Raw genomic sequence first — 57671 nt, forward strand, 5'->3', positions numbered from 1 at the left:
CGCCACTATCCCCGAAGGGATCGTTCGACTTGCATGTATTAGGCATGCCGCCAGCGTTCGTTCTGAGCCAGGATCAAACTCTCAAGTTTGATGTCCGATCTTGGCCAGGAGGAATAATCCCAACCAAAACCGCTCATTCTCTAGGAGCCAATTCCTGCACATTACATATACTGTGGATATGTATTGAGACATATGAACTGGCTTAAGCTTTACGATACCCGACGCCCTAAAGCACGCCAGACACCGAGCCGCCGCCCACATGTCCCTTCATCTAAATCACAATGTCAAAGAACCATCCAACACTTCAAGCGGACAAGCATCCCACCCCGATCCATCACGTTTCGGGGGACTGCTGTCCTACCATGTCGGCGACCAAGCGAAGCGAGAACCAGGGGCGCTCACCGCGTCGGTGGAGTGGCATCTAGGTCCACCAATCGAGTCGGTCAACAGGGAAAAACGCTGCCTGCGAAAATTTCCGCGCCACGCTCCCCATTGCTCGCCCCGAGCCAGAACATGCGGGCCTATAGCGGGAGCCCCACATAGTTTTCCGCAATGCTGGTCTGCGCTGCGGTCGACGACGCGATATAGTCCAGCTCGGCCACCTGCATGCGCCGGTCGAACGCATCGCCGTCGGGGAAGCGGTGCATCAGCTTGGTAAGCTGCCAGGAAAAGCGTTCGGATTTCCAGACGCGCGCCAGCGCCTTGCGCGAATAGCCGGCGATGCCGTCCCGATCGTTCCGCCGATAATGGCCGATCAGCGCGCCCGACAGATAGTGAACGTCGGACGCTGCCAGATTGAGGCCCTTCGCGCCCGTGGGCGGGACGATATGCGCGCTGTCCCCGGCGAGCAGGAGCCTGCCGTGGCGCATCGGTTCGAAGACGAAGGATCGCAGCGGCGCGATGGATTTTTCCAGCGATGGCCCGCGCGTGAGATTCGCTGCCGCCTCCGGCCCGAGCCGCAGCGCCAGCTCATCCCAAAGCCGGTCATCCGGCCAATCCTCGATCTTCTCGTCCAGCGCAACCTGAACATAATAGCGACTGCGCGTTTCCGACCGCATCGACGCCAGCGCGAATCCCCGCGCATGATTGGCGTAGATGAGTTCGTGGGTGCAAGGCGGCACGTCCGCCAGAACGCCGAGCCAGCCAAAGGGATAGATTTTCTCATAAGCCAAAGCGACGGACGCCGGCACCGCCTTGCGAGAGGGCCCGTGAAAACCATCGCACCCGCACAGGAAATCCGCCTCTATGCGCTGGACCGCTCCATTCTTCTCGAAAGTAAGCGAGGGTCGATCGCTCTCGATATCGTGAAGCGCGACATTGGCGGCGTCATAGATGATCTGCAGACCCCGCTCCGGCGCCGCCGCCATCAGGTCGCGCGTTACTTCGGTCTGGCCATAGACCATCACCTGCCGCCCCGTCAGGGCAGCGATGTCGATGCGGATGAGCCGCTCGCCGTCGGCGAGATGAAAGCCGTCATGCGGCAGTCCTTCGGCATGCATGCGCGCGCCGAGCCCTAGGCGGCGTGGACAAATTCGGGGTTATCAATCGTCCAGCGTGACAAGCAGGCATGCCCGAAAGGCACCGTCCGCTGCGTCCTGTCGGTGCCAGATTTTGACGATGTGATAATAGTGGAAGTAGTCGTCTATATCTCGGGCAAGGTGTTCGCCAACACGCGGCAGGAAGTCGAACTCGGCCACGAACAGCAGCTTTTCCAGATCCTCGCCCTCGAACACTTCAACCAAAGCCATAAAGCCCTCCACGCGAGCGTGATCGCAATATCTGCGGGTTTCGCCAACCACTTGTGTGGAGATTGAGGATCAGCGTGCAATAGGCACCCCCTTCGTGGGGTGATCGGCGTGCAAAAAGGACCCCTTCATCCCGGGGATTTAGTCGGCCGACTGGTTTTGATCAGTTGGCGAGAACGGGATGTTGATCGTGGAGACAGTGGTTCGGATTCGGCGTGAGCATGCAGCGGGTAAGGCGATCAAGGCGATCGCTCGTGACCTTCGTTTGTCGCGGAAGGTCGTCCGCAAAGCGATCCGGTCGCCGGAGGCGGCGTTCAACTATCAGCGCAAAGTCCAGCCGCTGCCGCGGATCGGTCCTTATCAGGATCGTCTCGATGCGCTGCTTGAGGAGAACGAAGGTCGCGGCCGCCGCGATCGGCTACGGATGACGCGTATCCATGACCTGCTGGTGCGCGAGGGGTTCGATGGATCCTATGATGCGGTGCGCCGCTATGCGGCGCGCTGGCGTGCTGCGCGGCGGAAGGATGCTGGCGAAGGCGCACCGGCGTTCATCCCGATGACCTTCCAGCCGGGTGAGGCCTACCAGTTCGACTGGAGCCACGAGGATGTGGAGATCGCCGGCAAGCCGATGCGGGTGAAGGTGGCGCATATGCGTCTCTGCGACTCGCGCGCACCCTATGTCCGGGCCTATCCGCGCGAGGGCCAGGAGATGCTGTTCGATGCCCATGCCCGGGCGTTCGCGTTCTTCGGCGGTGTGCCGCGACGCGGTATCTACGATAATATGAAGACGGCGGTGACGGCCGTGTTCACCGGCAAGGAGCGTGTGTTCAACCGCCGCTTCCTGATCATGACCGATCATTACATGGTCGAGCCGACCGCCTGCTCGCCGGCGGCGGGATGGGAGAAGGGCCAGGTCGAGCAGCAGGTCCAGACAATCCGAGGCCGCTTCTTCCAGCCGCGGCTCCGGTTCGCCAGCCTGGCCGAGCTCAACGGGTGGCTGGAGGCCGAGTGCCGGCGCTGGGCCGAGCATCATGCCCATCCCGAACGCGGGGATATTACCGTCGCCGAGGCGCTGGATATGGAGCGACCGGCCCTGCAGCCGATCCTGGCACCGTTCGACGGCTTCCATGAGAGCGAGCATGCCGTCACCGGCACCTGCCTCATCAGCTTCGATCGCAACCGCTACTCGGTCATGTCGACGGCCGCACGCCGGACCGTTCAGGTGCGCTCCTATGCCGATCGCATCGTCATACGCTGCGGCGATGCGATCGTCGGGGAGCATGAGCGCCACTTCGGTCGGAACCGCACGATATACGATCCCTGGCATTATCTGCCGGTCCTCGCGCACAAGCCCGGCGCGCTGCGTAACGGCGCACCGTTCCAGGACTGGGATCTGCCGCCCGCCCTGCACCGATTACGGCGAAGGCTCGGCACCGGGGACGAGGCCGATCGCAGGTTCGTGCGGGTCCTCTCGGCGGTGCTCACCGATGGCCTGGAGCCGGTAGAGGCTGCCGTGCGCGAAGCGTTGGCGAACGGAACGGCCAGCGACGAGCTGATCCTCAACATCCTCTCCCGGCGCCGCGAGCCGGCGACACCCCACAGCATCGTCACTTCGGAAGACCGGATGCTGCAGCATCCTCCGCTCGCCGACTGTGCCCGCTATGATCTGCTGCGAGGCTATGATGCAGCGGCATGATATGATCGACACGATGCGCGGCCTCGGACTCAAGGGCATGGCGGCGGCGTTCGACGAGGCGGTCACCACCGGCCTCCAGCGCAAGCGCACCACCATGGAGATACTGACCGACCTGCTCCGTGCTGAGGCGACCCACCGGGATGCAGCCTCCATCCGCTATCGGATGACGGCTGCGAGGCTGCCCGTGGTGAAGGACCTGGAGCGGTTCAGCTTCGAGGGCACACCGATCAATGAGGAGATGATCCGCTCCCTTCACGATGGCTCCTTCCTCCCGCCTCGCCGCAATATCGTGCTGGTCGGCGGCACGGGGACAGGCAAGACCCACCTCGCCATCGCGATCACCGCCAATGTCGTGCGAAGGGGCGCTCGCGCCCGCTACTTCAACACCGTCGATCTGGTGACACGCCTCGAAGAGGAGACCCGGATCGGCAAAGGCGGGACCCTGGCGGCGCAGCTGTCGCGGCTCGACCTGATCGTTCTCGACGAGCTCGGTTATCTGCCGTTCGCCCGCTCGGGAGGGCAGTTGCTGTTCCACCTCATCAGCAAGCTTTATGAGCGGACCAGCGTCATCATCACCACGAACCTCGCCTTCGGCGAATGGCCGACCGTGTTCGGCGATCCCAAGATGACCACGGCGCTGCTCGACCGCGTCACCCACCACTGCGATATCGTCGAGACGGGCAACGACAGCTGGCGCTTCAAAAACCGCAGCTGACAGCCACCTTCGGCGCCTTCAAAAATCTATCTTGCGCTGCGCGCGCCTCCGGTCGGGCTACGCCCGCCCTCCGCCGCACGCAGCGCAAGGCCATCTTCAACAAACCAGCATCATATTATCTGAAAAGGGGGTCCCTCTTCGACGCCGATCGGGGGTCCCTTTTGAACGCCGTTTGACATGTGGAGATGATTGACGTGGAGCGCAGTGCTTGATTCAAGGCTGCTTTTTGGAGGCAGGCTTGAGCCGGGGCGATCTCACCGAAGCTGAATGGCGTATTCTGAAGGGCTTGCTACCCATCGAGCCTGAGAACCGTGGCCGAGGCCGCCCGCCCGAGCAGAACCGCTCAATCATCAACGGCATCCTCTGGCGGCTTCGGTGTGGCGCTCCATGGCGCGACGTGCCGCCCAAGTATGGGAGTTGGAACACAATCTATCGCCGGTTCCGACGCTGGAGCGAGGCCGGGGTCTGGGAGACCATGGCAGTGACACTCGCTGAGGTCATGGCAGACAGCGGCCACTACAGCATCGACAGCACCACCGTTCGCGCCCACGTTTCGGCAGCGGGCGGAAAAGGGGGACTCATCGACGCGCTCTTGGCCGCTCGCGGGGCGGGTTCACCAGTAAGCTTCACTGCCTGGCTGATGCCCTTGGACGACCGCTCGCCTTCCACCTGACTGTCGGTGAAGCAGCGGACTGTAAAGCCTATGACGCCCTGATAGACCTGCCTGAGCACGCTCCTGGCGCGTTGCTTGCCGACAAGGGGTACGACGCCGACGCAATCCGTGCTGACCTTGCCAAACGGAAAATCGAGGCTGTCATTCCCGGCCGGTCAAATCGCCGCGTGAAGATCGAGCATGACCGCGCGCTCTACAGGCAGCGCAATCGCATCGAGCGCATGTTCGGCCACCTCAAGGTCAACCGCGCTATCGCCACCCGCTACGATCAGCTTGCCAACAGCTTCCTCGGAATGGTCCATCTCGCCACCGCCAGATATTGGCTCAAATTTGTCCACGCCGCCTAGCCGGTCCATCAGGTCCGTCGTCGTGCGCTCCAGCACGCCCGCGCGGATGCGCCCCAGCACATAATCGCTGGACGCCCGCTCGACGATGATCACATCAATGCCTTCGGCGCGCAGCAAATGGCCCAGCAGCAAACCCGCAGGTCCAGCGCCGATAATCGCAACTTGAGTCTTCACGCCATCCTCTCCGACAAGCCAATTTGTGCGGCATCATGCCGGGGTCTGACGACTCAAGACAGAGCGGCTTCGCCCGAAATCCTGGACGATCCACCGCCCCCGCCTGTCCGCACTCCTTGAAGCGCCCAAGAAAAAAGCGGAAGGCGGTCAGTGCATCATTGGACGATCAGGCAATCGGGAGCACGACCACGCTGTCCGGCGCGTCGCGCAGGCGCAGATAGAGCTTGCCGGCCTGCGGGCGCGGCGCCTTGAGCACGGCGCCAGTATAGCCGTGCGCGACCGTGGCCGCATCGGCCAGCGCCGGCGTGCTGCCCACCGCCTCGATCAGAAAGAGGTCGCGCCCTCGGATCGTGCAGCCCTCCCCCTGTTCGGCGCACGCCACCGCCTCGATCTTCGGCAGTCGCGCCAGCGTCACCAGCGGCTGCCAGTCGCTCGCCTCGCCATCATGCACCAGCCGAAACCGCAAAGGTCCGAACAGGGCCGGGCCAAGATCGGCCGGATCGAGTCGCGCCACCAATATATGAGGGCCTTCCATCCGCACCCCCTGCCCCATGGTCAGGCGGACTGGGTTCGCGCCATCAGCGGACGCGACCTCGATCGCATCCCTGGCGTTCAGGCGGATGCGCTCGTCCACAGCAACCGAAAAGGTCAACTCGCCATCGTCTGGGAGCAACTCCGCGCCGTCGAGCGCCAGCGGCTTGGCGCCCGCCGGCGCCTCGCCGGGCGTGATCGTCCGGCCAAGCAGGCGCACCTGCGGCCGCGCCGCGGCGATGGTGACGGGCATGTCGATCCTGCGCCCATCCCGCAGCGCCACGCGCGCGGTCATGGCGCGTCCGGCGTCCAGCGGCTGGCCGTCCTGCGCCACCAGCCGCAGCTGGTCGATCTGCCCCTCGCGCGCCAGCCCATCGGGTCGCAGCGTGAGCCCGCCCAGGTCGACGCTTTCGACCTGATCCAGACGCTGGCCGGACAGGGTCGCCGATTTGTCGCCCGCATGGATGCTGAGGCCGTCGAGCCGGCTCGCCTCGGCATAGCTGCGCAGCGGCAGGACGGACGGTTCCGCCACGCCCACATATTTGACCGCCAGCTCCAGCGGCCCCGCGCGGCGCCCGGCCAGCGGCAGGATCAGCGCGATCGCATCCTGGCCTTTCACCGTCCAGCCCAGCGACTGCGCCTGTCCGCCGGGCGCGCGCAAGGTGACGCTCTCGACGCAGGCTGGCGCGCCGCCCTTGAGCAGAAGTGCATTATCCCGCCCCGTCACCAGCGCGGCATCTTCTCCCTGCACGCTCCAGCCGCGCGAGTCGGGCAGTTGCAGCGTGAAGTCCGGCCCGTCAAACCGGTCAAAGCCCCATTGCCCGTACAGATGTCCGCGCACCGAACCGCTGAGGCCTGCCGGCAACGCCGCCCTGTCCGTCAGCACATAGCCGCCCCGGTCCGCCCGCGCCTTGACCGGCAGCTCGATCGTCTCGCCGGACGGGGCCTTGATCGCCAGCTTCATCTCACGGGCATAGGCGGTGGAATAGATGAGCGGGGCGCCTTCCACCGGCAGGACCGCGCCCGGCCGGACGGCGCAGATCGGCCCTTCGGCGCCGCTGCGCAATCGCGGCGGGCTGTCCGCCTCGATCGCGGGCATGGCGACCACCATCACCGACTTGGGCTTCTGAAATGACGGGGCAGCGTTCAGCAGCAGGCTGATCGCGTCGTCGCGCCGCACGCTCAGGGTCGGCAGATAATCGAATTCCGGATTGCTGAACGCGCCGAAGATGCGCGCGATGTCGCGGGCGACGCCGATATAGGGGCTGTAATAGCCATAGCCCGCTTCGCGCGTGGCGCTCAACTGCAGCGCCAGGTCGGTGGGCGCGCCGGTCAGCGTTTCGGCCATCGAGCTGCTATGCACGTCGGCCAGCACCAGCGTATCGCGATTGTCGAGCAGGCAGGCCGCCTGCATCTCGATCACCTTGGACAGGCAATCCTCATTCAGCTTCATGGACAGGCTGCGGGCAAGCACGGGCGCAATCGTGCGCAGATATTCGGGATGGGTATTTTCCTGCGCCTGGATCGCCCCCATGAAGCTGTCGAGCCGCGACCGGTCGAGCGACGCCTGGTTGAGATCCTGCGTCGCCCGCACGAACTCGCCCGGCTTGCCGCGCACCGCATCGCTCAGCGTGCCTTCCGCGCCACCCGTGTCCGGGACGAGGAACAGCACCATCTGCCGCGCGCCTTCGGGCACGGTCAGCGTCAATTCCCGGTCCTTGGCCTTCTTTTTCCAGGTTTCGGCGAAGTGGATCCAGTCCTTGGGAGGGGGGTTGGTCGCGCCGCGCAGAAAGGCGGACACCAGGATGAAGCGCGCGCCCTGATCCTGGGGCAGGTCGGCCTGGACGGATAGCCTGTCGCCTTCCGAAAGGCTGGGCACCTGCGCGATGGGTAGCGTCTGGTCACCACGCGTCACCCGGATGCGCAGCGACGGGCCCGTCAACTCGAACGGGGCAGGATCGGCGGCGGAGAGCTGTTCGGCCAGGCACAGCGCCAGCAGCGCGGCGCTCCATCGGGCGATGATCATCCTGTTGAGTGGCAAGCGCATCTTCCTGTCAGTCGGTCGGATCGGGTGCGACGGCTCGTCTTCCACATCGGGGCGGACAAGCCAAGAGCGAGGCATGAACGCCACAGGAGCCGAGCAGGTTCACAGGCACGCCCCTTCCCTAGCCGCGAAACTTTGCCGCTGGCTGAACGAACGGCCTGTCGCTCGCCCGCTTGCCCGGCGAGAGCGACGTTGCCATATGGACTTTTCATCATGACTCATCCCCCCGTCCCCCGCTTCTATCTTTATGGCGAACCGCAACGAAGCGTCGGCGAAGGCTTCGTCCACGTCGAAAGCCTCGATGATCGTTCCCGGCCCAGCGAATGGACGATCCGCCCGCATGTCCATCGCGATCTCAACCATATCTTCCTGATCGCCGACGGCGGCGGCGCGATGCGCGCGGAGGCGGCGCAAGTCCGCTTCGAAGCGCCGTGCCTGCTGCTGATCCCCGCCGGCATCGTGCATGGCTTCGACTGCCACCGGGAATCGCAGGGCCATGTCACGACCATCGCCGACACCTATCTGCGCCATCTCCTCGACCGGGATGCCGATCTCGCGCCCCTGTTCGCCGCTCCCCGCGCGCTGATGCTGCCGCAGGAGGACGGGAGAGCCGCGGAGCAGCTGATTATCGGCCTCGCCCGGGAACTGGGCTGGTCGGGCCGCGGCCAGCGCGCCGCGATCGAGGCCGCGCTGCTGCAGCTCATGGTGCTGGCGCTGCGCCACGGGCAGCTGGCGCAGGAAACGTCGCCGGGCACGGCAAAGCAGGCTGCGCTCGTCGCTCGCCTGCGCGAACGGATCGAGCAGCGGTTTCGCGAGCGCGAGCCCGTGGGCGTCCATGCCCGCGCGCTCGGCACCAGCCTCACGGCCCTGCGCCAGGCCTGCGCACGCGTGGCGGGCAGCTCTCCGGCGCAGATGCTCGATGATCGCGCCTTGCTGGAAGCGCGCCGCTTGCTCCTCTATTCGCAGCTGTCGATCACCGAAGTCGCCTATGCGGTCGGTTTCGAGGATGCGGCCTATTTCTCCCGCTTCTTCACCCGCCATATCGGCCAGTCACCACGCGCCTATCGCGCAGCGCGGGGCAGCTGATCGCGCTACGTCCGATCTTGCCGCGCCACGCAGGCCCGGATCGACTCTGGCGCCGCCTCTTCCTGTCCTCGGCTCATGGCCTCAACCCGTTGATAGGGCGGGCCCGGTCGCCTACCTGCGTGGCATGACCGCAAACGAGATGATTGACCTGCTTATCGCGCGCCTCGTGCGGGATCATGGCAAGAGCAAGCATCACTGGCGCAAGGCGATCGGGCCCATTCGCCTGTACAGCGCCACGACGCATCCGCATTGCAACTGGGTGGCGAACCCGACAGGCATGGGGCGAGACGTCGCCCTTATCGAATCGCTGCTCGACGATGTCCGTCTCGCGCATCCGCTGCTGCATCATTGACGGCAAAAAGGGCGCAGTCCGTTGCCCGGCCACGCCCTTCCTGCGACCCCGAAGGGATGATGGTGCGGCTCAGCCCAGCTGCTGCTCCAGCTCGCCCAGCACGCGATAGCAATCGAACACCTTGGCGACCGAGCTGTTGGGCTCGCGCCCTTCGCGAATGGCGCTGATGAACTCGCGATCCTGCAGTTCGATGCCATTGTTGGAGAGAGCGACGCCGCTCAGGTCGATCGGCTCTTCCTTGCCGTTCACCAGGTCGTCATAGCGCGCGATATAGGTCGCGCTGTCGCCGATATAGCGGAAGAATGTGCCGAGCGGCCCGTCATTGTTGAAGGACAGCGACAGGGTGCAGATCGCGCCCGTTTCGCTCTTCAGCTGGATCGACATGTCCATGGCGATGCCCAGTTCCGGATGGATCGGCCCCTGCATCGCATGCGCTTCGACGATCTTGCCCGCCTGATAGGCGAACAGGTCGACGGTGTGCGCAGCATGATGCCACAGAAGATGGTCGGTCCAGCTGCGCGGCTCGCCCTTGGCGTTGATATTCTTGCGTCGGAAGAAATAGGTCTGCACGTCCATCTGCTGGACGTTGAACTCGCCCGCCTTGATGCGGTTGTGAACGAACTGATGCGACGGGTTGAAGCGGCGGGTATGGCCGACCATGCAGGTCAGTCCCGTCTCCTTCTGCTTGGCGAGCACCGCCTGCGCGTCGGCCCAGCTGTCAGCGAGCGGGATCTCCACCTCGACATGCTTGCCCGCCTCCATGCAGGCGATAGCCTGGGCCGCATGCATCTGCGTGGGCGTGCACAGGATCACCGCGTCGACATCGTCCCGGGCCAGCGTTTCGTCGAGATCGGTCGTGACATGGCTGACGCCATATTTCTCCGCCACCTTCTGCGTGGCGTCCAGTTCGCGGCCGACGATCGACGTGACGGTCACGCCGTCGATATTCTTGAGACCGTCCAAATGCTTTTCGCCAAAGGCGCCGGCGCCGGCGAGGGCAATACGCATGCACTTTTCTCCATCTAAAGCCCCTTCGTTCCAAGGGGAGGTGAAATTCAGCCGGCGGGTTCGAGCACCAGATGCCCGACTGCGGTGTTGGACGCGGGGACATGATAATGGCGATGGAGCGGCTTGACCGCCCGGCCCAGCGCTCCGCGCATGATCAGCCACATGACCATCTCGATCCCTTCCGATCCGGTCTCGCGCAGATATTCGATATGGGGGATCGCGCGCAGCGCCTCGCCATCATTCTGGCTCATCAGGTCTAGGAAGCGATTGTCCCATTCCGCGTTGATCAGGCCCGCTCGTGGCCCTTGGAGCTGATGGCTCATGCCGCCGGTGCCCCAAATCTGAACGTTCAGATCCTGCGGGAAGCTCTCAACCGCGCGCGCGATCGCCTCGCCCAATCGCCAGCAGCGGTTGCCCGACGGCGGCGGATAGGTGACGACATTGACCGCCAGCGGGATCACCTTGCAAGGCCAGGCCTCGGGCTGGCCATACATCAGGCTCAGCGGCACGGTCAGCCCATGGTCGACGTCCATCTCGTTGATGATCGTCATGTCGAACTCGTCGAGGATAAGGCTCTGCGCGATATGCCAGGCCAGGTCCGGCTCGCCGATCACGTCGGGCACCGGGCGCGGCCCCCATCCCTCGTCCGCCGGCTTGTAACGCTCGCCGCAACCGATCGCGAAAGTCGGGATGATCTTCATGTCGAAAGCGGACGCATGGTCGTTATAGACCAGGATCACCACATCGGGCTTTTCCTGCGCGATCCACTGACGCGACCAGTCATAGCCGGCGAACAAAGGCTGCCAGTAAGGCTCGGCGGTTTTCTTGAGGTCCATCGCCGCGCCAATCGCGGGAACATGGCTCGTTGCGACGCCGGCTGTGATGCGGGCCATCAGCGTTTCTCCTTGATGGACCGGACGCCCTCGGGCGACCGGCCGCCGGCGATCATCATCGCCTGATAGTCTTCGGGGCTCATCCCCGTCATGGTGCCGACCGCCTGCAGGAAGCTCAGCCCATCGGTCGAAAACACCTTCGCCAGGAAATAGATGTTCCCGCCCAGTTCCAGGCAGCGATTATAATCGCGGTCCAGGATCGCCTGTTTCTGGTCCTCTGTCATGGGCCATTCGTCGATATAGGCGCGCTCGTCGGCGAGCCAGCGGACGCGGTTCTCCGACTTCATCAGGCTCATCGCGAACTGGTTCATATGATAGCCCTGCCGCGCGCGCGCCGCGGTATAGACGCGCGTGCCGGGAATATCCTCAAACTCGGCCAGATATTCGTGAATGTCCTGATGCCTGGGATCTTCGGTGATCATAGGCCCCGCTCCTTCAGCTGCGCGTCGAGGCGCGGGAAGACGCGGCGGGCATTGCCCTCGAAAATCGCGTCCCGCTCCGCATCGCTGATGTCCAGCGCATCGACATAGCGTTTGGTGTCGTCGAAATAATGGCCGGTCGTGGGGTCGATGCCCCGCACCGCGCCGACCATTTCCGACCCGAACAGGATATTCTTGTTCTCGATGACGTCCGCCAGCAGGTCGATGCCCGGCTGGTGATAGACGCAGGTGTCGAAGAAGATGTTGTTCATCAGGTGCGTCGACAGGTCCGGCTTCTTGAGCATGTCCGCCAGGCCCCGGTAGCGGCCCCAATGATAGGGCACCGCGCCGCCGCCATGCGGGATGATGAAGCGCAGCGTCGGGAAATCCTTGAACAGGTCGCCTTCCAGCAATTGCATGAAAGCGACCGTGTCGGCGGCGAGATAATAACCGCCGGTCGCATGCATGGCCGGATTGCAGCTGCCCGACACATGGATCATCGCCGGCACGTCCAGCTCGACCATCTTCTCGTAGAAGGGATACCAGTAACGATCGGTCAGCGGCGGATGCTGGAAATGGCCGCCGCCCGGATCGGGATTGAGGTTGCAGCCGATGAAGCCCATGTCGACGCAGCGCTCCAGCTCCGCGATGCTGTTGGTCATGTCGGCCTTGGGCGACTGGGGCAGCATGCACACGCCCACGAACGTCTCGGGGAACAAGGCGACGACGCGCGCGATCAGGTCGTTGCAGCGCATCGCCCATTCCTTGGCGACCGCCTCGTCCCCGACATGGGGCGCCATCGCCGATGCGCGCGGCGAAAAGATGGTGAGGTCCGCGCCGCGCTCCTTGATCAGGCGCAGCTGGTTCGCCTCGATCGTCTCGCGAATCTCGTCATCGCTGATCTCGGGATAGGGCGGACAGGGCGTCCCCGCCTTGAACGCGGCCTTCTGCTGCTCGCGCCAGGCGTCATGCCCCTTGGGCAGGACGGTATAATGTCCGTGGCAATCGATAATCAGGCTCATCCGCTCGCGTCTCCACTCTTCATGTCGTCACCCCCGCGACTGCGAGGCTCCGTCTCCCGACTGATCGGCCAAAGCGAAGGCCGCCGAAGGGATACCTTCTTTGCGGGAACGACGGAAAAATCTCTCGTTGATCGCGCCTATCTTGGCGCTCAATCCCTCGGGAACCGCCTTCACGCCCAGCGCACCGATCGCGCGCTGCCGGGCGACGGTGCCGCGAGTCATCGCCGCACCCGTGCCCAGATCCTCCAGCGTCCTGACCACTTCCTCCATTTCGGCGGCGCGGCGCGTCCCGTGGACCAGCATCCGGTCCAGATTATAGTCGGCGCGCACGTCCCAGGGCTTCGCCTTCTCGCTCGCATCCAGCGACGCCAGCACCTCGTCCAGAACATCGGCCTGGGCCGCGGCAAGCACGCATTCGGCGGTCAGCGCCTCCAGCCCCTTGACCATGACCGACCGGATCATCTTGATGGAGGAGGCCCGCCCCACGTCCGTGCCGACTATGCGGCTGTTGGTGAAGCCCAGCGCCCGCAGCCCCGCCTGCGCCGCCTCCGCGTGCGCGCCGCTCAGCAGCAAGGGCACGTTGAGCCGCGCCGGATCGACCGGCGCCATCACCGCGACGTCGACATAGTGGCCGCCGGCCGCCTCGATCGCCTGCGCCGCCGCCCGCTTGGTCTGCGGCGCGACGCTGTTGAAATCGCAGAAGAGGGCGCCAGGCGCGATGGCGCGCGCCCCCGCGGTCGCGACCGCCAGCGCCTGGTCGGCCGTCACCAGCGACAGCAGCAACCCTGCGTCCCGCAGCGCGTCTTCCAGCGCCCCCGCACCCGTCACGCCGGCATCGGCATAGGCCGCCAGCATCGCGTCGCGCGTCGCGGGATCATCGGTCTTGATGTCGAAGATATGCGCGGCAGCGGCCCAGTCGCCCGCCCGGGCGAAGGTCGCGCCCGCCTCGCCAAATCCGATCAGACAAACATCCTGCTCCATGAGCCGATACATGGCGTATCGCGCGCATCGCGACCAATCGAATCCCCTTGCTTTGCATAAGAAATTACGAAGTCACGCTCGCCGCGGCCTCGATCGCGGCCATGAACTGCTGCTGCAGCCGGGTCGGCCGCCAGTCGGCACGACTCGTGATGCCGATGGTGCGGCTGACCAATCCAGGCGTGGGACCAATGTCGGACAGGAGCCCCGCCTGTAACTCCAGCGCCAGCTGGTCCTGCGACAACAGCGTCAGATAGTCGCCACCCACCAGCAGCTGCCGGATCGTCATGACCGATCCGCATTCGATCGGCACGGGCGGCGCGTCGCCGCCCAGTTCCGCGAACATCGCCTGCCACAACTGGCGCAGCGGCGTGCCTTCGGGCGGCAGAATCCAGGGATAGCGCCGCAGCGCATCTGCGTCCCAACCCGCCTCCAGCGCATGGCCGCGCCGCGCCAATATGGTCGGCCGATCCTCGAACAAGGGGCGCTGGTTCAGGTCGATCGCCAGCGCCGGATCGCGCAGCGCCCCGATCATCATGTCGATCTCGCCCTCGCGCAGCGGTCCCACCAGTTCGGCATGCGATCCTTCCAGCACGCTGATCGCCACCTGCGGCGCATCGCTGCAAAACCGCCCGATCGCATCGGGCAGCAGACGCGCGCGCGACAGCGGCATCGCGCCCACCAGAATGCGGCCGCCCTCCTCGCCCTTCAGCTCCGCCAGATCCTCCAGCCCCTGCCGCAGCTCCGCCAGCGCCAGCCGCAGCCGCTGCGCCAGCGCCACCCCGGCCTTGGTCAGCATCACGCCCCTGCCCCGCCGGTCGACCAGGCGGCTGCCCACCGCCAGGCCCAGATCGCCCACGGCGCGGTGCAGCGAAGGTTCAGCGACGCCCGTCGCCGCTGCCGCCGCGGCATAGCTGCCCGAACGCGCCAGCGCGACAAAGGCGCGGACCTGCGTCGCCGTCACGCGGTTGCTGCCGATCAGGCGCAACGCGACATCGACCCGGGGCTTCAGCCTGCGCGCAGCCTCCAGCGCCATCATCCCGCCCGGCTGCCGCTCGAACAAGGCGACACCCAGCTGCGCCTCCAGCTTGGCGATGCCCTGAGTCACCGCTGGCTGGGTCAGGTTCACCGTTCGCGCCGCCAGGCTGACGCTGCCTTGGTCGACAATCGCAGCCATGGCGGCGAGATGGCGGATATTGAACTGGTCTGGCTTCATGTGCGATGATTAGCAAAAACTAATGCACTGGCGCCAGATCGCATTTGAGCATCACGCAGCACCTGTCCATGTCGCTGTCTCATTCGGGAGAAGGAGCACAGCCATGTCCGGCATCGTCGTCCAGAATATCGAACGCGCGGACCTGTCGGTCATCGACGGCCTCGCCCAGTGCGGCGTCGCCACCGTGCACGAAGCGCAGGGCCGCACCGGCCTCCTCGCCGCTTATATGCGCCCCATCTATAGCGGCGCGCGGATTGCCGGCAGCGCCGTCACCATCTCCGCAGCGCCCGGCGACAACTGGATGGTCCATGTCGCGATCGAGCAGCTGAAGGAAGGCGATATCTTGGTGCTTGCACCCACCAGCCCCTGTACCGACGGCTATTTTGGCGACCTGCTTGCCACCTCGGCGCAGGCGCGTGGCTGCCGCGGCCTCATCATCGACGCGGGCGTGCGCGACGTGCGCGACCTCACCCAGATGCATTTCCCCGTCTGGTCCAAGGCGATCCACGCCCAGGGCACGGTCAAGAACACCATCGGTTCGGTGAACATCCCCGTCATCTGCGCCAATGCGCTAGTCAATCCCGGCGACGTGGTGATCGCCGACGATGACGGTGTGTGCGTCGTGCCGCGCGCCGATGCGGTGGCGGTGCTGGAAAAGGCGCAGGCGCGCGAAGCCGCCGAGGAAGCCAAGCGCGTTCGCCTCGCCGCCGGAGAACTCGGCCTCGACATCTATAATATGCGTCCGCGCCTTGAGGAAATGGGCCTTAAATATATCTGAGGCTGAGATCGCATCCGTAAGGCGGACGAAATGATATGGAGCCCGGCGGCAGCCGATCAGGGGCTCGAACGAACGGAGCTGTATATGACGGCGCACAGTCAATCGCGCGTGATGTGGATGCGCGGCGGCACGTCGAAGGGCGGTTATTTCCTTGCCGAAGACCTGCCCGTCGACACGGCCGCGCGCGACGCCTTCCTGCTGCGGGTCATGGGTTCGCCCGACCCGCGCCAGATCGACGGCATGGGCGGCGCGGACCCGCTCACCAGCAAGGTCGCGGTCGTCAGGAAGTCGGATCGGCCGGGCGTCGATGTTGATTATCTCTTCCTCCAGGTCTTCGTCGATCAGGCGATCGTCAGCGACGCCCAGAATTGCGGCAACATCCTCGCGGGTATCGGCCCCTTTGCAATCGAGCGCGGTCTGGTGGCGGCGCAGGACGACGAAACCCGCGTGGCCATTTTCATGGAAAATACCGGCCAGATCGCCATCGCCACGGTGCAGACGCCCGGCGGCATCGTCAGCTACGACGGCGACGCGCGGATCGACGGCGTGCCCGGCGCGGCCGCGCCCGTGCCGCTGGAATTCCGCGACACCGCCGGCTCCTCCTGCGGTGCGCTGCTGCCCAGCGGCAATGCCGTCGACGAAGTAGAGGGCGTGCGCGTCACCCTGATCGACAATGGCATGCCCTGCGTCGTCATGAAGGCGCAGGATGTCGGCATCACCGGCTATGAGGACCGGGATACGCTGGACAAGGACAGCGCGCTCAAGGACCGTATCGAGAAGATCCGCCTTGCCGTAGGTTCGACCATGAACCTGGGCGACGTCAAGGAAAAGTCGGTGCCCAAGATGATGCTGGTCGCCCCGCCCCGCAATGGCGGCGCGATCACGGTGCGCAGCTTCATTCCGCATCGCGCCCATGCATCGATCGGCGTCCTGGGCGCGGTCAGCGTCGCTACCGCCTGTTTGATCGAAGGATCGCCCGCGGCCGAAGTCGCCGCCATTCCCGATGGCCCTCGCAAGACCCTGTCGGTCGAACATCCCACGGGCGAAACGACCTGCGTTATGGAACTGGACGATCGCGGCGCGGTCATCAGCGCTGCGATGCTGCGCACCGCGCGCAAATTGATGGACGGGATCGTTTTCGCCTGAACGTCCTGCCGCGCCTCTCTGTGTCTTAGGAAAAGCCCGGCAATCCGCTCAGGGCGAACGGAGTTTTCGGATATGACTCGCATCACTTCCTGGCATGGCCAACCGTCCAAGCCGCTCTACACGCCGCCTGCCGGTGCGATCGACGCCCATTGCCATGTCTTCGGGCCGATGGCGGACTTTCCCTTCTCGGCCAAGGCCAAATATCTGCCCGAAGATGCCGGGCCGGACATGCTCTTCGCGCTCCGCGATCATCTTGGCTTTGCTCGCAACGTCATCGTGCAGGCGAGCTGTCACGGCACCGACAATGCGGCCACGCTCGACGCCATCGCCAAATCCGAAGGCAAGGCGCGCGGCGTCGCCGTCGTCGATCCCGCGATTTCGCAAGCCGATCTCGCGGCGCTGCATGACGGCGGCATTCGGGGCATCCGCTTCAATTTCCTCAAGCGCCTCGTCGATGATGCGCCCAAGGACAAGTTTCTCGACGTCGCCAGCCGCCTGCCCGCCGGCTGGCATGTCGTCATCTATTTCGAGGCTGACATTCTCGAAGAATTGCGCCCCTTCATGGAGGCCATTCCCGTGCCGCTGGTGATCGATCATATGGGTCGCCCCGATGTGACCCAGGGGCCCGATGGGGCGGACATGAAGGCGTTCCGCGCCTTCTTGGAAAGCCGTGACGACATCTGGTTCAAGGCCACCTGTCCCGACCGGCTCGACCCTGCCGGCGACCCGTGGGACGCCTTTGCCGATGCCGTGGCGCCGCTCGTGGCGGACTATCAGGACCGGGTGCTCTGGGGCACCGACTGGCCGCACCCCAACATGGAGGATGCAATTCCCGACGATGGCCATCTGGTCGACATGATCCCGCGCATCGCGCCGACCGCCGACCTGCAGCGCAAGCTGCTGATCGACAATCCGATGCGCCTCTATTGGCCCGAAGAGCTCAGCGCCTAACGCCGCGCCCGTCAATTCAGGGCGGCACGGCCCGGCGCTGGCTGGGGCAATTCGGTCGCCACCAGATGGCGCAGCTTGCTCAGCAGGTTGCTGCGGTCGAACGGCTTGTTGAGCAATGGCCGGCTGTTAAAGGCAACGGGCAGATGTTCGGGGCCATAGCCCGACAGGAACAGGAACGGAATGCCGCGCCGGGCGAGCGCTTCGGCGATCGTATCGACGGCCGCCCCCTGCAAATTACCGTCCAGGATCGCAGCGTCGAAGGCCAGCGTGGCGACGGCGTTGGCCGCTTCGTCCAGGGTCGATGGCGTTCCCACGACCCGCGCGCCCGCATCGGCCAGCATGTCGGACAGTTCGAACGCGATCAGCGGCTCATCCTCGACCACTAGGAAATCGAGCCCCTCCAGCGTGATATGGCTGTTCAGCCGCTCGCCATAAATGGGCGCCTCGACGGCCTCCGGTCCGGCCGCCGGCCGCGGCTCGACGGCGTCGAGCGCCGAAGGCGTCCAGGGCAGTTCAAATTGCCACTGCACGCCCTCGGGCCGGAAGTCGGCGTTCACCACGCCCCCCTCGCCCAGCAGGCTGCGCTCGACCAGCACGCTGCCAAAACCCTTGCGGCTCGGCGGCGTCACCGGCGGCCCGCCGCTTTCGCGCCAGTTGAGCAGCAGCCGCCCATCCTGCAAGCGCCAGTCGATGAAGACATGGCCTTCGCTGTTGGACAAGGCACCATATTTGGCCGCGTTGGTGCCCAGCTCATGCAGCACCAGCGCCAGATGCAGCGCCAGATTGGGCGGCAGCTCGACCGCGGGCCCCGACACGGAGCAGCGCCCTTCGTCGATCGTGCCGAGGTCCAACTGATCCTGCACCAGCTGCGACAGGCTGGCGCTCTGCCATGTCTGGCGGCTCAGCAGCGAATGCGCCTGCGCCAGCGCCTGCAGCCGGCCGGTGAACTTGTCGGCGAACTCCGCCGGGCTCGGCGCGCCCTTCAGCGTCTGGAACGCGATCGCCTGGACCGACGCCAGCGTGTTCTTCACCCGGTGATTGAGCTCGCCGATCAGCAGATGCTGCGTTTCCTCCGCGCGCCGGCGTTCCGTCACGTCCAATATCTGCGCGCTGACGGACACGGGCTTGCCGCTGCGGTCCAGCAGCAGCGAATAATAGAATTCGCACTCCAGCGTTGCCCCATCGGCGCGGCGGACCGAATGAACCTGCATGTCGCGATGTTCGCCGCCGACCGTCAATGCAGCGACATGGCGCGTGACCGCGCTCGCCGTTTCCACATCCATCCAGCCGATCGTGCCGGCATGGCGGCCCAGCACCGCGTCGGGTGACCAGCCGAACAGCCGCTCGGCGCCCCTGGTCCAGCTGATCAGGCGCAGGTCCGGTTCGAATTCAATGATCGCCAGCGGCGAATTGTCACGATGGGCGGTCAGGCGATTAAGCGTCGTTGCCAGCCGGTCGGCGGTATCGCGCAGCTCGTCGCGCTGCCGCGCCAATATCTGCCGCTGCCGGCTCAGCTCGTAGAAGACATCGGTCTTGCTGCGCAGCATGCGCGTGTCGATGGGCTTGAGCAGATAATCGACCGCGCCCGCCTCATAGCCGCGAAACCGGCGGAGTTCGTCGGTCGCGACCGCGGTCAGGAAAATGATGGGGATGGCGCGCGTGCGTTCGGTCGATCGCATGATCTCCGCCAGCTCGAACCCGTCCATTTCGGGCATCTGCACGTCGAGCAGCGCCAGGGCGAAGTCATGCTCCAGCATCAGCTCCAGCGCCTGCGCGCCCGAGTGCGCCTTGAACAGCCGCAGCCCGTCATGGGCCAGCAGCGCCTCCAGCGCCTCCAGATTTTGCGGAACATCATCCACCAGCAGGAAATTGACGGGCGCTTCCTCAGACATGAACGACATTCCCCGCGCTATTCGCCTTCCAGTAGATACGTTCCTGGGCCGCAAACTCGGTAAAGCCATTCGCATGGCTTGAAAAGCGCAGCGTTTCCTTCGCGCCCAGCCCCAGGAACCCTCCCCGAACCAGGGACTCGCGGAACAGGCCCACCGCCCTGTCCTGCAATGGACGGTCGAAATAGATGAGGACGTTGCGGCAGGAAATCAGATGCACCTCGCCGAACACCTGGTCGCTCACCAGACTATGCTCGGCGAACAGGGTGCGTTCGCGCAGACTGGGATCGAACCGCGCGCCGCCATAAGCGGCGGTATAATAGTGGCTGAGCGACGTGCGCGCGCCCGATGCCTGATGGTTGGCGGTGAAGCCGGCCACCCGGTCCATGTCGTAAATGCCCAGTTCCGCCTTGCGCAGCGCCGCCGGGCTGATGTCCGTCGCGTAGAATAGGGTGCGGCTGTCCAATCCCTCCTCGCGAAAGAGGATGGCCAGCGAATAAAGCTCCTCCCCCGTGCTGCATCCCGCGATCCAGACCTTGAGCGAGGGAAAGGTCGCCAGATGCGGCAGCACCTGTTCCCGCAGCGCCCGGAAATAGGCGGGATCGCGAAACATCTCGCTCACATGGATGGTGAGGAAGCTCAGCAGGTCGGGCAGGATGGCGGGTTCGTGCAGCATCCGGTGCTGCAGCATCGACAGGCTTTCGCACCCGAAATATTGCTGCGCCCGCACCATCCGCCGCAAAATCGAGCCGCGGGAGTAGCCGCGGAAATCGAACTGGTGGCGACGCCACAGAAGGTCGAGCAGGGAATCCAGCTCCAGCAGCTGCAGCTGTTCCTCGGCCTCGGGCGCCGTGGCCAAATCGGCCATCATCGCGGCATCCATACCCGCACCAACGACAGCAGCTTGTCGACGTCCAGCGGCTTGGCCAGATAATCGTTCGCGCCGGCGGCGATGCACTGCGCCTGGTCCTGCGCCGTCGCCTTGGCGGTCAGGCTGATGATCGGCAGGTCGCGCCAGTCGGGATTGGCGCGGATCTCCCGGGTGGCGGTCAGCCCGTCCATCTCCGGCATCATCACGTCCATCAGCACCAGATCGATATCCGGACCTTGCGCGCCCGCAAGGATTTTAAGCGCCTCCGCGCCATTGCGCGCGATATGGACGGTTGCCCCATGCGGCTCGAACAGGCTGGTCAGCGCATAGATGTTGCGGACATCATCCTCCGCCACCAATATGTGCCGTCCCTCCAGCAGCGCGTCGCGATTGAGCGCTGTCGCCAGCATCGCCTGCTGCCGCGCGGGCAGGTCGGCCACAACCTGATGCAGGAACAATGTCACCTCGTCCAGCAGCCGCTCGGGCGACTTTGCGCCCTTGATGATGATCGACTTGGAATAGCGGCGCAGGCGCAGCTCTTCCTCGGCCGACAGATCGCGCCCGGTATAGACGATGACCGGCGGGAAGGAGAGGCTGTCGTCGCGGCTCAGCTGTTCGAGCAGTTCGAACCCCGAGGCGTCCGGGAGGTTGAGGTCCATGACCATGCAGTCGAAGGTTTGGGTCGACAGCCGCTCCAGGCATTCGCCCGCATCCGCCGCCTCGACCGTGTCGACATCCCGCGTCGCCAGCAGCAGGCGCAGGCTCTCGCGCTGGGTCGCATCGTCCTCGACCAGCAGCACCCGCCGCATCCGGGCGGCGAACCGGTGCTGCAACCCTTCCAGCACCTCGGCCAGTTCCTGCCGTTTGACCGGCTTGAACATATAGCCGACCGCGCCGTTCGACAGCGCCGCATGGGAGTGGTCGGCCACCGACACGCAATGGACCGGGATATGGCGCGTATTGACGTCGCGCTTCAGTCGGTCGAGCACCGATAACCCGCTATGATCGGGCAACCCCATGTCGAGGATGATGGCCTGCGGCAGATATTGCCGCGCAAGCATCACGCCCTCGTCCGCGCTTTCGGCCAGCAGGCACTGAAAATCCATTTCGCGTGCGAGGTCGCACAGAATGCGGGCGAAGGCCGGATCATCCTCGACGAACAGGATGACGCGGCTGTCGCCAGTCAGCGAGTCACGGTCATCGTCGACCGCTCGCGGTCTTGCCGGCGCTGCCGGGATGTCGGTGCGAGTCGCCAGCAACGGCGTCGTTTCGCGCAGCGCGGGGCGATAAACCGGGGTTGCGACGGGCGTTTCACTGAAATTCCGCGGCAGCGTCAGGGTGAAGCTGCTCCCCTCCCCCGGCGCGCTTACCAGGCTGATCTCGCCGCCCAGCAGCCGCGCCAGTTCGCGCGAGATGGACAGTCCCAGGCCCGTACCGCCATATTTGCGGCTGACCGATCCATCAGCCTGGCGGAAAGGTTCGAAGATGGTCTGCTGCTGTTCGGCTGGAATGCCGATGCCTGTGTCATGCACGGTAAAGGCGATGCAATCGTTCGCCGCCGCCTCCACCGTCAGCGTCACCTCGCCCTTCTCCGTGAACTTGATCGCGTTCGACAGGAAATTCTTGAGGATCTGCTCCATCCGGTGCGGATCGGTCTCGATCTCGGCGGGCATGTCGGCGGCCGATGGAATGCGCAGTGCGATCCCCTTCTGCCGCGCGCCGGGCTCCAGCAGCGCATGCAGTTTCTCGACCATTGGCGCGATGCGGATATGCCGCGTCTGCAGGTCAACATGACCAGCTTCGATCTTGGAAATGTCCAGGATGTCGTTGATCAGCAGCAGCAGGTCGTTGCCCGACGTTTCGATCGTCTCGGCATGACGCACCTGGTCCGGTGTCAGGTTGCCGGCCCGGTTGTCGGCCAGCAGCCGCGCCATGATCAGCAGCGAATTGAGCGGCGTGCGCAATTCGTGACTCATATTGGCGAGGAATTCGGATTTGTAGCGGCTCGCCTGCTCCAATTCACGCGCCTGCTCCTCCAGCGATGCCTGCGCGCGCGTCAGGTCGTTGCGCTGCTGGACCAGCTGTTGAGTCTGCTCCTCCAATTCGACGTTGGTCTGCTCCAGCTCGGCCTGCTGCGTTTCAAGTCGCGCCTGCGAATCCAGCAACACCCGGCTCTGTTCCTCCAGTTCCTCATTGGCGCTGCGCAATTCCTCGCTCTGCGCCTGAAGCTCCTCGGCCTGCTGCTGCGTCTCTTCCAGCAGTTCCTGAAGCCGTTCGCGATAGCGCGCCGCCCGGATTGCCTTGCCGATCGCCTCGCCCGCGCGCTCAAGCAGGGTCAGCGCTTCCTCCCTGGGCTCTTGCGCGAAGCCCATCTCCAGCACCGCAACGACATCATCGTCGGCACAGGCGGGTGCGACGAGCATGGTCGTGGGCGCAGCATGGCCCATTGCCGTCCCGTAGCTCAGATAGGAGGCCGGCACCGGCCCGATGCGCACGATCCGGTTCTCGGTGATCGCAACGCCGATCAAGCCGTCGTCGGCTCCGGTCGAACGAATGACGTCCACGCCCTTGGGCACGCCAATGCTGGCAACCTGGCGATAGGTGGCGTCATCGTGCACGAACAGCATGGCCGCCTGCGCCTCCAACCGATTGGTCAGATAGCGCAGCAAATCCTCACTCAGGATCTGGAGATTGCGTTCGCCCGCCATCGCTCGGCCAAGACCGATTTGCGAGCGCTGCACCCACTCCTCGCGCCGGATGGCGAGCTTGTTGCGCACGAACAGGTAGCCAAGCCCGCCCAGCAGCCATGCGGTCAGCGCGCCCAGTGAACGATTGACCTGCGCCACCGACGGATCGACGCCCGCCGGCGCGATCTGGTAACCGATCACCATCAGCAGCGTCGCCATCACCGCGAGGAGCGGCGGGATGATCGCGCGCGACGTCAAATAAGATAAGGTGATCGGGAGCAGATAGAGCACCCAGACCGACATGCCGAGCGGTAACGTCATGTCCGCCAGGAAAGGCGGAATCATGAAGATCAGCAAGACGATATGAAGCAGGGTCGCGGATCGCGCCGGCGTCATCCCGAACAGGGAGGGCATTGATTCTCTACACTCTCGTTACGACGCCCCCGCGTCGCGGGCATATTGCAAGCAGGCCGCCCCGGCGCAATAGCATCAGAGGAATTTCCGACCCGCCTTGGCGCGCGGGCTCGGCATGACCTATCGCCTTGCGGCAACAATTGCGCAACGTGTTATCGCGCCCGCCCCAGCGTGGTTTCGAAATCGCGCGAACGTGTTTTCGGTCACGGTCTGACGTGTCATCGGATCGCTCAAAGCATCCAGCAGTGGCCGAAATGCGCCGTAAACGACCGCACGGCCCCAAGCCTAACCCTCATAATCCCTGAATAAATCCATAATGGCGACCGCTGAGCCCGCAGAACCCATCTCGACCTTGTTGTGATCGCCAGGTCGGTTCCAATAGGCTTTCCAGAAGCGTTAAAACGCAACGGCCGCAACACGCATCGAGGTTTGCCTTCCAAGGCACCTGATCTGCCTGACGCCCGTCGTCACGGCATCTTGGCTTCCGGTTTGACTTTCGCGCTAAAATCGGCGCATTAAACGCTAACCTATATCCGCTTCCGATTCGAGCATGAGGGGCATCATGTCGTTCACCGTCAATACGCTGCGCAACGTCACTACGGCTTGCCAACAAATGCGCGATCACATCAAGACGATCGTGTTTCGCCCCGACAATCGCAAGACGCTGGATATCAGCTTCGGCCCGACGATCGCCGCCGAACTCATCGGCCGCACGCCCGAGGCTCTTGCCAAGGCGGAAGCCAAGGGCCGCCTGCCCCAGCCCAAGACGCAACCCAATGGCCGGCGCTACTACACGCTCGAAGACCTCACCCATATCCGCAGCGCCCTCGGCATCCATGTCGGCAAGCAACCAGATGAAGATGCGGTCGTGCTGGCGGTTCAGAACTTCAAGGGCGGCGTTGGCAAGAGCACCATCACCAAGCATCTTGCCGATTATCTTGCACTCCACGGCTATCGTGTCTTGGTGATTGATTGCGATCCGCAGGCGTCGACCACGACCATGTTCGACATCCAGCCCGAAACGCTGATCGACGACGAACATACGCTGGGCGCCTTCCTCTCACCGCGCAGCACCTTCAGCAACTTCGCCGAGACGATTCGCGACACGCCCTGGCCGACGATCAAGATCGTGCCCTCCAGCCTTGGCCTTCAGGATGCAGAGTGGGATCTCACCTCCACTCTGCGCGAAGGCGGGCAAGCGGTGCGCGAAAGCCTGCAGGCGCTGCGCATCGGCATCGCCAGCGTAACCAAGGATTTCGATGTGATCCTGCTCGACCCGCCGCCAGCCATGGGGTTCCTCGGCCTCAATGTCATGGCCGCGGCGACCGGGCTGCTGATCCCGGTGCCCGCGCGGCAGCTCGACTATCTGTCGACGATCCACTTCATGGATACGATCGCGGACAATATCGAGATACTCGAACAAAATGGCACGCCAGTCAGCTATGGGTTCATCCGCGTCGTCTGTTCGGCCTTTTCGCCGAGCAAGCCGGGCGAGAACGACATGTGGCGGATCATGCAAGCGACCTATGCGGGGCTGCTGCTCGGCCAACCGATCCTCGCGTCTGAGGAAATCAAGAACGCCACTCAGGCGTTCCGCTCCATCTATGAGTCCAAACCCTCGGCTTCGCACCAGACCTACACGCGCTGCCGCGATAATCTCGACGCCGTATTCGCCGAGGTGGAGCAACAGATCCGCCAGCAATGGCCCTCCACCAGCCTTACCGCTGACGTGAGTGTCGCCGCATGAGCCGGCGCTCCCTCATCGGCGAAGCGCTCGCGTCGGTTCCGAGCGAACCGTCCGCCACGCCCGCGCCTGAAACGCCGGCAACGCCGCGCCCCAATTTCACCAACAAGCGGCTGGAAGCGTTTGGCGAGGCCGCGCGCATCGTCAAGCGCCCCACCATCCGCCTGAAACCGGCCGAATGCTCGATCTGGGCCGGCAATGCGCGCGATTATTCGATGCTGGACGAGTTCCGGCTGCGCAGCCTCATCGATTCGATCCTTGCCGAAGGCGGCAACCGCGTTCCCGCGGTAGTTCGTCGAACGCCGGGCGGCCCCCTCCCCTATGAGCTGGTGACGGGCACGCGTCGCCACTGGGCGATCTCGTGGCTCAACGCCAATCACTATCCTGACATCGATCTGATCGCGATCATCGAGGATCTCGACGACGAAGCGGCTTTCCGCCTGGCCGACATCGAAAATCGCGAGCGGGAGGATATTTCGGATCTGGAGCGCGGCCTGAACTACAAGGCCGCGGTCGACAGCTATTATGGTGGCGTACAGCTGCGCATGGCGGAGCGGCTCAAAATCTCAAAGTCGCAGCTGTCGCGCTATATCGCGTTGACGGAAATCCCGCCTTTCGTAGTCAGCGCCTTTCACTCGCCGATGGACCTTCAGGCCAAATATGCCGAAAAGCTGCTGCCGTTGCTCCGCGATGGAACCGCACGCGCGAAGCTGGAGGCTGCCGCCGATCAGATTGCCGCGGAGCAGAGCTTCCGGCGTTCAGGCGATGAGCAGCCCATCACGGGGCCGGAAGTGATGTCGCGCCTGGTCCAATCGACGACGACCAAAGGACGGATTCAGCGCGCCGCGATCGTCGCGCCGCGCGGCGATGCCATCGGCCAGGTGGAGAAGGATCAGCAGAAGGTCCTCACCCTCTCCCTCTCCCCCAGCAATCTGACGGTGGATGAGATATTGGAGGCGTTGCGACCCGTGATCGAGCAAGCGAAGATGCGATCGCCCCGCAGGCACTAACTGGGGATGAAAAGCTGAAAAAGGGCTATTGTTCTTTTAATATCAATGACTTGTATCGGATTTCCCTCCGGGGGGAAGCGGGGATGGGATGGGACAGGTAGACGAAGACAGCGAAGCAAGGACGCCGCTCAAGGAGCGGAAGGTCCAATTCGAAATGTTCTTCACGCTGCCCGATTTCAGCGACATTTCCCTGCGCGATTATCAGGAAACGATGCAGCGGCCCTTCTTCAGCCTGTCGAAGCGCAAGCGCATCAAACCCATCGATTATGTCAGTCCCGACCGCACGGTGACCGTGCAGGTCCTGCCCAATTCTGCGTATGGCATGGCAACGATTTGGGACGCGGACATCATGATCTATCTCGCCTCTCATCTTAACGAAATGCGGGAGCGTGGCACCAACGACATTTCGCCAGTGATCCGCCTCCAGCCTGGCGATCTGCTCAAGCGCATTTGCTGGGGCACCAGCGGCCGCGCCTATGAGCGGCTGGTGAGCGCATTAGATCGGCTACAGGCCACCACGATCAAGACCAATATACGCGCCAGCAACAAAAGCCGGGAGACGACCTTCTCCTGGATCGACAGTTACACCCATTTGGTGGATGAGCGCACGCAAAGATCACTCGGCATGGAGATCACCCTGTCGAAATGGTTTTTCGATGGCGTGATGGACAAGCGCAACGTGCTATCAATTTCGCCGCTCTACTTCGAGATCACCAGCGGCCTCGGCAAATGGCTGTATCGCGCATCGCGCAAACATGCCGGCGGCAATGGCGCGGAAGGCTTCACCATCGGCTTTGAAACGCTGCATCAGAAAAGCGGTAGCGAGAGCAGCTATCCAGTGTTCAAGCGCAAACTGATGGAACTGGCGCGTCACAACGAATTGCCGGACATCAGCCTGGAAGTGGTCGATGAAGACAGCATCAAGCCGAAGCTCAAGATGGTGATGCGCCGTCATCTGAACCCGACGAAACCGCGGAAACGCCCCCTCCCCTCCTCGTCCCAATCGGTTGAGATTGGCGAATCCGATGACACGTCAGACATGTCGGATGATCTGATCGATCCCCGCCTCACGCACGGGATCATCGCCGGCTTGGGAAAGGGGCTGCGTGTGCCCCTCCGACACGAAGGGACCGAAGTCGCGCCCAAGCGATCGGAGCGCAGACCCGCACGCGCCCCCTCCCCCGCCGTCCCTCCCCGCGCGAACAAGGTGCTGGATCACGAGGTTTACGCCGCCATCCGCGCGGATTTCCCAGGCTGGGACTATGATGCCCTGATGGAACGGTTTGACACCTTCCTGGGCTCCAACCCTGACGAGCTGCCGCGCAACTATTCGAAGCGCTTCTACGGCTTCGTCAAGGAACATCATCGCCGGAACAAGTTCCGGCTCTGACGCGGACGTGTTTTCGGAATCAGTCGCTGAGCCTGGGCGTTGGTGCACCGAACCTGCCTATGTCCTGCTTATCCAATGAGATCGCCAACCGCTCGGTCTTGGCGGGTGCTCCTGAACGGTGACCAGCGTGATTCTGATAACACGATGCGACCGGCAATTCTGGCCTGGAAGAATTCAGCACGCTTGAGCGAAATCGGCCCTTGCCGCTTGCGACGACCTGCACCTTCACCATCTTGCCGGTTTCGCCTGCTGAGCAGGTGCAACGAGTGATGGGCCAGGACCGTTTTATGGATGGCGGGAACTGACGCCCGCTCGATACGGTATCAAAAGGCGGTCGGCCCTAAGCCTTGATCAATATCGACGTGTTATCAGAATCGCCCGAACGAGCTGTTCGAGAGGCTGATTGTCCAGCCTGGAAGCGGGCACTCCGATGCTAGTGCCAAGGAACGAAAGCGGCCTCACCAAATACGATCGCCGGGCCGCTGTGATTACCTCCTGCGTGACCAGTCGGGAAGACGTCAAACCGCCAAGCTCGATATGCCCCTAACGTCTTCAGGTTCCCAGTTCCAATCTTCCCCGGGATCAAAGGGATCGGCCAACTGGCGCGGCATTTCGGACGATGCCGCCACGGGAATGGCATAATGGCGATAGCTTGCCTGTCCGCTTCGTTCCACCAGCAGGCCTGCCTCGGCAGCAATCGTCAGCAACTTGATGGCGCCAGCACTGGTGATGCCGAGCGCCTTGGCAACCATGCTGCTGGTGACGCGCGGACGTATCATGGCGAGCAGAAGCACGTCCTTAAGTCGGCCAGGCCTGCGCCTAGCCTGAAGGGCGCGCGCGGCGCGCACAGCATAGGCACGCAGGCGCAGCTCAAGGTCTAGATGGGCTTGTGCCCCCTGTCGAATTGCTTCGAGCCAGACGCGCTCCAATTGCTCGCCCTCCGCGACCTTCCAGGGCTGGTGGCTGCCTTCAAGACCCATGGCGACCAATCCGCCTTTGGACCCGTCCCATCGCCCTGGACCCCAGCGATCGCCGATCAGCAAACTCGCCACTAGGTCGCCTTGGCCAAGCGGCGCATGCACGCGCCACAGCCGCGCCATATGTGCGCCACTGAGCAGGGGAGGGGAGGGGGGTAATGCGTCGCTCGCGTCCTGCCAAGCCCTGACCCGCTCCACTACACTTACCATTAGCGCGGCGCGTTCAGCCGCTACGGCCTTTGGCGCATCAAGCCATTCCAGCACTGCGCCTGGGTCCTTGGACAAGGCCTCAAGCGTTATGGGAGCGGAAATCGCGTGCCGACTGCGACTCAGGTCAAAAGGCGACGTGCGCACGGTTCTTCGCCCGTCGACATGTACATCCTCATCCACCAGGACGGTCTCATCTATACGCGCCAGCGCTTGGCGTTCGGCTATCTGCATGCGGCTTCGCAAAGGCACACGCACGGGGCTGAGCTTCAAACGTTCCTCAAGCCGTTCCAGCGTGGATTGTGCCGCAGCATAATGGGCTATAAGACTCAACTCTGTGTTCATAACCACGCCACTAATAAGAAGCTAAAACAGCTATATAGCACGATATAATCAACGATATAGCACCTTTAGCAAGTGATGGCTAATGACGCTGTTTGGGCTGGCCAGACGTTCAAATTGCCCCATCAATCGCCTGTGCTCGCTTTTCGATAAGGAAGTGGGGCTTTTGATGCTTCATGCTGCCTGCATGATCCCTGACGATCTCTCATCGGATAGACCGGCTGCCCCTGATGGCCAGTCTGCGGCCGTCACGGGCGCAGAGGCGGCCGTTCGGATGCTGCAGGCGCATGGCGTGCGTCATATATTCGGCCTGTGCGGCGACACGAGCCTGCCATTCTACGACGCGCTGGCGCGGTTGGATCATGGTATCGACCATGTTCTCACGCGCGACGAGCGCAGCGCGGCCTATATGGCGGATGCCTATGCGCGCGTCACGGGTAGGGTAGGGGTTTGCGAAGGACCAAGCGGGGGAGGGGCGACCTACATCCTTCCAGGCGTCATCGAAGCCAATGAATCCTCCGTCGCCTTGCTATCCATCACCTCCGACATCCCCGTAACGGCACGGGGTCGCTATTCCTTGACCGAACTCGACCAGCGCGCCTTGTTCGCGCCACTGACCAAGTGGAACAGCGTCGTAGACCATGTCAGCCAGATCCCGCATATCTTCCGCACTGCTTTCCGCGCGGCGACGACGGGTCGACCGGGCACCGCGCATATCGGCTTGCCCTATGACCTGCAAAAGCAGCATCTGTCGGCAGCCGACATCTGGGCGGACCCGCGCCACGCGAGCTTCCCAGCCTATCGCACAGGCCCGGACAGCGAACTGATTGCTGCCGCAGCCGATGTCATCCTCGCCGCCAAGCGGCCGGCCTTCATCTGTGGCGGGGGCGTCATCCTTTCGGGCGCCTGCAACCTGCTCGCCGAATTGGCTGAACTGCTCGACGCACCGGTGGCTTCGACGGTGAGCGGTCATGGCGCCATCGCCGACGATCATCCCTTGGCGGTCGGCGTGGTCGGCGCCAATGGCGGTACGGACGAAACACGCGCGGTCATTGCGGCGGCGGACTGCGTGATCTTCGTCGGTTGCCGCGCGGGGTCCACGACGACGGAGCATGGAAGCGTGCCATCGCGCACCACGCCGATCGTCCACATCGACATTGATCCGATGGTCGTATCGGGCAATTATCGCGTGGAGGCTGGCGTCGTCGGCGACGCGCTGCTGTGCCTGTCGGCGCTGCGGATCGAGATAGAGATGCGGCTTGCGGGTGCGCGGCGCCACAATGGCGCTGCGGAGCAGGTCGCACGCCTGAAGGCCCAGAAGCGTGCCGCATTCGATCGCTTGGCTCGATCCAGCGAGCGGCCAATTCGCCCGGAGCGCGTACTGGCCGCGCTGCAGGCGGCTCTGCCTTCCGACGCCATCATCGTGGCGGATCCCGGCACGCCGTGCCCCTATTTTTCAGGTCATTTTCAGTTCAGTGGGAGCGGGCGCCGCTTCATCACCAATCGCGCGCATGGCGCCCTGGGATTTGCGCTGCCTGCATCGGTCGGTGCGCAGATCGGCGCGCCCGACCGCAAGGTGGTGGCGGTGATGGGCGATGGCAGTTTCGGCTTTGCGGTGGGTGAGCTGGAAACGATCGTGCGCCAGGGCTTGCCCATCACCATGATCGTTTTTTCCAATGCGTCCTTCGGCTGGATAAAGGCAAGTCAGAAGGAGGGCTATGGCGGGCGGTATTTCTCGGTCGATTTCACGCGCACCGACCATGCACGCATAGCGGAGGCGTATGGCGTGAAGGCCTGGACCGTCGATGATCCTGAAGCGCTTGACTCCATCATGCGCAAGGCGATCGCTCATGATGGTCCCACGCTGATCGACGTTATCGCCCAGCCGCTGGAAGAGTCGGCGGTGCCGGTGAGCAAATGGATGGGATAACGAGGGCGATCGCCAGCAGAAGCGGTCCCGATCAACAGAGCATATTATCGGAGTAGGGTGATGAACCGTAGAAATTTCATGGGACTGTCCTTGGGGGCGCTGGCCGCCGGCGCCGCGCGTGCAGCGGACGTGCCGCTGGGGCGAAAGGGTGTGATGCTGATGAACCGCATCGCGCCTTCCATCTCTCAATTGATGATGGCCAATCTGGACGGCAGCAATGAACGCAAGCTGCTCGTCGACACGGATTTCGAATATAATGGCACAATGTCGCCCGACGGACAGTGGCTGATCTTCACGTCCGAACGTCGCGGGGACGGCCAGTCCGATATCTTCCGCGCACGGGCCGACGGCACGGGTATTGCGCCTGTCATCACGACCGACAGCATGGATGACGCCGCTGTGCTGTCGCCCGACGGCCGGACGCTCGCCTTTGTGTCCACCCGGAACGGCTATCGCGCCAACATCTGGCTGCAGGATCTGTTCACCGGTCGAACCCGCCAGTTGACCGGCATTGGCGACATTCATGGCGAAGACCTCTATCCGGACTGCTATTTCCGCCCGGCCTGGTCGCCTGACGGACAATGGCTCGCCTTTTCCAGTGATCGCAACACGCGCTGGACGGGACATGACAAGGGACATGGCTGGGAACATACGCAGGAACTGTCCATCTACGTCATCCGCCCTGACGGAACCGGATTTCGCAAAGTGGCCTCCAAGCCGGGCTATTGTCTCGGCTCGCCCAAATGGTCGCCGGACGGCAAGCGGATCGTCTTCTATGAAATGACGGTCGAAGCAACCTGGGGTGCGCGCCGTCCCAACTATGTCGGCAAGGCTCCTTCGCAGATTGTCTCCGTCGATGTGAACGGCGGCGATCGAGTCGAACACACGACAGGTGTCGATCTCAAGCTGCATCCGCAATTTCTCAGCAACAGTGAGATTGGCTATCTTGTCAAATATGGCCCCAATGAAGGGCTGGCTTACACCTCCGATCGCCCGGCGCGTCGCCAGGCCTTCATCCGCGCGCCCAACTGGACCCCGGATGGCAAGTCGGTGATCTATGAAAAGGTCGCTTTCAAACCCGTGCGCCCGCTCTACAAGCCGCTGTTCAGCTGGGACAAAGACTATGACTATCAGCATGTCGACGTCTTCCCCCTGTTGTCGCGGGACGGCTGGGTCGTCTTTACCGAAAAGCAGCTGGGCAATAGCTCGGTCTGGATCATGCGGCCGGACGGCTCCGAAAAGCGAAAGGTGTTTGAATCCTCCGGCCGGGGTCTGGACGAAAAAAAGGTGCAAATGGGTCTGGCCGGGGCATTCCAGCCCTGCTGGTCGCCCGATGGCCAATGGATCGCCTTCGGCCTGGGCTACTGGTTCAACGAACGCAGCAAGATGACGGCCGCGCTGTGGCGCGTCCGCCGCGATGGCACCGGCGCCGAACAGCTCACCGACGGCAGCCTCCATTCGGGTTTCCCCAGCTATTCGGCCGATGGCAAGGAGCTGGTGTTCCGCGTCTGGGGCGAGACGGAAAAGGGGCTGCGCATCCTCAATCTTGACACCCGCAAGATCCGCGTCCTCACGCAGGGCCTGGACAATCTTCCCGGCTGGTCGCCCGATGGCAAGCGGATCGTCTTCACGCGCAAGCGCGACGACGGCAATTTCGATATCTACACGATCAAGCCTGATGGCAGCGGCCTGTTCCGCGCAACCACCCATCCGTCCAGCGACGGCCATGCCGTCTGGTCGCCTGACGGCCGGATCATGTGGAGCGGATCGCAACACGGCTTCCGTGACGAGGCCGCGCTCTACGATCAGACCTTCCAGCAATATGGCCAAATCTATGTGATGAACGCCGACGGCTCGAACAAGCGGCTGCTGACCGACAGCAAATGGGAAGATTCCATGCCGCTGTATCTCAGCGATCCCAAATAAAGCAGGGGATTAAGGGAAAGAGGAGGCCGGCAGTGATCGAGAGCCTTCTCTTTCCACAATGACCAGAGCTTCTGTTGCATTACTGGCACACGAGCCAAAAACTCATGAGAGAGCCTCGCTTCTCCTATCACGTGTTCGCGGTTTTCGCGGTCGCATTATAGCTGTCCTGGGCATGGGGGGCGTCGGCGACCCAGAACCGAGGGGGGGCAGAAATTCAGCGCAACGACAGAGCGATTTCAAAGCAGGCTGGATCGCTCAAAGCATCTTTTTTCAAAGCGCGCGCGATATTGCTGCTGCCTGCGGTTCGGCTCTGCACATCGACTGTTTCTGTTGCCGCTGATCGGCGATGGTCTTCGCGCAAGCGCATAGAACCACCACCGGCCTGATTGACGATATTGCGTAGAAATCCGGCATCCCGCAATGGTGGATGGGCGGCTGGTGGCGAACGCCGCGAACAGGCTGGCGCGATCGGCCACATCAATCTGAACGCCGAGGTTCAGCATCTGAAGGATGCCATAGGACCCGGCTGCGTCTGGCAATCGTTCGGCCGGCAAGCCGATATGCCGGTCATGGTTGCGCTCCTGAATGCGATCAACTCGTGGGCATCCACTGATCGACAACTGACGCTGATGACGTCACGGACGGCCGTCTTTTCCTCGGCGTTGGCTGGCTAGCCCGAGGTACTGAACAGCCCAAGTTGTGTCCGCGACGATGGGTTTGTGGCCGCTGGAACGGCAAAACGCCCGCCATCGAAGGGGATGGCGGGCGTTTCGCGAACAGGGGCGTTAGACGCCGCTGGGTCAGTAGTCGAAGCCGAACGTCACGCCATAGGTGCGCGGCGCGCCTGCATAGCCATTGTCACCGCTGTTAGTGGCGCTGATCTGGCTGCGGTAGAAGGCATCGGTCAAATTCTTGCCCCACAGGCGGACATAGAATTTCTCCCCGGGCTCCTTCCACGTGATCGACGCGTCGACCGTGTTGTAGCTTGGCTGCGTGACGCGCTCGTCCGCAGTCGCGACGAAGCCATCATTATAGTAATAGTTCCCCGCCAGGGTGAAGACGCCCGCGCTGGTGGGGATGTCCAGGCTGCCGCCAAGGCTGAAGGTGATTTCCGGCGTGTTCTGCAGCCGGTTGCCCGACGCATCGCCGCGCAGCAGGCAATTGCCCCCCAACTGAGCCGTCGGAGCGCCAAATGTGCCCAGACAAGCGGTGTTGGCGACCGTCTGCCCGGTCTGGCTGTCCACATAACTATAGTTGGACGGCGAAAAATAGGCCGCAACAGGATAGGGGATGGAAATGATTGCGTCGGTGAAATCCCTGTAGCGCGCGTCGGTCCAGTTAAACCCGCCGAAGAGGCGCAGATTGTCGCTCACCTGCCAGGTCAGGTCGGCATCGACGCCATAAATGCGTGCACCTTGCCGGGCATTATAGACGTTGTTCACGCCCGCGATGACCTGGATCACCTGCACCGCCGACTGGTCGTAATAATAGCCCGCGACATTCAGCCGCACCTTGCGGTCGAACAGATCGGTCTTGATCCCCAGTTCATAGGCATCGACGACCTCAGGCTCCAGCACGTTGAACGGCGTCGCGATCTGCGGCACGAACGTGCCGCTGCGGAAGCCGCGATTGTAGCTCGCATAGGCCATCAGCTCGGGCGAAAAGCGATGATCGATCGATAGGCGCCAGGTCAGCTTGTCGAAATTGCGCTTGTCAGGACCGAAAATGGTTGTCGTGGTTACGCCGGTATTGCCATTGTAGGTGATGCGCGTCGCATCAATATCGCGCTTGTCATAGGTATAGCGGATGCCAGCCGTGATCTTGGTATTCGCACCCAGTTCATAGGTGCCGTCGGCAAAGCCGGCGATCGATTCGAGGCCGATATCGGTGAAATCGTCGGAGTAACCGTTCCCGCCGAAGGTCGTCAGGCCCGTGGTGCGACCGGGATACTGACCGGCGCTGCTCTTCATGTAAAAACCGCCGATCACCCAGTTGAAAGGCCCGTCATTGTCGGAAATCAGGTCGATCTCCTGCGTGAACTGCTTGTCGCGGTTATTATTGTCGATGCGCAGGCGCGGCGCCACCGTCCCGTCGGGATCGAAATAGGTGCGCAGCGCGGTCTTGCGATAGGCGGTGATGCTCCGCAGGTTCACGCCGCCCAATTCCTGGTCGATCGACAGGCTGATGCCCTTCTGCCGGCCGCGCAGCGTGGGATCGATATCGGCATAGATGTCGCGCTGCGGGTCGCCGCCCAGAGACTCTATGACGTCGGGCACATATTGGCCGGCGCTGTTGCGGCTGAAGGTGACGAACGCCGGATCGGCCGCTTCCCGACCGAAATAGTCGCCGGACAGGACGATGGAGGTAGTGTCACCCGGCTCCCAAAGCAGTTTGGCGCGCAGCGAATAGGTGCGATCGGTCTGGATGTCGTTGCCCGTGAAAACATTCTGGCCATAGCCATCGCCGCGATTTTCATACTGAGCCGCCAGGCTGAAGGCGAGGGTAGGGGCCAGGCCGCCCGAAACATAGGCTGCGGCGCTGGCCGTATCATAATTGCCGTAGCCGAAGCGTGCGGAGGCGGTATAGTCATAGCTGGGCTTGCGCGTAGTGATCTGGATGAGACCGCCTGTCGCGTTCCGGCCAAAGAGCGTGCCCTGCGGCCCTTTCAGAACCGCGACCTGCTCGACATCGAACAGCGACTGCAGCGCCCCGATGGCGGAGCCGTAATAGACGCCATCGACATAGACCGCGACCGGGTTCTCGATCCCGGCGCCCTGGCCGGTGGCGCCGACGCCGCGAATGCGTGGCAGGCCAAAGCCGCCTGCTGCCGTCGTGACGTTGAGCGAAGGCACGGCTGCCCGCAAATCCTCGGTGCTGGTCACGCCGGATGCGGCAATATCCTCCGTGCTGAGCGCGGTGATCGCAACTGCGACATTCTGCGCATTTTCGCTGCGCTTCTGGGCGGTGACGATGATGTCGGAAACGCCTTCCTGGGCGGCCGCGAGCGGCTCCACGGGCTGGGCGAAGGCGGGCGAAGCGGCAAGCGCGGCGATGGAAATCCCGCCGAGCAGGGCGGGTATTGAAAAGTTGCAGCGGCGCATGATGTGTCCTCCCCATGGTGCGCTGGTTATTCAATCCATTTTTATCGGATTGTGAACGCTAGGTAGAAGAGAAGCGGTGTCCGCGCTTATAAGAAAGGCGGCGGCAGCCTATCAATTCCTGCCGCCTCGTTTCGTATCGTTATCCCAGTGTTCCCGTAACGTCGTCGAACAGTTCATCGACGCTTGGCTTGTGCGGGATGATCTTCTGCTCGAACGCCCAGTCGATCGCGAGCTGCAGCCCCTTGCGATTGGCTTCCAGCCCCATCGGCGGGAAGGGATCGGGCACGCCCCCCTGCGTCAACGCGCGGCTGTCACCGATCATGCGGTAGATTTCACGCACCACATCGGGACGGTTCTTCGATATATCCTGGTGCACGACGAAGATATGGTTGATCGGCACCACGCCCTCGCGCGCGAACCAGTCCTTGGCGGCATTGAAGGGGTCGGGGATCAATCGTTCGACGCGCGGGTCCTTGGGCAGGTCGACGCCTTGGAGCGTGGCTGCCAGTTCCCCGTGCAGCATCATCTGCCCGATATCGGAGCCCTTGGGCAACCGGACGCAATTGGCGGGATCGCTATATTCCTCCAAATGGCCTTCCCCCACGGTCATCCAGGTGACCTTGTCGAGATCGACGCCATATTCATGTTGCAGGATGCCGCGCACCCACAGGCCCGTCGTCTGCGCATAGGTGCGCACGCCCACCTGGCGGCCTTCGATGTCCTTGGGATCGAGATGGCCGAGATCGCGATTATAGCCCGCGCAATGATGCTGGAACCGGCCCGAAACGGGCGCGGGCAGCAGCACATATGGCTTGCCGTAGCATTTGGCCTGCAAATAGGTGACGATTGCCAGTTCGCCCGCATCATACATGTTGCGGCGGACCATGTCCTTGAACCCGTTTTGCGCCGGCTCGGGCCCGCAACAGTCCAGCTTGACGATGTCGGAAGTGACTCGCCCGTCGCGGATCGCCTTCGTCACCGGATATTCGGCCAGGTTGGTGCGCAATGTCAGTATGTCCTGGGCGCTCGTCGCCATATCCTCTACCCCTTATTCCGTGTCCTACAGTCTGACTTCGATCAGCGCCGGACCAGGCTCGCGCGCGCTGTTCTGCATCGCCTTGACGAAATCCTCCGCCGTTTCGACCGCCACTGCCGGCACCCCCATGCTTTTGGCCATGGCGATCCAGTCGATCGTCGGCCGGTCGATGTCGATCATCGCCATCGCCTGCGGCCCCGGACTGCCCGCGCCCATATTGGCATATTCGGCCTTCAGGATCGCATAGCTGCGATTGGCGTAGATGATGGTGGTGATGTTCAGTCCCTCACGCGCCTGGGTCCAGAGCGACTGGATCGTGTACATGGCGCTGCCATCACCCACGGTGCAGAAGACGCGCCGGTACGGGCAGGCGAGCGCCGCGCCGGTAGCGACCGGCGTGCCATAGCCGATCGAGCCGCCCATATTGTTGATGAGGTCGTGCGGCAGCGCGCCCATCGTATGGCCCATGGATTCCCGCCCCGTGGTCAGCGATTCATCGACCAGGATCGCGTTTTCGGGCAGGGCGACGGCCAGCGCATGGGCGATGCTGAGCGGATTGAGCGCGCCGGTGGGAGAGGGCGTTTCGATCCTGGCCTGCACGATCGGCTGGGTGGCGCTCGCGCCGAGCGCGTCAAGCAGCATCTCGAACGCCGCTGCGCTGTCCTCATGCTCCTCCACCAGAGGGTGGACGAGCGTGCCTTCCTTCTTCATCAGGCTCGGCTTGTCGGGATAGGCGAAGAAGGCGACCGGCTCGCGTGTTTCGACCGTGATGATATGCTTGAAGCCGTCCAGGAACGCCATCGCCTGCGGCACGGCATAGGGAATGCGCTCGATCGGCGTTCGTCCCGCGCCGCGCTCGATCCGCGCCGTGAAGAATTGCGATCCCAGGCGCGCACCGGTGGCTGCTGCAACCTTGCCAGCCAGCTCCAGCGCGCGGCCGCGCGTCGCCTTGTTGCCCAGGATGATCAGCGTGGGCTCGCCTGACGTCAGCACCTTGGCGACATGATCGATCCGTGCGGACGCGGGTGCAGGGCGGCGCTGGTCGATCTTGGGCAAAGTGACGGCGCTGTCGGCCTGCTGCCAGCTGGTATCTCCAGGCAGGATCAGGGTTGCGATCTTGCCGGGATGCTCCGATGCCGTCGCGACCGCCTGTGCCGCGTCCCAGGCGATGGTCGACGCGCTGTCGGCGCGTCGGACCCAGTGGCTCAAGGGGCGGGCCAGCCCTTCAATGTCCGACTGCAGCGGCGGATCATAACGCAGATGCGCCACCGAATGTTCGCCAATGATGTTGACCATGCCCGACGAGGCGCGCTTGGCATTGTGGATGTTGGAGAGGCCATTCGCCAGCCCTGGCCCCAGATGGAGCAGGGTGGAAGCGGGCCTGTCCTTCATCCGGTACCATCCATCGGCTGCGCCCGTCGCTATGCCCTCGAACAGGCACAGGACGCTGCGCATCCTCGGATTGTCGAGCGCCGCTAGGAAATGCATTTCCGACGTTCCGGGATTGGCGAAACAGATATCGACACCTTGGTCGACCAGGGTGGACACCAGACTTTCCGCACCGTTCATGGCGTCAATATCCCGCCAGTTCGCGGCCCTGGCCCACCACGCCATAGCTGCGGGTGGGCGCTGACATGAGGAAGCGATAGCCCTCGCCGATCAGTCGCTCGACATTCTTCGCATTGGTGTGCGGGTTGCCCACGACGACATTATGCTTCTTGCAGACCTCCACGATGCGGTTCATCGCGCTGACCACTTCCGGGTGATCATATTGGCGTGGGTAGCCCAGCGCCTGGCTCAGGTCGCCCTCGCCGATCAGCACCAGGCCGATGCCCGGCACATTGGCCAGGATGTCGTCCAGATTTTCGATCGCCTCTGGGCTTTCGCACATCATGCCGACCAGGATCTCGCCATGCGGGGCGAGCGGCCAGACATCGGCCTTGGCATAATAGTCCGCCTGGCTGACCCCCCAGTAGCGCGCCGCCGTCGCTGGTCCATCGCCGCGCACGCCCTTGGGCTCGTAGAGGGCGGCGCCGGTCGGCTTGGCGTAGCGGCACGACGCGACCATGTTATAGGCCTGCTCGACGGTCGAAACATGCGGCGTGATGACGCCATAGACGCCGCGATCCAGCACTTGCTTGGCCTGGAACTGGTTCATCTCCGCACCGTTGGCAGGTATGCGCGCCAGCGGCGTCACCGAAGGCGCGACGGCGCCGCTTTCGGCGATCGTCTTGCGGTTGAGCATATATTGAAGCGCGTCGCCGAGGCCGCCGACGTCATAGGGATTATGCTCCATTTCGAAGACGATGCCGTCATAGGGCGCGTCGGTCAGTTCCTGCGCGGTCAGCTTGTCGACCTTGGAGAAGCAGGTGAAGGCGGGCTTGCCGGCTTCAAAGGCGCGGATGACGCCGTTGAGGCGCGTTTCGGTCATGATGATCGTCCTGTGTGAATGGGAAAAGGGAAGCGCCGCTTATTCCGGCGCGTTCCAGTACATGAAGCCCATGCCCTCGCCGGTGCCGGCGGCGGTGCGCCAGCAGGGGACATAGTCCACCAGCGTCATCTGCGCGCCGGTGTGCTGAAGCGCCATCATGACGATCGAGTAGATCTTCACTTCCGACGTGCCCGACTGATAATAGCCGTCCGGGATCGCCGCCAGGCCCTCATAGTCATAGGCGGCCAGCTTCTCCATCACGTCCCGGTCGAACTCCTCGTCATTGACGAAGTGCGACAGGCCGCCGCTTGCGATCACCGCGACCCGAACATCCTCGGGCCATGCCTCGATCGCTTCGCGCAGCACGCGGCCGAACTGGATGCAGCGCTGCATCGACGGCTGGGTAGGGGGGTAGAAGAGGTTGAAGAGCACCGGCACATGCGGCGGCACGTCATCGCCCATGATCTGGTGATAGACGAAGCTGTAGGCGTGCGGCACGACCGGATAGTCGGCTTTCCGCCCCTGATTCTTCTCCATCCAGACATTTTCGGGCCACGCCATCAAGTCGTTGAGGTCGAACCCTTCCTTCTGGAAAGTCTTGATGAGGTAGGTGGCGAGATCCGGATAGGCCTGATGCACGACATGATGGTCGGGGGCGTATACGGCGCGTTGCGGCGGGCCATTATGCACGTCCTGCCCGGTGTAGATGGTGATCGAAGGGGACTGGTCGGGCCAGATTTCCTTCTGATCCTTGCCCAGGATGATCGCGACGTCCACCTTGGCCGCCTTGTAGGCTTCCGCCATCGCGTCAAGCGCCGCCCGGCAGCGTCCGGCGCGGGCGATGCGCTCCTCGATCGTCAGATAAGGCTCGAACGCCGCGCCGCGATGCGCCTCCAGTTCGGGATAGGTCCAGGTCCGGTTCTGGAACCAGAGCTCGGGATTGTTGCGATCCCGCTCGCCATTGTTCAGCCAGTCCTCCGGCTTTTGCCCCAGCATGCCGCTATGCGGCACCGCCATCCCGAATACGATCTTCGCCATAATATCCTCTGTTTGTACGGCGGGCAGATTATGCGCCCTGGTGGGAAGCGGCCAATCCAAAGCCCGCTCCGTGCGATTGCTTATTCCGAAATTCGGGGCGCCCATTGCGGGCGCAGCAGGATCCATGTCGCGGCTGCGCCGATGATCAGGAAGACGAAGATCACCAGCATCGGCAAGTCATAGCCGCCGCTGACATGCAGCAGCCAGCCCGACAGGCTTGCCGCCACGCCCCCGGCCAGCGACGTCGCCACCTGCTGAACGCCCGTCACCAGCCCGATGGCCGGCTTGGGGATCAAGGTCAGGCGGCACAGCGCCAAGTTGTTCGCGGTGGCGAGCCCCAGGAACGAAAGGGAAAAGACGTTCCAGAACAAGGCCATCGACAGGCTCGGCGAATAAGCGCCCAGCAGCACGGTGCATGCGCCGATGAAGCCCGCGATGACAAAGGCCTTGCGCACGAACACGGGATCGCCGCCGCGCTCGATCAGCTTGTCCGCGACCCAGCCTGCAATCACCGCGACGATAGCAATGCCGGCGAAGCTGAAGAAGGTGTAGAGGCCCGACTGCTTGAGCGACAGGCCGCGCTCCTCGACCAGATAGGCCGGCATCCAGGTCATGCAGTAGAAGGTGAAATAGCCGTAGCAGAAATTCACGATCATCGCTCCCCAGACCAGCGGGCTCTTGAGGATGCTGGAAAAGGTGACGGACGCGGCCTTGCGCTTGGCGGTGGCGCGTTCCTCGGGGGTGGGCCAGTCATTCTGGACGGTTAGCATCCAGGGCACCAGCCAGATGAAGCCCGCGACGCCCGTCAGGATGAACATCATGCGCCAGTCATAATTGACGATCAGCCAGGCAGCGACCGGCGCGCCGATCGCGGGACCCAGCTTGTTGCCCATCGCGAACAGCCCGACGGCGGTGCCATTTTGCCGCTCGGTGAAGTTATTGCGGATCCAGCGATAGCTGGCGGGCATCACGATCGCTTCGGCCGCACCGATGATCAGACGCATGGTCAGCAACGCGGCAAAGGCGTCGACCAGGCCGATCGCGGCCGTCGCCAGGCACCACAGGACGAAGCAGATCGTGTAGGGCACTTTCACGCCATAGCGATCGACCAGCCAGCCCATCGGAATCTGCACCAGCCCATAGGACCAGAAAAAGGCGGAGTTCAGCCAGCCCCGATCCACATCGGACAGGCCGAAATGCGCGATGAACGGCGGATCGGCCAGGGCGGAGGAAATGCTGGTCCGATCGACGAAGGCGATCAGCACGCCGGTCGCCAGCAGGAACAGCACCAGCCAGCGCGCGGCGGGAGAAAGTTCTGGCAGGCGCGCGGCCGAAGCCGGCGCCTCCTTCGGTATCGGTGATGTGGCCATGAACCCTCTCCTTATCTATTTTCGTCAGTCTTTCAGCGCCGGGTAAAGCGTCTGCGCGGTCTTGGCGAAGACCCAGTTCTGATCCTCATCGCTGAGACAGGCGAGCCGGTCTCGCGCCGTCGCCAGAATGTCCGAAAGCGTGCCCGGCGATGTGGGGAAGTTGGACCCCCATGCCATGCGGTTGGCGCCGAAGACGGCAGCGACCTTGGGGAAGAAGGTGTCGGCGCTCGCCTGCCCCTTGGTCACGTCGCTCATGATGCGAGGCGTCAGCTTCAGATAGATGTTGGGCAGGTCCGCCATGGCGAACAGGCTGTCGGCATTGGCGTAGGGCGGACCGTCGAGGACATCGGGACGACCCAGATGGTCGAGGATGATGTTGACCTTCGGGAAGCGGACGGCAAGATCGCGCACCTGCGGCAGGCCGATGGGGCCGGTCTGGATGCACATCGGAATGCCCAGCTCGCCCAGCAGGTCCCAGGCGGGGTAGGCGGCCGGATTTTCGAGCTCGCTGGGGTCGAAATCCTTGGTCGATCCGCCGGTGAAGATCCGCAGCCCCTTCAGTCCCCTGTCGGTCCACGCGCGGATGGTGGATACCGCATCGTCGGCGGCGACATCCACCGATCCGACAGCGATCAGCCGGTCGGGATATTCGTTGCAGCCGTCCACGACATAGCTGTTGTCGAAGCCGTAGGTGGTGGACGAATGGACGACCGCGGCCTTGTCGACGCCGGCTTCGTCCATCGCCGCGATCAGCGACGCGACGGTGCACGGTCGCTCCTGCGACCAGTCGGACCGCTTGCCGAACAGCGGAGCGGGGGGATAGCGATCCGCATCGTCCGAAATGATATGCGGATGAATGTCGATCACGGTCATGGCTTACAGACCCTTCGCCTTGAGATGCGCGTCGAGGCGCGGATAGACCCGGCGGGCATTGCCTTCGAAGATGGCGTGGCGATCGGCTTGGGACAGCGCCTCGCAGGCGTCGACATAGCGTTTGGTGTCGTCGAAATATTCGCCCGTGTCGGGATCCCGACCGCGCACCGCGCCGATCATCTCCGACCCGAACAGGACGTTGCTGGTCGGCACCACCTTGGTCAGCAGTTCGACGCCCGGATGGTGATAGACGCAGGTGTCGAAGAAGATGTTGTCGAGCAGCCCTTCGAGCGGTCTGCCAGCGATCTCCAGGCTCATGCCGCGATAGCGGCCCCAGTGATAGGGCACCGCGCCGCCGCCGTGCGGGATGATGAGGCGCAGGGTCGGGAAGTCCTTGAAAAGGTCGGACTGGAGGATCTGCATGAACACCGACGTGTCGGCATTGAGATAATGGGCGCCGGTGCCGTGGAAGTTGGGATTGCAGCTTGCCGCGACATGGACCATCGCGGGCACGCCCAGCTCGCACAGCGCCTCGAACAGGGGATACCATTCCTTGTCGGTGAAGGGCTTGCCGGTCCAGTAGCCACCGGTCGGGTCGGGGTTCACATTGACCCCGACGAAACCGAGTTCGTTGACGATCCGCTTGAGCTCGGGGATCGAATTTTTCGGCGGCGCCAGCGGCGACTGGGGCAGCATGCCCACCGGCACGAAATTGTCGGGATAGATGTCGCACACCCGGCGGACCAGGTCGTTGCTGATCGTCGCCCATTCCAGGCTGGTGCGCTCATTGCCCAGATGATGACTCATCAGGCCGGCAATGGGGGAAAACAGCGTCAGGTCGCTGCCACGTTCCTGCTGCAGCTTGAGCTGCCCGTTCCCCACACCTTCGCGAATGTCGTCATCGGTGACGATGCAGTCCGCCACTTTGGGCGCATTGGCCGGATCGTCGGCGGCGGCGACCTGCTTGCTCCGCCATTCGCGGAAAGACTGGGGGACTGTCGTGAAGTGACCATGGCAATCGATAATCATTGAACTCTCCGTCCGCCTGGTGCGGCGTGGTGGCTTGGCGCGGCGCTGTGGCCGCCAAGGGGTGCGGATGGCCGCACCTGGAAAGGGATCAGGCGGTGAGCGCGGGCACCTGCTCGGGGTCGACGAACAGTTCGTCGATGCTCATGCGACGCGGGGTCAGCCCCTGGTCGAATGCGGTCTTCTCCAGCGCCTCGATCGTCGCGCGATTGGCCTCGATGCCATAGGGCAGCGGGTCTGCCCCCACGATGTTCTGAAGCTTGCGATATTTGTCAGCGCCGGCCCCCGTCGCTTCCCCGCTGTTCAGTTTGGCGACCCACTCGTCCTTGGCCTTGGTGAAGGCGTCGTAAATGGAGCGCGCAACCCAGGGATGCTCTTCCAGCACGCTGTCCTTGACGACGATGGTGCCGTGCATCGGATAGACCTTGGTGCGGGCATAATAGTCCGCTTCCAGTTCCTCGGCATTGGGGAAGAGGTCCGGATAATTGGCCTCGACCTCCTGCCAGCCGCCGGTCGGCGCGCCGGTGCGGCCGATGCCGGCCGCGGCGTCGAAACCCGCGACGATGTCGCCGCGCGCCATCATGTCGGCCAGGCTGTCGCCGGCCGCGACATGGCTCACATTGGGGGGGAGCTTCAGTTCCTGGACATGTTCCTCGTCATCGACGAACCAGTTTATCTTGCTGTTGTCGACGCCATATTCGTCGATCAGCACCTGACGCGTCCACACCCCCGTCGTGACCGAATAGGCGCGCACGCCCGCCTTCTTGCCTTCCAGATCCTTCGGGCTGGTGATGCCCGCGTCCGGGCGCACCAGCAGGCCTGCATGGTGGAAGCGGCGCACCACGAAGATGGGGAGCGCCTTGAACTTCTTTCCATAGGCGCGGGCGATGATGTAGGTCGTCGGCGCGATCTCGCAGACGTCGAATTCCAGGTCGCGGACCATCCGGCGGAATGCCCCGATCTGCGGCTTGACCGTCACGATTTCGGCGTCGACGCCTTCGATCGGGATCGACCCGTCGCGAATGGCGGATGTGTGCGGATGTTCCGCCACGGCGATTTTCAGATGAACCTTGGACACAGGGACTCTCCCGCTTCGATATTTGCCGTTCATCGTGAAGCGCCGCGGCGGGACATTAGTCAACGCGACCGCACGGCTTACCAAAGAGGCGCGGCATGTTTTCAATCAGGCGCATCCACCCCGCGTCGCTCCACACTCTTTCAATAGGTATAAAATTCATGCTACCGCCGTGACTGGAAAGAGGATGCAAAGGATAATAAAATGTCGCAAGAGATGATTGAATCGATCAGCTTCCGGCAGCTCAGGCTGTTTGAAAGCGTCGGCAGGCTGGAGAGTGTGCGGGGCGCGTCGGAGGACTGTAACTTATCACAGCCTGCTGTGACTCAATCGCTCAGCAAGCTGGAGCAGCTCGTCGGGGTCAAGCTGGTCGAACGGCGCGCCAGCGGCAGCTATCTCAATGCCAATGGCGACCTGTTCCACCGCCGCGTGGTGCGTTTCCTGGCCCAGTTCGACCGGGCGCTCACCCTGTTCGGCGTCGAAGGCGGCGAAGCCGGGGCGAAGGTCGTCGCGGCGCGCCTGCTGCGGTCTCAGGTCCGGGCGCTGATCGCGATTGTGGAGCAGGGCTCCTTCCCTCTGGCCGCGCAAGCGCTCGGCTTGTCGCCCGCCACCCTCCAGCGCGCTGCGCGCGACCTTGAAAGCAATCTTCGCAAGCCGCTTTTCTACAGGACGGCGGCGGGCACCATTCCGACGCCCGATGGTATCGAACTGGGTCGCCGGCTCAAACTCTGTCTTCAGGAAATCGACTGGGGCGTTCAGGAACTGGCGGCCCTACAGGGCGAAACGACCGCGCCGATCGTCGTGGGTGCCATGCCGCTGGGCGGCAGCGTCCTGCTTGCCTCCATGCTTGAGGATTACATGGCGCGCGCGCCTAATGCGCAGGTCGTCATTCGCAATGAAAGCGCCGTGGAAATGGTGAAAAGCCTGCGCGCAGGCGATGTGGATTTCGTGGTCGGGCTGCTGCCGCGTGAAGATGCAGATGATCTCGATACCCTGCCGCTCGCGCACACCCCTTACTCCATCGTCGCGCGCGATGGTCATCCTCTCGCCGGCAGGGATGATGTTGCTGTGTCCGATCTGCGGGGCCATGACTGGCTCATCGGCGCTCCGGGCTCCAGCCGACGCGCCTGCTTCGATCATCTGTTTCAGGGCGGGCCGCCCGCGCGTGCGCCCATCGCGACATCCGCGCTGGCGATCATCCGTCCACTGCTCGCAGCCAGCGACCGGCTGACGCTGATGACATCCTATGAGCTTCAGCATGAAGGGCAGGGTCTGACCGCGATCGCCCATGGGCCGATCTCGCCCGTGCCGGTCATTGGCGTCACCACCCGCGCCAATTGGCTGCCGACGCGGCTGCATGCGGATTTCATCGAGATGATCCGCCATCATGTCGAAAGCGAAATCACCGACCGGCCGCGCGTCATGGAACTGGAGCCGGCCTGACGCCCGGCGTCAGTTCGCGTCGACCTGCTCAAACCGTCGGGCGGCGGGGAGTTCGGGGAACAGGCGTGCCCAGAGCCCGGCGAGCAGGATCGCGCCCGCTCCTCCGAGCAGCACGGCGCCCACCGGACCCAGCAAGGCGGCCGCCACGCCCGACTCCATTTCGCCCAGCTCGTTGGATCCGGCGATGAACAGTCCGGAGATCGCGCCCACGCGGCCGCGCCGGTCGTCGGGCGTGGCGATCTGCACCAGCGACTGGCGGATATAGACCGACACCATGTCGGCGGCGCCCAGGACGACCAGGCACAGAAGGGACAGGAACAGCGTGCGCGACAGGCCGAAGCCGATGGTGGCAATGCCGTAGATGGCGACGGCGACCAGCATCTTCCTCCCGACATTGTCGCGCACGGGTTGCCAGGCCAGCCAGCCCGCCATGGTCAGCGCCCCCGTCGAGGCGGCCGCGCGCAAGGCGCCCAGACCTTCGGGACCCATATGCAATATGTCGCGCGCGAAGAGGGGCAGCAGCGCATTGGTGCCGCCCAGCAGCACGGCGAACATGTCCAGGCTGATCGCACCGAGCAGAAGCCCATTCCCCATCACATAATGAAATCCCTCGATCATCTGTGCCAGCGCGCGCCTGTCTCCCTGGATCGGTCGCTGCACGATCGGCCGGATCTGAAACTGCAACAGGATCGCGGTCGCCAGCAGCGCTGCGCATAGGGCGAATGCCCAGACCGCGCCCGCTGCATAGGCGAACCCGCCCAGCACTGGTCCCAATATGCCCCCGACCCGACCGGCGATGGCACTGAACGCGATGGCCTGCGGCAATGTTTCCCGCGGCACCAGGGCGGCAGGCAGGGCGTTCATCGCCGGCATGTAGAAAGCCCGCGCCGCCGCGAACAGGGCGGCCGCGCCGTAAAGAGCATAGAGACTCTGTCCCGGCCCCATCTCCATCAGCGTCAAGGCCGCCGGACAGAGGAATTGGCCCAGCAGCGCCAGGCGAACGACCTGGCGACGATCGAACCGGTCGGCGGCCAGCCCCGTGATCGGGCTCAGCAGCAGTATCGGCAGGAACTGGACGAGGCCGATCAGGCCCAACCGCAAGGCAGCCGCGCCAATGCCCATGGAAAGTCGCGCCTCGTCATAGACGGCCCAGCCCAGCGCAACCACCAGGCCACTATGGGCCAGCATGGCGCAGACGCGCGCCATCCAAAGATAGCGGAAATCGCGATAGGCGAAGGGGTGACGCGGGGCGGTCATCGTGCCGCCGCGCTATCAGCGGGCGTGACGGCGGTCGAGTGGCCGGCGCGTGAGATTTGATGGCGCACGCCCGGCTTTTTATAGCGTCACCCCATGCGCTCATGCGACATCGGCCTGCAAGCAGGAGCGGGAGAGGAGGCTATGGCGAGCAACATGAAAACAGGGACGCATAATCCATGCTGGAGCGCCTTGCTGATGCTTCTGGCCGTCGCCGGCAGCGCGTCTGCGGCACCGGCGCCGTCGGACCTGGTCTATGTCGGCATGCACGGACCCGAAATCAGGGCGGGCCGCTTTGATGCCCGGTCCGGCGACCTGGCGATGATCGGACCAGTCGCGGCCGTGCCGCGTCCCACCTGGATCGTCCGTCATCCCCGTCTGCCCATCGTCTACGCCGCGAACGAGGATGGCAATGACGGGACCCGCAATGGCAGCGTCATCGCCTATCGCGTCGATCCCGCGACAGGAGCGCTCACTCGCCTCAACGAAGTCGATGCCGGTGGCGGCGGGACCACCTATCTCACTCTCGATCCCCGTTCGATGACCTTGTTTGCGGCCAATTATGCCGGCGGATCGGTTGCAAGCTTTCCCATCCTGAGCGACGGCCGTCTCGGCGATCGGGTTTCTCTCGTGGTGGCCAGCGGGTCCGGCCCGCATCGCCGACAGGCCAAGCCGCACGCGCACAGCGTCCTGGTCGATCCGACCGGTCGCTTCCTGTTGGTGGCCGATCTTGGCGCTGACCGCCTGTTCGTCTATCCCTTCGACGGACGAAAACACGCGATCCGCACGGAACCCGCCGAAAAGGCGCGGCATTTCGTGACTGCGGCCGGCAGCGGCCCCCGCCATATCGCCTTTGCGCCCAATGGCCGCTTTCTCTATCTGGTGAACGAACTGACGGCCGATGTGCAGGTGCTGCGCTGGCACGCTCGCGACGGGCGGCTCGACCTTGTTCAGACCATCGCCACCGACGCCCCGGATCATGCAGGCGCCAGCAGCGCGTCGGAAATCCTCGTCAGCGCCGATGGCCGGTTCGTCTATGCCGGCAATCGTGCCGAAAACCGCATCGTCGTGTTCGCCGTGGACCCGAAGGAAGGGACATTGTCCTTCCGTCAGCGGATCGATGCGGGCGGAGAGGTGCCGTGGGGCTTTACCCTGCACCCCGACGGCCGCTGGATGCTGGTTGCCAATGAACGATCGGACTGGATCAGCATCTTCGCGGTGGATCGCCGCTCCGGTCGCCTCACCGATACCGGGCGCCGCACGCCGACGCCCAAGCCGGTCAGCATCACCTTCGTCCGCTGACCGGCCGCCACGCGCTCAGATCAGGGTTCGCCGCAGCAGCTCCAGCGTCCGGCTCCACGCCAGCGCCGCGGCTTCCTTGTCGAAGCGCGGCGTGGTGTCGTTGTTGAAACCATGTTCGACGCCCTCGTAGATGAAGACCTGATAGTCTATGCCGGCCTTGTCCAGCGCCGCCTTGTAATCCGGCCAACTCGCATTGACGCGCGTGTCGTTGCCCGCATAATGGATCAGCAGTTGGGCCTTGATTGCGGGGACGTCCTCCAGCGGCGGCGGACTGCCGTAAAAGGGGATCGCCGCGCGCAGGTCCGGCAGGCGCGTCGCCAGCAGATTGGCGATCCCGCCGCCAAAGCAGAAACCCGTCGCCGCCAGCTTGCCGTTGCTGCCCGGCATGGTGCGCGCATGGTTCGCCGCAGCGACGAAATCCTCGCCAATCTTCGCCCGGTCCAGCGTTGCGAACATCTCTCGCGCCTTGTCCTCGTCGCCGGGATAGCCGCCCAAAGTCGTCAGTGCGTCCGGCGCGACCGCCATGAATCCCTCCAGAGCCAGCCGCCGGGCGACATCCTCGATATGGGGATTGAGACCGCGATTCTCATGCGCGACGATCACGACCGGCAGGTCGCCATCACCCTTGGTCGCCGGCCGCGCGACATAGGCGCGCACGGTGCCATGGCCTTGGGGGGAGGGGATGTCGATGCGGCTGGTGGCGACACGCGCGTCATCGGCGGGGATGACCTGGCCGCGCGCGAAATCCGGGCTGAGCGCCGCCAGCACGGCGGTCGCCGACACCATCCCGCCGACATGCGCCGCGCACTGATTGAGGAAGCCGCGCCGATCGAGCGCGCCATGAACATAGGCGTCGAACAGGTCCAGCACCTTGCGCGGAAAATCGGCAGCGCCCGTGGCCGCGCCGGCGTCGAAATCAGTCATGCTTTCCTCCTCGTCAGGGCCGAACCGCGTCACTGTGGGTGATGGATCGACCAGAACCAACCGAAATCCTTGATGGCAAATGCGTGCCGGCCGTTCGCCAGGGCGACCGCTGGCGCACGCACCTAGAAGGCCATGCTCAGCAACAGGTTGACCGTCGTGGACTGGAAGCTGCCCTTGATGCTGTCCCGGCGTGCGACATAGAGGTCCAGCCGGCCCTTGCCGCCCATGTTCATGGCTGCGCCGGCCTTGATATAGAGGCTGGTGGGATCGTCATCGACCTGCGCCACGTTGTTGCGCAATTCCTGTTCCAGTCCCGCTTCGCCATAGCTCCGCACCCGCCAGGGCGCGAACCCATCCTGCTCCAGCCGCACGGTCGCCGTACCCAGCATATATTGTTCGGAGCGGCTATCCACTGCTGTGCCCAGATTGTTCGTGCCCGCCGAAAAGCGACTGTCTTGCCAGATGAACGCTGCCGAGGGGCGCATGATCCAGCCATGGGGCACAAAGGCGCTCTGCGCGCCGCGATAGGTGCCCACGACCGACGCTTCGCTATAGGTGCGGCGGAACGATTGCCGGCTGGCGATGACGCCCAGGCGCGTACTGGGAATCTTGCTGTCGGCTTCGCCGGAAAGCCGGGAAATGCGCAGCGATGCGCCCCAGTGGGAGGCGAAGCGATACAGCATGTCGACGCGCACGCCGGCCCCCTGGGTCGTGATCCCGCCTTCATTGTGGCGCAGCCCGATATTCGATACCTCGTGAATCACGCCGCCGCCGATCAGGGCCTGATCGCCGATCAACCACAGCAACTGCGCCAGCCCCGTCTGGCTGTCATTGTCCACCTGCGTCGCATGGCCCTCCGAACCGCGCGACAGGATGTTGGCGTAGCCCAGCTTGACATGCAGTCCCTGCCCCAGTCCGCGCAGGGGCATGATCATATTGACGGGCGTGACCAATGTCGTGACATCGTCCTTGAAACCCGTCGTGACGCCGCCGGCGCGCGCCACATTGGCATGGGCCGTGTAAAGGCCGGTGCGCGCCTGCACCGCGCCATATTGTTCGCTGCTGTTGAACCGCGCCATCAATCCGGTGTCGCCAAAGCTGCGGGCGATGGTCGGCGCCGACATAGCCTCGTCCGCTCCGGCTGCTTCCTGTGCGGCGGCGGAGACGGCCGGGAAAGCCAGGCACGCCAGCCAGGCATGGACCTTCAGGGGCATCGGCTTCAGTTCGGCTCTCCTCATTGTCATGTTCCGCCCGACCGGTTCCTGCATCATCGTCTGATCGAACCGGCCATGGGCTGCCTATCCAGGATTGTCGCGGCACCGGGCCAATAGCTTTGCGCCGCCCACCGATAGGAAAGTCGTTGCAGGCCGCTGGAACCGGCCGTCCCCTGCGGCTATGGGCAAACCATCTTCCCGATCTGACAGAGGAACATCACGCCCATGACTGTCGCGCCCTCGCCCCGCTCCATCGGTCCCTTCACCGTATCGGCCATCGGCCTTGGCTGCATGAACCTCAGCCACGCCTATCTTCCCCGACCCGATCCGCGCGACGCGGAAAAGCTGCTGCTGCACGCCCTCGATCGGGGCGTCGATTTCTTCGACACCGCTGCGCTCTACGGGTTCGGCGCCAATGAAGAGTTGCTGGGGCGCACGCTGATGGACTGGCGGGACGAATTCGTGCTGGCCAGCAAATGCGTGCTCGGCGGCAAGGACGGGCAGCGGGGGCTGGATGGCTCGCCCCAGGCGATCACCGCGACGCTGGAGGATTCGCTCCGGCGCCTGCGGGTCGACCATATCGACCTCTATTATCTCCATCGGCTCGACCCGAACGTGCCCATCGAGGACTCGGTCGGCGCGCTCGTCCGCGCGGTCGAGGCGGGGAAGATCGGCGCGATCGGCCTGTCGGAAATGTCCGCCGCGACCCTGCGCCGCGCTCATGCCGTCCATCCCATTGCGGCGATGCAGACCGAATATTCGCCCTGGACGCGCAATGCCGAAGTGGCGGTGCTCGACGCATGTGTCGCACTCGATGTCGGCTTCGTCGCCTTCTCGCCGCTCGCCCGCGGCGTGCTGGCCGGCAGCGTCGGGCCTGAGGGTGTGGCGCAGGGCGATGTGCGCCATGCGATGCCGCGCTTCCACCCGCCGCATCTCGATCATAATCTGGATCTCGCCGCGCGGTTCCGGACCATCGCTCAAGCCGCCGGCTGCACGATGGCGCAGCTCAGCCTTGCCTGGGTGCTCTCGCGCCGCCCCAACATCGTCGCCATCCCCGGCACAACCAGCATCGCCCATCTGGACGAGGATCTCGCGACGCTGACCATCGACGTCTCGGCCGATACGCTGGCCGCGGTCGACGCGCTCTTCACGTTCGAGGCCGTGTCCGGCCCCCGCTATCCCAAGGCCGCCCAGGCGCAGATCGACACCGAAACCTGGGATGGCGAGCCGCTGGAATAGGGGCGGATCAGGGCGCCAGCGCCTCGGCGACCAGCGGCGCCAGCTGCCCGGCGATCCTCTTCACCCCCTGCGCATTGGGGTGGATGCCGTCGGGCAGCAGCAGCGCCCGATCGCCCAGCACGCCATCCAGCATGAAGGGGTAGAGCGCCGCATCATATTGGCGCGCCAGATCGGGGTAGATGCTATTGAAGGCGGCGGCATAATCCGCCCCCATATTGGGGGAGGCGAGCATCCCGGTCAGCATTACCTTGATCCCGCGCGCCTTCGCTTCGGCCAGGATCGCGGCCAGATTGGCGCGCGTCTCCTGAGGCGACAAACCGCGCAGCATGTCGTTGCCGCCCAGGCCCACCAGCATCAGGTCGGGCGTGCGCGGCAATCCATCGAGCGTGAAGGCCAGCCGCGCTCGTCCCGCCGCCGTGGTGTCGCCGGACACGCCGGCATTCACCACCTGCGCCTTGACGTCGCGCGCGGCCAGCGCGGCTTCCAGCACGGGCGCCAATCCCTGGCCCTGGTCCAGATTATAGCCGGCATAGAGGCTGTCGCCAAAGGCGACCACCAGCTTCCTGTCCGCCGCGGGCGTGGCGGGCGCCGCGCCTTCCGCGCTGATGGCGGCCTTGGTCGGCGGGGGAGGCGGCGGCGCCTGGTCGGAACAGCCGCTCGCCAGATGGACAATCAGCGTCAGCGCCCCATATTGCATCAACCTGCCCGCCAAGGAACGCTCCCTCTTCATGCATTCGCCCGTCGATCCCGCGACTATCGCGATCCGCGCCCAGAATGTCACGCTCCAGCTGGGAACGCGCGACGCGCCGGTGGCGATCCTGAAAGGGCTGGACCTCACCATCCTGCGCGGCGAAAGCGTCGCCATATTGGGCGCGTCGGGATCGGGCAAAAGCTCGCTGATGGCGGTGCTGTCGGGCCTTGAGCGCGCCAGCGGCGGCCGGGTGGACATTGGCGGCGTTGATTTCGGAGCCCTGGGGGAAGATGATCTGGCGCGTGCGCGCCGCGGCCGGATCGGCATCATCCTGCAATCCTTCCATCTGCTGCCCACCATGACCGCGCTGGAAAATGTCGCCGTGCCGCTGGAACTGGCCGGCCATGCCGACGCGTTCGCGCGGGCGGCGGATGAATTGCGCGCGGTGGGCCTTGGCCATCGCCTCGATCATTATCCCGCGCAGCTGTCGGGCGGCGAGCAGCAGCGCGTCGCCATCGCCCGGGCCGTCGCCCCGCGTCCGACCCTGCTCTTCGCCGACGAACCCACCGGCAATCTCGATGCCGCGACCGGCGCGTCGATCATGGACCTGCTGTTCGATCGGCAGCGCGCGGCCGGCGCGACGCTGCTCATCATCACCCATGATCCCCTGCTGGCGCAGCGTTGCGGCCGCATCATCGAAATGCGCGACGGGCGCATCCTGTCGGATCGACCGGCATGAACGGCCTTGGCTGGCGCGCCGCCTGGCGCATCGCCCGGCGCGACCTGCATCTGGGCTTTCGCGGCCTGCGCCTGCTCTTCCTCTGCCTGTTCCTGGGAGTCGCCACCCTGGCGGCGATCGGCAGCCTGACGAGCGCGATCACACAGGAATTGCGCGATCGCGGCCGGGTGATCCTGGGGGGCGACGTGGAAATCGGCATGACCCAGCGCCAGGCGAGCCTTGGCGACAAACAGGCCTTCCGCCAGCTCGGCGCGCTCAGCGAAACGATCCGCATGCGCGCCATGGCGCAGCGGGTCGGGCAGGGCAGGGGCGACGCGCCGCCCGCGATCCTTACCGAACTCAAGGGGGTCGACCCCGCCTATCCGCTCTATGGCGCGCTGATCCTGCGCCATGGCGCCTATCGCCCCCTGGATGCCGGCCACATCGTGATCGGCGAAGCGCTGGCCGAACGATTGGACATCGGCCGCGGCGCGCATCTGCGCTATGGCGATGCGCGCTTCATCGTCAGCGACATCATCGCCGACGAACCCGATCGGCTGGGGGAGGGGTTCACGCTCGGCCCCGTGGCGATCGTGTCGATGGACGGCCTTCGCCGCACCGGCCTCATTCAGCCGGGCAGCCTCTACGCGGCCAAATATCGCATTCGCCTCGACCCGCGCTTCGATGCCGCGACCGTGCGCAAGGACTGGGAAAAGGCGCGCGCCAGCGAAGGCTGGACGTTCAAGGATCGCGATCGCGCAGCGCCCGGCGCCAACCGCTTCATCGAACGCATGGGGCAGTTTCTCGCGCTGATCGGCCTTGCCGCGCTCGTGATCGCGGGCATCGGCGTCAGCAATGGCGTCGCATCCTATCTGGCCGGCAAGCGGGGCGGCATCGCCACGTTCAAGGTGCTGGGCGCCACCGCCGCCGACATCGCCCGCATCTACCGGCAGCAGGTCGGCGCTGTCGCCTTGCTCGGGATCGGCGCGGGCCTGCTGGCGGGCGCAGCGCTGCCGCCGCTGGTCGTGGCGCTGGCCGAGGACCTGCTGCCGGTCAGCCCCGGCTTCCGCCTGCACCCGCTGCCGCTCCTTACGAGCGCGCTTTACGGCCTGCTCATCGCCTTTCTCTTCACCTTCCCGCCATTGGCCAGGGCGCGCACCCAGCCGGCGGCCGCCCTGTTTCGCGGCGCGGTCGACAGCCGCTCGGGCCTCGACCGGCGCAGCCTTGCCGCCATGGGCGGGGCCGGCGCGCTGCTGGTGGCGCTGGCGCTCGGCACGGCGCGCGATCCGCTCTTTGCCGCGGCGGTCCTGGGCGCGGTCGGCGCGGTCCTGCTGTTGCTGCTGGGGATCGGCATCGCGGTGCGATGGGGCGCGAGGCGCCTGCCACGGCCCAAGCGCCCCTGGCTGCGGCTCGCGCTGGCCAATCTCCACCGTCCTGGCGCGCAGACCGCCGCGCTTATCGTCGCTCTCGGCCTCGCGCTCACCCTCTTCGTCACTCTGGCGGGCATCGAAACCAGTCTCGACGCCGAAATCCGGCAGGTTGTGCCGAAAAAGGCGCCCCAGCAGATCGTGCTCGACATTCCCGCCGCCGACCAGGCGCGCTTCCGGGCGATCGCGTTGCGCCAGGCGCCCGAAGCGCAGCTCAACATCGTGCCCGTGCTGCGCGGCACGATCACCGCTTATGGCGGACAGCGCGTCGCCGACCTGGAGCGACTGCCCGAAGGCGCCTGGTTCCTGCGCGGGGAGCGCGGCGTCACCTATAGCGCCACGCTGCCCGAAGGCAGCGATCTGGTCGCCGGCCGCTGGTGGCCCAAAGACTATCGCGGCCCGCCGCTCGTATCGCTCGACGCCGAAGCGGCCGACACGCTGGGAATAGGCGTCGGCGACCGGCTGACCGTTTCGATCCTGGGCCGCGAGATAGAGGCACGCATCGCCTCCCTGCGCAAGGTCAACTGGGACACGATGGGCTTCAACTATGTCCTCGTCTTCTCGCCTGTCACACTCCGGTCCGCGCCGCACAGCGTCGCTGCGACCATCACCATGGACCCGCGCCACGACACCGCCATGACGCGCGCTTTGCTGGCCGCTTTCCCCGGCGTCTCGGTCATCGCCGTGGGCGACGTGGTCGATCAGGTGGGCATGATCCTGACGCAGATGTCGCGCGCCATCCTGGTCGCCGCCTCGGTCGCGATCCTGGCGGGGATCGCCGTGCTGGTCGGCGCCATCGCGGCGGCGCGCCAGTCGCGCAGCTATGACAGCGTCATCCTCAAGACGCTGGGCGCCACCCGAATGCAACTGCTCGGCGGGCAGGCGCTGGAATATGGCCTGCTCGCCACGCTCCTGGCGCTGGTCGCGCTGGCGTTGGGCAGCATCGCGGCCTGGTTCGTCATCGTCCAGATCTTCGACTTCACCTGGGCCCCGGACTGGCATGTTGTTCTCGCGACCCTGGCAGGCGGCGCGTTGTTGACATTGGGCATCGGTCTGGCCGGCGCCTTGCCGTTGCTGTCGGTCCGTCCCGCCCGCGCGCTGCGGCAGGTGTGACCGCTCTTGCCAAGTAAGGAAAAGGGCTGCGTCATGAGGGGTGGCGGCGTCCGCTGCGTATGGCATGATGACGCTGCGGAGACGATGCGATGACCGATCTTGACGACATGCTGGATGCGCTGCGCGCATCGCCGAGCGACCCCCGGTTGCGGGCGCTGGCGCCATCGGTGCTCGATGGCGTCGCCCGACGGCGCGATCGCATGGCGGTGCGGCGCAGCCTGCTGGTCGCCGGCTTCATCGCGCTGGGCACCGGCTGGATCGGCAGCATGGTGCCGGCGACGCCTGCCGCCGCCTCGCCGGTCGCCATCGGCATGTCCGACTATGCTCCGTCGCGGCTGCTCGGGCGATGAGCTGGCGTCGCTATCTGCCGGTCGCGCTGGTTGCCTTTGTCGCGGCGCTCGCCGCCGTGCTGGTCGCGCGCCTATGGCTCGCGCCGTCCCCACCGGTCGAAAGCGAGGTCCACAGCCTCCTCCACCAACGTCTCACTCTGGATGCTGCGCAGGAAAAACGCATTCATGCGCTCGAAACCGCCTTTGCCGCGCGCCGCGCCGCGCTGGAGGCGGACATGCGCGCCGACAATCAGCGGCTGGCCGCCGCCATCGCCGCCGAACATGGCTATGGGCCCAAGGTCGCGCAGGCGGTCGATCGCTCGCACCAGGTGATGGGACAGCTGCAGAAGGAGACGCTGCAGCATATGTTCGCGATGCGCGCGGTCCTGCGCCCCGACCAGGCCGCGCAGTTCGACGCAGCGGTCGTCAGGGCGCTGACTCAGCCGGCACGGTGACGGCGTCGCTCTCACCCGACACCGATGTCGATGATGGCGCGCTGGCCCGCCGCGCGTGCGCTGGCGATCAATCCGCCTACAGCGCGTTGATGCAGCGACACCGCGATGCGGTCTGGAGGCTTGCGCGCGGTCATGTCGGGGACGGCGACGAAGCGCTCGACATCGTCCAGGAAAGCTTCGTCGCCGCCTTTGCCGCGCTGGACCGCTATGATGCCGCGCGGCCGTTCCGGATCTGGATCACGCGGATCGCGCTCAACAAATGCCGCGACTGGGCGCGGCGGCGCGCGGTGCGCCGCTTCTTCGCCTTCGCCCGGCCGATCGAGGACGCGCGCGCCGTCGCCGATACCGCCGCCACGCCCGAACAGGCGCTGCAATCGAGCGCCGAACTCGTCCGCATCAACGCCGCCATCGCGTCGCTCCCCGCAAGCCTGCGGCCGGTGCTGCTGCTGCG

At 64.4% G+C, this 57671-nt stretch carries 47 protein-coding genes, 1 rRNA gene and 2 pseudogenes (2 of these 50 running past the window's edge); 21 read left to right on the top strand and 29 right to left on the bottom strand.

What is annotated here, in order from left to right:
• From ACGGKE_RS16205 to ACGGKE_RS16215, 3 genes and pseudogenes are all read right to left on the bottom strand, one after another.
• A 16S ribosomal RNA gene (locus ACGGKE_RS16205) occupies nt 1–89 on the bottom strand; it reaches 1398 nt to the left of the window's first position.
• A 432-nt stretch (nt 90–521) separates the two neighbouring features.
• Nucleotides 522–1520 (bottom strand): annotated as a pseudogene (locus ACGGKE_RS16210) (4-hydroxybenzoate 3-monooxygenase); the annotation flags it as partial.
• Between the two features lie 21 nt (nt 1521–1541).
• The gene (locus ACGGKE_RS16215) at nt 1542–1748 is read right to left on the bottom strand and encodes a hypothetical protein (RefSeq protein WP_394442138.1); all 207 of its coding nucleotides are present in this window, start codon (nt 1746–1748) and stop codon (nt 1542–1544) included.
• Between the two features lie 178 nt (nt 1749–1926).
• On the opposite strand from ACGGKE_RS16215, the gene istA reads away from it, so the two are divergent.
• From istA to ACGGKE_RS16230, 3 genes are all read left to right on the top strand, one after another.
• A complete protein-coding gene (gene istA, locus ACGGKE_RS16220; protein ID WP_021238707.1) occupies nt 1927–3441 on the top strand; it encodes an IS21 family transposase in 1515 nt (504 codons plus the stop codon).
• Nucleotides 3428–4156 (top strand): IS21-like element helper ATPase IstB, encoded by a 729-nt coding sequence (istB, locus tag ACGGKE_RS16225; protein WP_031304487.1) that lies wholly within the window; start codon nt 3428–3430, stop codon nt 4154–4156. Before istA ends, istB begins: the two co-directional genes overlap by 14 nt.
• Nucleotides 4157–4394: 238 nt before the next feature.
• A protein-coding gene (locus ACGGKE_RS16230; RefSeq protein WP_394442141.1) for an IS5 family transposase occupies nt 4395–5176 on the top strand; the annotation gives its coding sequence in 2 pieces (ribosomal slippage) (nt 4395–4719 and nt 4719–5176; 783 coding nt in all).
• On the opposite strand, the pseudogene ACGGKE_RS16235 reads toward ACGGKE_RS16230, so the two are convergent.
• Nucleotides 5171–5350: pseudogene (locus ACGGKE_RS16235) on the bottom strand (FAD-dependent monooxygenase); the annotation flags it as partial. The gene ACGGKE_RS16230 and the pseudogene ACGGKE_RS16235 sit on opposite strands and share 6 nt — an antisense overlap.
• Before the next feature lie 166 nt (nt 5351–5516).
• Nucleotides 5517–7928 carry a hypothetical protein gene (locus ACGGKE_RS16240; protein ID WP_394442144.1) on the bottom strand — a complete coding sequence of 804 codons (2412 nt, stop codon included), beginning with the start codon at nt 7926–7928 and terminating at the stop codon, nt 5517–5519.
• Nucleotides 7929–8138: 210 nt separating this feature from the next.
• Here ACGGKE_RS16240 and ACGGKE_RS16245 point away from each other — a divergent pair, with 210 nt between their 5' ends.
• A complete protein-coding gene (locus ACGGKE_RS16245; RefSeq protein WP_394442147.1) occupies nt 8139–9011 on the top strand; it encodes a helix-turn-helix domain-containing protein in 873 nt (290 codons plus the stop codon).
• Nucleotides 9012–9135: 124 nt separating this feature from the next.
• The gene (locus tag ACGGKE_RS16250) at nt 9136–9363 is read left to right on the top strand and encodes a hypothetical protein (protein WP_394442150.1); all 228 of its coding nucleotides are present in this window, start codon (nt 9136–9138) and stop codon (nt 9361–9363) included.
• A 69-nt stretch (nt 9364–9432) separates the two neighbouring features.
• Here ACGGKE_RS16250 and ACGGKE_RS16255 read toward each other — a convergent pair whose 3' ends face one another.
• From ACGGKE_RS16255 to ACGGKE_RS16280, 6 genes are all read right to left on the bottom strand, one after another.
• On the bottom strand, nt 9433–10371 hold the full coding sequence (locus ACGGKE_RS16255; RefSeq protein WP_394442153.1) for a Gfo/Idh/MocA family oxidoreductase: 939 nt from the start codon (nt 10369–10371) through the stop codon (nt 9433–9435).
• A 47-nt stretch (nt 10372–10418) separates the two neighbouring features.
• Nucleotides 10419–11264: a class III extradiol dioxygenase subunit beta gene (locus ACGGKE_RS16260; protein WP_228168030.1), complete on the bottom strand. Its 846-nt coding sequence runs from the start codon at nt 11262–11264 to the stop codon at nt 10419–10421.
• Nucleotides 11264–11686 carry a protocatechuate 4,5-dioxygenase subunit alpha gene (gene ligA, locus ACGGKE_RS16265; protein WP_228168029.1) on the bottom strand — a complete coding sequence of 141 codons (423 nt, stop codon included), beginning with the start codon at nt 11684–11686 and terminating at the stop codon, nt 11264–11266. The genes ACGGKE_RS16260 and ligA overlap by 1 nt, the downstream gene beginning before the upstream one ends.
• The gene (locus tag ACGGKE_RS16270) at nt 11683–12705 is read right to left on the bottom strand and encodes an amidohydrolase family protein (RefSeq protein WP_228168028.1); all 1023 of its coding nucleotides are present in this window, start codon (nt 12703–12705) and stop codon (nt 11683–11685) included. The genes ligA and ACGGKE_RS16270 overlap by 4 nt, the downstream gene beginning before the upstream one ends.
• A 27-nt stretch (nt 12706–12732) precedes the next feature.
• The gene (locus ACGGKE_RS16275) at nt 12733–13686 is read right to left on the bottom strand and encodes a DUF1932 domain-containing protein (protein ID WP_394443061.1); all 954 of its coding nucleotides are present in this window, start codon (nt 13684–13686) and stop codon (nt 12733–12735) included.
• A 64-nt stretch (nt 13687–13750) separates the two neighbouring features.
• A complete protein-coding gene (locus ACGGKE_RS16280) occupies nt 13751–14899 on the bottom strand; it encodes a LysR substrate-binding domain-containing protein (protein WP_394442159.1) in 1149 nt (382 codons plus the stop codon).
• 103 nt (nt 14900–15002) lie between these two features.
• On the opposite strand from ACGGKE_RS16280, the gene ligK reads away from it, so the two are divergent.
• The 3 genes from ligK (at nt 15003) to ACGGKE_RS16295 (ending at nt 17774) form a co-directional block, all read left to right on the top strand.
• Entirely contained in the window at nt 15003–15677 is a 675-nt protein-coding gene (ligK, locus tag ACGGKE_RS16285; protein ID WP_394442162.1) for a 4-carboxy-4-hydroxy-2-oxoadipate aldolase/oxaloacetate decarboxylase, read from the top strand.
• A gap of 84 nt (nt 15678–15761) precedes the next feature.
• Entirely contained in the window at nt 15762–16823 is a 1062-nt protein-coding gene (locus ACGGKE_RS16290; protein WP_394442165.1) for a 4-oxalomesaconate tautomerase, read from the top strand.
• A 72-nt stretch (nt 16824–16895) separates the two neighbouring features.
• Nucleotides 16896–17774, top strand: a complete 879-nt coding sequence (locus ACGGKE_RS16295; protein ID WP_394442168.1) for an amidohydrolase family protein — start codon at nt 16896–16898, stop codon at nt 17772–17774.
• Between the two features lie 11 nt (nt 17775–17785).
• On the opposite strand, the gene ACGGKE_RS16300 is transcribed toward ACGGKE_RS16295, so the two are convergent.
• The 3 genes from ACGGKE_RS16300 to ACGGKE_RS16310 are packed head-to-tail and all read right to left on the bottom strand — an operon-like array spanning nt 17786 to nt 23635.
• Nucleotides 17786–19666 (bottom strand): response regulator, encoded by a 1881-nt coding sequence (locus ACGGKE_RS16300; RefSeq protein ID WP_394442171.1) that lies wholly within the window; start codon nt 19664–19666, stop codon nt 17786–17788.
• Nucleotides 19659–20546 carry a CheR family methyltransferase gene (locus ACGGKE_RS16305; RefSeq protein ID WP_394442174.1) on the bottom strand — a complete coding sequence of 296 codons (888 nt, stop codon included), beginning with the start codon at nt 20544–20546 and terminating at the stop codon, nt 19659–19661. The genes ACGGKE_RS16300 and ACGGKE_RS16305 overlap by 8 nt, the downstream gene beginning before the upstream one ends.
• The gene (locus tag ACGGKE_RS16310) at nt 20531–23635 is read right to left on the bottom strand and encodes a response regulator (protein WP_394442177.1); all 3105 of its coding nucleotides are present in this window, start codon (nt 23633–23635) and stop codon (nt 20531–20533) included. Before ACGGKE_RS16310 ends, ACGGKE_RS16305 begins: the two co-directional genes overlap by 16 nt.
• 562 nt (nt 23636–24197) lie before the next feature.
• Here ACGGKE_RS16310 and ACGGKE_RS16315 point away from each other — a divergent pair.
• The 3 genes from ACGGKE_RS16315 to ACGGKE_RS16325 all read left to right on the top strand — a co-directional run bounded on the left by ACGGKE_RS16315 (nt 24198) and on the right by ACGGKE_RS16325 (nt 27779).
• Nucleotides 24198–25382, top strand: a complete 1185-nt coding sequence (locus ACGGKE_RS16315) for an AAA family ATPase (RefSeq protein ID WP_394442180.1) — start codon at nt 24198–24200, stop codon at nt 25380–25382.
• The gene (locus tag ACGGKE_RS16320; RefSeq protein WP_394442183.1) at nt 25379–26389 is read left to right on the top strand and encodes a ParB/RepB/Spo0J family partition protein; all 1011 of its coding nucleotides are present in this window, start codon (nt 25379–25381) and stop codon (nt 26387–26389) included. Before ACGGKE_RS16315 ends, ACGGKE_RS16320 begins: the two co-directional genes overlap by 4 nt.
• A 154-nt stretch (nt 26390–26543) precedes the next feature.
• Complete coding sequence (locus ACGGKE_RS16325; RefSeq protein ID WP_394443063.1) at nt 26544–27779, top strand: replication initiator protein A; 1236 nt, start codon at nt 26544–26546, stop codon at nt 27777–27779.
• A gap of 518 nt (nt 27780–28297) precedes the next feature.
• On the opposite strand, the gene ACGGKE_RS16330 is transcribed toward ACGGKE_RS16325, so the two are convergent.
• Nucleotides 28298–29308, bottom strand: a complete 1011-nt coding sequence (locus ACGGKE_RS16330) for a hypothetical protein (protein ID WP_394442186.1) — start codon at nt 29306–29308, stop codon at nt 28298–28300.
• Between the two features lie 184 nt (nt 29309–29492).
• Between ACGGKE_RS16330 and ACGGKE_RS16335 the strand changes: the two genes are divergently transcribed.
• Entirely contained in the window at nt 29493–31235 is a 1743-nt protein-coding gene (locus ACGGKE_RS16335) for a thiamine pyrophosphate-binding protein (RefSeq protein ID WP_394443065.1), read from the top strand.
• Between the two features lie 60 nt (nt 31236–31295).
• On the top strand, nt 31296–33161 hold the full coding sequence (locus ACGGKE_RS16340; protein WP_394442189.1) for a hypothetical protein: 1866 nt from the start codon (nt 31296–31298) through the stop codon (nt 33159–33161).
• Nucleotides 33162–33397: 236 nt separating this feature from the next.
• On the opposite strand, the gene ACGGKE_RS16345 is transcribed toward ACGGKE_RS16340, so the two are convergent.
• The 10 genes from ACGGKE_RS16345 to ACGGKE_RS16390 all read right to left on the bottom strand — a co-directional run bounded on the left by ACGGKE_RS16345 (nt 33398) and on the right by ACGGKE_RS16390 (nt 45114).
• On the bottom strand, nt 33398–33781 hold the full coding sequence (locus tag ACGGKE_RS16345; protein ID WP_394442191.1) for a hypothetical protein: 384 nt from the start codon (nt 33779–33781) through the stop codon (nt 33398–33400).
• Between the two features lie 180 nt (nt 33782–33961).
• Nucleotides 33962–36262 (bottom strand): TonB-dependent receptor, encoded by a 2301-nt coding sequence (locus tag ACGGKE_RS16350; protein WP_394442194.1) that lies wholly within the window; start codon nt 36260–36262, stop codon nt 33962–33964.
• A 139-nt stretch (nt 36263–36401) separates the two neighbouring features.
• Nucleotides 36402–37298: a phosphate ABC transporter substrate-binding protein gene (locus ACGGKE_RS16355; RefSeq protein WP_394442197.1), complete on the bottom strand. Its 897-nt coding sequence runs from the start codon at nt 37296–37298 to the stop codon at nt 36402–36404.
• Nucleotides 37299–37322: 24 nt separating this feature from the next.
• Nucleotides 37323–38867, bottom strand: a complete 1545-nt coding sequence (locus tag ACGGKE_RS16360) for an acetolactate synthase large subunit (protein ID WP_394442200.1) — start codon at nt 38865–38867, stop codon at nt 37323–37325.
• 4 nt (nt 38868–38871) lie between these two features.
• The gene (locus ACGGKE_RS16365; RefSeq protein ID WP_394442202.1) at nt 38872–39729 is read right to left on the bottom strand and encodes an HpcH/HpaI aldolase/citrate lyase family protein; all 858 of its coding nucleotides are present in this window, start codon (nt 39727–39729) and stop codon (nt 38872–38874) included.
• Between the two features lie 39 nt (nt 39730–39768).
• Nucleotides 39769–40767, bottom strand: coding sequence for a protocatechuate 3,4-dioxygenase (locus ACGGKE_RS16370; RefSeq protein WP_394442205.1), 999 nt, complete (start codon nt 40765–40767; stop codon nt 39769–39771).
• 80 nt (nt 40768–40847) lie between these two features.
• A complete protein-coding gene (locus ACGGKE_RS16375) occupies nt 40848–42137 on the bottom strand; it encodes an MFS transporter (RefSeq protein WP_394442208.1) in 1290 nt (429 codons plus the stop codon).
• Between the two features lie 24 nt (nt 42138–42161).
• Nucleotides 42162–43010: an amidohydrolase family protein gene (locus ACGGKE_RS16380; RefSeq protein WP_394442211.1), complete on the bottom strand. Its 849-nt coding sequence runs from the start codon at nt 43008–43010 to the stop codon at nt 42162–42164.
• Nucleotides 43011–43013: 3 nt separating this feature from the next.
• Entirely contained in the window at nt 43014–44039 is a 1026-nt protein-coding gene (locus ACGGKE_RS16385; RefSeq protein WP_394442214.1) for an amidohydrolase family protein, read from the bottom strand.
• An 88-nt stretch (nt 44040–44127) separates the two neighbouring features.
• A complete protein-coding gene (locus ACGGKE_RS16390; RefSeq protein ID WP_394442217.1) occupies nt 44128–45114 on the bottom strand; it encodes an ABC transporter substrate-binding protein in 987 nt (328 codons plus the stop codon).
• Nucleotides 45115–45327: 213 nt separating this feature from the next.
• On the opposite strand from ACGGKE_RS16390, the gene ACGGKE_RS16395 reads away from it, so the two are divergent.
• Nucleotides 45328–46554 carry a LysR family transcriptional regulator gene (locus ACGGKE_RS16395; protein ID WP_394443067.1) on the top strand — a complete coding sequence of 409 codons (1227 nt, stop codon included), beginning with the start codon at nt 45328–45330 and terminating at the stop codon, nt 46552–46554.
• A 9-nt stretch (nt 46555–46563) separates the two neighbouring features.
• Here ACGGKE_RS16395 and ACGGKE_RS16400 read toward each other — a convergent pair whose 3' ends face one another.
• Nucleotides 46564–47811, bottom strand: a complete 1248-nt coding sequence (locus tag ACGGKE_RS16400) for an MFS transporter (RefSeq protein ID WP_394442220.1) — start codon at nt 47809–47811, stop codon at nt 46564–46566.
• Nucleotides 47812–47964: 153 nt separating this feature from the next.
• Here ACGGKE_RS16400 and ACGGKE_RS16405 point away from each other — a divergent pair, with 153 nt between their 5' ends.
• The gene (locus tag ACGGKE_RS16405) at nt 47965–49110 is read left to right on the top strand and encodes a lactonase family protein (protein ID WP_394442223.1); all 1146 of its coding nucleotides are present in this window, start codon (nt 47965–47967) and stop codon (nt 49108–49110) included.
• A gap of 15 nt (nt 49111–49125) precedes the next feature.
• On the opposite strand, the gene ACGGKE_RS16410 is transcribed toward ACGGKE_RS16405, so the two are convergent.
• Together ACGGKE_RS16410 and ACGGKE_RS16415 are read right to left on the bottom strand one after the other, a co-directional pair.
• Nucleotides 49126–50034 (bottom strand): dienelactone hydrolase family protein, encoded by a 909-nt coding sequence (locus ACGGKE_RS16410; RefSeq protein WP_394442226.1) that lies wholly within the window; start codon nt 50032–50034, stop codon nt 49126–49128.
• Between the two features lie 122 nt (nt 50035–50156).
• Nucleotides 50157–51248, bottom strand: a complete 1092-nt coding sequence (locus tag ACGGKE_RS16415) for an autotransporter outer membrane beta-barrel domain-containing protein (RefSeq protein ID WP_394442229.1) — start codon at nt 51246–51248, stop codon at nt 50157–50159.
• 225 nt (nt 51249–51473) lie between these two features.
• Between ACGGKE_RS16415 and ACGGKE_RS16420 the strand changes: the two genes are divergently transcribed.
• On the top strand, nt 51474–52487 hold the full coding sequence (locus ACGGKE_RS16420; RefSeq protein ID WP_394442232.1) for an aldo/keto reductase: 1014 nt from the start codon (nt 51474–51476) through the stop codon (nt 52485–52487).
• A 7-nt stretch (nt 52488–52494) separates the two neighbouring features.
• Here the strand turns inward: ACGGKE_RS16420 and ACGGKE_RS16425 are convergent, their stop codons facing one another.
• Nucleotides 52495–53217, bottom strand: a complete 723-nt coding sequence (locus tag ACGGKE_RS16425) for an arylesterase (RefSeq protein ID WP_394442234.1) — start codon at nt 53215–53217, stop codon at nt 52495–52497.
• Here ACGGKE_RS16425 and ACGGKE_RS16430 point away from each other — a divergent pair.
• From ACGGKE_RS16430 to ACGGKE_RS16450, 5 genes are all read left to right on the top strand, one after another.
• Nucleotides 53216–53917 (top strand): ABC transporter ATP-binding protein, encoded by a 702-nt coding sequence (locus ACGGKE_RS16430; RefSeq protein ID WP_394442237.1) that lies wholly within the window; start codon nt 53216–53218, stop codon nt 53915–53917. The genes ACGGKE_RS16425 and ACGGKE_RS16430 overlap by 2 nt on opposite strands.
• Nucleotides 53914–56436: an ABC transporter permease gene (locus ACGGKE_RS16435; RefSeq protein ID WP_394442240.1), complete on the top strand. Its 2523-nt coding sequence runs from the start codon at nt 53914–53916 to the stop codon at nt 56434–56436. Before ACGGKE_RS16430 ends, ACGGKE_RS16435 begins: the two co-directional genes overlap by 4 nt.
• A gap of 89 nt (nt 56437–56525) precedes the next feature.
• Nucleotides 56526–56786 carry a hypothetical protein gene (locus ACGGKE_RS16440; RefSeq protein ID WP_394442243.1) on the top strand — a complete coding sequence of 87 codons (261 nt, stop codon included), beginning with the start codon at nt 56526–56528 and terminating at the stop codon, nt 56784–56786.
• The gene (locus ACGGKE_RS16445; protein ID WP_394442246.1) at nt 56783–57220 is read left to right on the top strand and encodes a periplasmic heavy metal sensor; all 438 of its coding nucleotides are present in this window, start codon (nt 56783–56785) and stop codon (nt 57218–57220) included. The genes ACGGKE_RS16440 and ACGGKE_RS16445 overlap by 4 nt, the downstream gene beginning before the upstream one ends.
• Nucleotides 57217–57671 carry the 5' portion of an RNA polymerase sigma factor gene (locus tag ACGGKE_RS16450; protein ID WP_394442249.1) on the top strand. It continues 118 nt past the right edge of the window, so only the first 455 of its 573 coding nucleotides appear in the window; its start codon is at nt 57217–57219; its stop codon lies off the right edge, out of view. The genes ACGGKE_RS16445 and ACGGKE_RS16450 overlap by 4 nt, the downstream gene beginning before the upstream one ends.

The sequence above is a fragment of the Sphingobium naphthae genome (genome assembly GCF_043589935.1).
In the GTDB taxonomy this organism is placed as follows: Bacteria; Pseudomonadota; Alphaproteobacteria; order Sphingomonadales; family Sphingomonadaceae; genus Sphingobium; species Sphingobium naphthae_A.

Coding starts and splice junctions, on each gene's coding strand:
- ACGGKE_RS16445 (WP_394442246.1), top strand. CDS start 56,783: ATGAGCTGGCGTCGCTATCTGCCGGTCGCGCTGGTTGCCTTTGTCGCG.
- ACGGKE_RS16295 (WP_394442168.1), top strand. CDS start 16,896: ATGACTCGCATCACTTCCTGGCATGGCCAACCGTCCAAGCCGCTCTAC.
- ACGGKE_RS16375 (WP_394442208.1), bottom strand. CDS start 42,137: ATGGCCACATCACCGATACCGAAGGAGGCGCCGGCTTCGGCCGCGCGC.
- ACGGKE_RS16290 (WP_394442165.1), top strand. CDS start 15,762: ATGACGGCGCACAGTCAATCGCGCGTGATGTGGATGCGCGGCGGCACG.
- ACGGKE_RS16440 (WP_394442243.1), top strand. CDS start 56,526: ATGACCGATCTTGACGACATGCTGGATGCGCTGCGCGCATCGCCGAGC.
- ACGGKE_RS16250 (WP_394442150.1), top strand. CDS start 9,136: ATGACCGCAAACGAGATGATTGACCTGCTTATCGCGCGCCTCGTGCGG.
- ACGGKE_RS16255 (WP_394442153.1), bottom strand. CDS start 10,371: ATGCGTATTGCCCTCGCCGGCGCCGGCGCCTTTGGCGAAAAGCATTTG.
- ACGGKE_RS16245 (WP_394442147.1), top strand. CDS start 8,139: ATGACTCATCCCCCCGTCCCCCGCTTCTATCTTTATGGCGAACCGCAA.
- ACGGKE_RS16275 (WP_394443061.1), bottom strand. CDS start 13,686: ATGGAGCAGGATGTTTGTCTGATCGGATTTGGCGAGGCGGGCGCGACC.
- istB (WP_031304487.1), top strand. CDS start 3,428: ATGCAGCGGCATGATATGATCGACACGATGCGCGGCCTCGGACTCAAG.
- ACGGKE_RS16415 (WP_394442229.1), bottom strand. CDS start 51,248: ATGCCCCTGAAGGTCCATGCCTGGCTGGCGTGCCTGGCTTTCCCGGCC.
- ligA (WP_228168029.1), bottom strand. CDS start 11,686: ATGATCACCGAAGATCCCAGGCATCAGGACATTCACGAATATCTGGCC.
- ACGGKE_RS16330 (WP_394442186.1), bottom strand. CDS start 29,308: ATGAACACAGAGTTGAGTCTTATAGCCCATTATGCTGCGGCACAATCC.
- ACGGKE_RS16355 (WP_394442197.1), bottom strand. CDS start 37,298: ATGGCGACGAGCGCCCAGGACATACTGACATTGCGCACCAACCTGGCC.
- ACGGKE_RS16400 (WP_394442220.1), bottom strand. CDS start 47,811: ATGACCGCCCCGCGTCACCCCTTCGCCTATCGCGATTTCCGCTATCTT.
- ligK (WP_394442162.1), top strand. CDS start 15,003: ATGTCCGGCATCGTCGTCCAGAATATCGAACGCGCGGACCTGTCGGTC.
- ACGGKE_RS16280 (WP_394442159.1), bottom strand. CDS start 14,899: ATGAAGCCAGACCAGTTCAATATCCGCCATCTCGCCGCCATGGCTGCG.
- ACGGKE_RS16425 (WP_394442234.1), bottom strand. CDS start 53,217: ATGAAGAGGGAGCGTTCCTTGGCGGGCAGGTTGATGCAATATGGGGCG.
- ACGGKE_RS16405 (WP_394442223.1), top strand. CDS start 47,965: ATGAAAACAGGGACGCATAATCCATGCTGGAGCGCCTTGCTGATGCTT.
- ACGGKE_RS16395 (WP_394443067.1), top strand. CDS start 45,328: ATGATTGAATCGATCAGCTTCCGGCAGCTCAGGCTGTTTGAAAGCGTC.
- ACGGKE_RS16410 (WP_394442226.1), bottom strand. CDS start 50,034: ATGACTGATTTCGACGCCGGCGCGGCCACGGGCGCTGCCGATTTTCCG.
- ACGGKE_RS16300 (WP_394442171.1), bottom strand. CDS start 19,666: ATGTCTGAGGAAGCGCCCGTCAATTTCCTGCTGGTGGATGATGTTCCG.
- ACGGKE_RS16320 (WP_394442183.1), top strand. CDS start 25,379: ATGAGCCGGCGCTCCCTCATCGGCGAAGCGCTCGCGTCGGTTCCGAGC.
- ACGGKE_RS16360 (WP_394442200.1), bottom strand. CDS start 38,867: ATGAACGGTGCGGAAAGTCTGGTGTCCACCCTGGTCGACCAAGGTGTC.
- ACGGKE_RS16310 (WP_394442177.1), bottom strand. CDS start 23,635: ATGCCCTCCCTGTTCGGGATGACGCCGGCGCGATCCGCGACCCTGCTT.
- ACGGKE_RS16325 (WP_394443063.1), top strand. CDS start 26,544: ATGTTCTTCACGCTGCCCGATTTCAGCGACATTTCCCTGCGCGATTAT.
- ACGGKE_RS16340 (WP_394442189.1), top strand. CDS start 31,296: ATGAACCGTAGAAATTTCATGGGACTGTCCTTGGGGGCGCTGGCCGCC.
- ACGGKE_RS16365 (WP_394442202.1), bottom strand. CDS start 39,729: ATGACCGAAACGCGCCTCAACGGCGTCATCCGCGCCTTTGAAGCCGGC.
- ACGGKE_RS16385 (WP_394442214.1), bottom strand. CDS start 44,039: ATGATTATCGATTGCCATGGTCACTTCACGACAGTCCCCCAGTCTTTC.
- ACGGKE_RS16350 (WP_394442194.1), bottom strand. CDS start 36,262: ATGCGCCGCTGCAACTTTTCAATACCCGCCCTGCTCGGCGGGATTTCC.
- ACGGKE_RS16370 (WP_394442205.1), bottom strand. CDS start 40,767: ATGGCGAAGATCGTATTCGGGATGGCGGTGCCGCATAGCGGCATGCTG.
- istA (WP_021238707.1), top strand. CDS start 1,927: ATGTTGATCGTGGAGACAGTGGTTCGGATTCGGCGTGAGCATGCAGCG.
- ACGGKE_RS16435 (WP_394442240.1), top strand. CDS start 53,914: ATGAACGGCCTTGGCTGGCGCGCCGCCTGGCGCATCGCCCGGCGCGAC.
- ACGGKE_RS16430 (WP_394442237.1), top strand. CDS start 53,216: ATGCATTCGCCCGTCGATCCCGCGACTATCGCGATCCGCGCCCAGAAT.
- ACGGKE_RS16215 (WP_394442138.1), bottom strand. CDS start 1,748: ATGGCTTTGGTTGAAGTGTTCGAGGGCGAGGATCTGGAAAAGCTGCTG.
- ACGGKE_RS16270 (WP_228168028.1), bottom strand. CDS start 12,705: ATGAGCCTGATTATCGATTGCCACGGACATTATACCGTCCTGCCCAAG.
- ACGGKE_RS16240 (WP_394442144.1), bottom strand. CDS start 7,928: ATGCGCTTGCCACTCAACAGGATGATCATCGCCCGATGGAGCGCCGCG.
- ACGGKE_RS16380 (WP_394442211.1), bottom strand. CDS start 43,010: ATGACCGTGATCGACATTCATCCGCATATCATTTCGGACGATGCGGAT.
- ACGGKE_RS16335 (WP_394443065.1), top strand. CDS start 29,493: ATGATCCCTGACGATCTCTCATCGGATAGACCGGCTGCCCCTGATGGC.
- ACGGKE_RS16315 (WP_394442180.1), top strand. CDS start 24,198: ATGTCGTTCACCGTCAATACGCTGCGCAACGTCACTACGGCTTGCCAA.
- ACGGKE_RS16305 (WP_394442174.1), bottom strand. CDS start 20,546: ATGGATGCCGCGATGATGGCCGATTTGGCCACGGCGCCCGAGGCCGAG.
- ACGGKE_RS16420 (WP_394442232.1), top strand. CDS start 51,474: ATGACTGTCGCGCCCTCGCCCCGCTCCATCGGTCCCTTCACCGTATCG.
- ACGGKE_RS16260 (WP_228168030.1), bottom strand. CDS start 11,264: ATGGCCCGCATCACAGCCGGCGTCGCAACGAGCCATGTTCCCGCGATT.